The organism is Actinomadura sediminis, from assembly GCF_042675525.1.
Taxonomy (GTDB): Bacteria; Actinomycetota; Actinomycetes; order Streptosporangiales; family Streptosporangiaceae; genus Spirillospora; species Spirillospora sediminis.
The window spans coordinates 1-55,303 of the sequence record NZ_JBHTJA010000044.1; the positions used below are offsets into that span (position 1 = coordinate 1).

At 74.3% G+C, this 55,303-nt stretch carries 47 protein-coding genes, 1 tRNA gene and 5 pseudogenes; 28 read left to right on the forward strand and 25 right to left on the reverse strand.

Annotated elements, in window-relative coordinates:
- Positions 1 to 1,139, reverse strand: a 1,139-nt coding sequence (locus ACFQ11_RS21030) for a serine/threonine-protein kinase (RefSeq protein ID WP_378301141.1), incomplete at its 3' end; no start/stop codon positions are given.
- A 158-nt stretch (positions 1,140 to 1,297) separates the two neighbouring features.
- Positions 1,298 to 1,480 (reverse strand): hypothetical protein, encoded by a 183-nt coding sequence (locus ACFQ11_RS21035; RefSeq protein ID WP_378301143.1) that lies wholly within the window; start codon positions 1,478 to 1,480, stop codon positions 1,298 to 1,300.
- 210 nt (positions 1,481 to 1,690) lie between these two features.
- Between ACFQ11_RS21035 and ACFQ11_RS21040 the strand changes: the two genes are divergently transcribed.
- From ACFQ11_RS21040 to ACFQ11_RS21050, 3 genes are read left to right on the forward strand one after another with little or no spacing between them, the layout of a single operon-like run.
- Complete coding sequence (locus tag ACFQ11_RS21040; protein ID WP_378301145.1) at positions 1,691 to 2,413, forward strand: CPBP family intramembrane glutamic endopeptidase; 723 nt, start codon at positions 1,691 to 1,693, stop codon at positions 2,411 to 2,413.
- A gap of 38 nt (positions 2,414 to 2,451) precedes the next feature.
- A complete protein-coding gene (locus ACFQ11_RS21045) occupies positions 2,452 to 2,787 on the forward strand; it encodes a PadR family transcriptional regulator (protein WP_378301230.1) in 336 nt (111 codons plus the stop codon).
- Positions 2,784 to 3,503 (forward strand): hypothetical protein, encoded by a 720-nt coding sequence (locus ACFQ11_RS21050; protein ID WP_378301147.1) that lies wholly within the window; start codon positions 2,784 to 2,786, stop codon positions 3,501 to 3,503. Before ACFQ11_RS21045 ends, ACFQ11_RS21050 begins: the two co-directional genes overlap by 4 nt.
- A gap of 27 nt (positions 3,504 to 3,530) precedes the next feature.
- Here ACFQ11_RS21050 and ACFQ11_RS21055 read toward each other — a convergent pair whose 3' ends face one another.
- Positions 3,531 to 4,244, reverse strand: coding sequence for a hypothetical protein (locus tag ACFQ11_RS21055; protein WP_378301149.1), 714 nt, complete (start codon positions 4,242 to 4,244; stop codon positions 3,531 to 3,533).
- A 10-nt stretch (positions 4,245 to 4,254) separates the two neighbouring features.
- Positions 4,255 to 5,961: a serine/threonine-protein kinase gene (locus ACFQ11_RS21060; protein WP_378301232.1), complete on the reverse strand. Its 1,707-nt coding sequence runs from the start codon at positions 5,959 to 5,961 to the stop codon at positions 4,255 to 4,257.
- Positions 5,962 to 6,428: 467 nt separating this feature from the next.
- On the opposite strand from ACFQ11_RS21060, the gene ACFQ11_RS21065 reads away from it, so the two are divergent.
- The 4 genes and pseudogenes from ACFQ11_RS21065 (at position 6,429) to ACFQ11_RS21080 (ending at position 15,093) form a co-directional block, all read left to right on the forward strand.
- Positions 6,429 to 9,800: a pyruvate carboxylase gene (locus ACFQ11_RS21065; protein WP_378301152.1), complete on the forward strand. Its 3,372-nt coding sequence runs from the start codon at positions 6,429 to 6,431 to the stop codon at positions 9,798 to 9,800.
- Positions 9,801 to 9,949: 149 nt separating this feature from the next.
- Positions 9,950 to 10,981, forward strand: a pseudogene (locus ACFQ11_RS21070) (RNA polymerase sigma factor); the annotation flags it as partial.
- Positions 10,982 to 11,027: 46 nt separating this feature from the next.
- Complete coding sequence (locus tag ACFQ11_RS21075; RefSeq protein ID WP_378301154.1) at positions 11,028 to 13,721, forward strand: hypothetical protein; 2,694 nt, start codon at positions 11,028 to 11,030, stop codon at positions 13,719 to 13,721.
- A gap of 130 nt (positions 13,722 to 13,851) precedes the next feature.
- The gene (locus ACFQ11_RS21080) at positions 13,852 to 15,093 is read left to right on the forward strand and encodes a serine hydrolase domain-containing protein (RefSeq protein WP_378301156.1); all 1,242 of its coding nucleotides are present in this window, start codon (positions 13,852 to 13,854) and stop codon (positions 15,091 to 15,093) included.
- On the opposite strand, the gene ACFQ11_RS21085 is transcribed toward ACFQ11_RS21080, so the two are convergent.
- From ACFQ11_RS21085 to ACFQ11_RS21095, 3 genes are read right to left on the reverse strand one after another with little or no spacing between them, the layout of a single operon-like run.
- On the reverse strand, positions 15,090 to 16,016 hold the full coding sequence (locus tag ACFQ11_RS21085) for a threonine/serine dehydratase (protein ID WP_378301158.1): 927 nt from the start codon (positions 16,014 to 16,016) through the stop codon (positions 15,090 to 15,092). The genes ACFQ11_RS21080 and ACFQ11_RS21085 overlap by 4 nt on opposite strands.
- Complete coding sequence (locus ACFQ11_RS21090) at positions 16,013 to 17,335, reverse strand: RNA polymerase sigma factor (protein WP_378301160.1); 1,323 nt, start codon at positions 17,333 to 17,335, stop codon at positions 16,013 to 16,015. Before ACFQ11_RS21090 ends, ACFQ11_RS21085 begins: the two co-directional genes overlap by 4 nt.
- A gap of 37 nt (positions 17,336 to 17,372) precedes the next feature.
- Positions 17,373 to 17,720 carry a YciI family protein gene (locus ACFQ11_RS21095; protein WP_378301162.1) on the reverse strand — a complete coding sequence of 116 codons (348 nt, stop codon included), beginning with the start codon at positions 17,718 to 17,720 and terminating at the stop codon, positions 17,373 to 17,375.
- A 266-nt stretch (positions 17,721 to 17,986) separates the two neighbouring features.
- Here ACFQ11_RS21095 and ACFQ11_RS21100 point away from each other — a divergent pair, with 266 nt between their 5' ends.
- Entirely contained in the window at positions 17,987 to 18,913 is a 927-nt protein-coding gene (locus tag ACFQ11_RS21100; protein ID WP_378301164.1) for a helix-turn-helix domain-containing protein, read from the forward strand.
- A gap of 45 nt (positions 18,914 to 18,958) precedes the next feature.
- Here the strand turns inward: ACFQ11_RS21100 and ACFQ11_RS21105 are convergent, their stop codons facing one another.
- The 4 genes and pseudogenes from ACFQ11_RS21105 to ACFQ11_RS21120 form a co-directional block, all read right to left on the reverse strand.
- On the reverse strand, positions 18,959 to 19,159 hold the full coding sequence (locus ACFQ11_RS21105) for a hypothetical protein (protein ID WP_378301166.1): 201 nt from the start codon (positions 19,157 to 19,159) through the stop codon (positions 18,959 to 18,961).
- Positions 19,160 to 19,487: 328 nt separating this feature from the next.
- On the reverse strand, positions 19,488 to 20,048 hold the full coding sequence (locus ACFQ11_RS21110) for a dihydrofolate reductase family protein (RefSeq protein ID WP_378301168.1): 561 nt from the start codon (positions 20,046 to 20,048) through the stop codon (positions 19,488 to 19,490).
- A gap of 15 nt (positions 20,049 to 20,063) precedes the next feature.
- Positions 20,064 to 20,666: an NADPH-dependent FMN reductase gene (locus ACFQ11_RS21115; protein ID WP_378301170.1), complete on the reverse strand. Its 603-nt coding sequence runs from the start codon at positions 20,664 to 20,666 to the stop codon at positions 20,064 to 20,066.
- A 167-nt stretch (positions 20,667 to 20,833) separates the two neighbouring features.
- Positions 20,834 to 21,055: pseudogene (locus tag ACFQ11_RS21120) on the reverse strand (MmyB family transcriptional regulator); the annotation flags it as partial.
- A 62-nt stretch (positions 21,056 to 21,117) separates the two neighbouring features.
- On the opposite strand from ACFQ11_RS21120, the gene ACFQ11_RS21125 reads away from it, so the two are divergent.
- Positions 21,118 to 24,375 (forward strand): BTAD domain-containing putative transcriptional regulator, encoded by a 3,258-nt coding sequence (locus tag ACFQ11_RS21125; protein WP_378301172.1) that lies wholly within the window; start codon positions 21,118 to 21,120, stop codon positions 24,373 to 24,375.
- Between the two features lie 27 nt (positions 24,376 to 24,402).
- On the opposite strand, the gene ACFQ11_RS21130 is transcribed toward ACFQ11_RS21125, so the two are convergent.
- Positions 24,403 to 24,783: a YchJ family protein gene (locus ACFQ11_RS21130; RefSeq protein ID WP_378301174.1), complete on the reverse strand. Its 381-nt coding sequence runs from the start codon at positions 24,781 to 24,783 to the stop codon at positions 24,403 to 24,405.
- Positions 24,784 to 24,889: 106 nt separating this feature from the next.
- Between ACFQ11_RS21130 and ACFQ11_RS21135 the strand changes: the two are divergent.
- Positions 24,890 to 25,360 (forward strand): annotated as a pseudogene (locus ACFQ11_RS21135) (RNA polymerase sigma factor); the annotation flags it as partial.
- A gap of 82 nt (positions 25,361 to 25,442) precedes the next feature.
- Positions 25,443 to 26,210 (forward strand): annotated as a pseudogene (locus ACFQ11_RS21140) (CU044_5270 family protein); the annotation flags it as partial.
- Between the two features lie 79 nt (positions 26,211 to 26,289).
- Here the strand turns inward: ACFQ11_RS21140 and ACFQ11_RS21145 are convergent.
- Complete coding sequence (locus tag ACFQ11_RS21145; RefSeq protein WP_378301234.1) at positions 26,290 to 27,081, reverse strand: SAM-dependent methyltransferase; 792 nt, start codon at positions 27,079 to 27,081, stop codon at positions 26,290 to 26,292.
- 289 nt (positions 27,082 to 27,370) lie between these two features.
- Between ACFQ11_RS21145 and ACFQ11_RS21150 the strand changes: the two genes are divergently transcribed.
- Genes ACFQ11_RS21150 through mnhG form a run of 6 tightly spaced genes read left to right on the forward strand, consistent with a single transcriptional unit; the run spans position 27,371 to position 33,530 of the window.
- Positions 27,371 to 30,343 (forward strand): Na+/H+ antiporter subunit A, encoded by a 2,973-nt coding sequence (locus tag ACFQ11_RS21150; protein ID WP_378301176.1) that lies wholly within the window; start codon positions 27,371 to 27,373, stop codon positions 30,341 to 30,343.
- On the forward strand, positions 30,340 to 30,918 hold the full coding sequence (locus ACFQ11_RS21155; RefSeq protein WP_378301178.1) for a Na(+)/H(+) antiporter subunit C: 579 nt from the start codon (positions 30,340 to 30,342) through the stop codon (positions 30,916 to 30,918). The genes ACFQ11_RS21150 and ACFQ11_RS21155 overlap by 4 nt, the downstream gene beginning before the upstream one ends.
- Positions 30,915 to 32,423 carry a Na+/H+ antiporter subunit D gene (locus tag ACFQ11_RS21160; RefSeq protein WP_378301180.1) on the forward strand — a complete coding sequence of 503 codons (1,509 nt, stop codon included), beginning with the start codon at positions 30,915 to 30,917 and terminating at the stop codon, positions 32,421 to 32,423. Before ACFQ11_RS21155 ends, ACFQ11_RS21160 begins: the two co-directional genes overlap by 4 nt.
- On the forward strand, positions 32,420 to 32,944 hold the full coding sequence (locus ACFQ11_RS21165; protein WP_378301182.1) for a Na+/H+ antiporter subunit E: 525 nt from the start codon (positions 32,420 to 32,422) through the stop codon (positions 32,942 to 32,944). The genes ACFQ11_RS21160 and ACFQ11_RS21165 overlap by 4 nt, the downstream gene beginning before the upstream one ends.
- On the forward strand, positions 32,941 to 33,207 hold the full coding sequence (locus ACFQ11_RS21170) for a monovalent cation/H+ antiporter complex subunit F (RefSeq protein WP_378301184.1): 267 nt from the start codon (positions 32,941 to 32,943) through the stop codon (positions 33,205 to 33,207). The genes ACFQ11_RS21165 and ACFQ11_RS21170 overlap by 4 nt, the downstream gene beginning before the upstream one ends.
- Positions 33,204 to 33,530 (forward strand): monovalent cation/H(+) antiporter subunit G, encoded by a 327-nt coding sequence (gene mnhG / locus ACFQ11_RS21175; RefSeq protein ID WP_378301186.1) that lies wholly within the window; start codon positions 33,204 to 33,206, stop codon positions 33,528 to 33,530. The genes ACFQ11_RS21170 and mnhG overlap by 4 nt, the downstream gene beginning before the upstream one ends.
- Positions 33,531 to 33,576: 46 nt before the next feature.
- Here the strand turns inward: mnhG and ACFQ11_RS21180 are convergent, their stop codons facing one another.
- Positions 33,577 to 34,236, reverse strand: coding sequence for a cutinase family protein (locus ACFQ11_RS21180; protein WP_378301188.1), 660 nt, complete (start codon positions 34,234 to 34,236; stop codon positions 33,577 to 33,579).
- Between the two features lie 380 nt (positions 34,237 to 34,616).
- On the opposite strand from ACFQ11_RS21180, the gene ACFQ11_RS21185 reads away from it, so the two are divergent.
- Both ACFQ11_RS21185 and ACFQ11_RS21190 read left to right on the forward strand, forming a co-directional pair.
- A complete protein-coding gene (locus ACFQ11_RS21185; protein WP_378301190.1) occupies positions 34,617 to 35,726 on the forward strand; it encodes an esterase-like activity of phytase family protein in 1,110 nt (369 codons plus the stop codon).
- Between the two features lie 35 nt (positions 35,727 to 35,761).
- On the forward strand, positions 35,762 to 37,015 hold the full coding sequence (locus tag ACFQ11_RS21190; RefSeq protein WP_378301192.1) for an endonuclease/exonuclease/phosphatase family protein: 1,254 nt from the start codon (positions 35,762 to 35,764) through the stop codon (positions 37,013 to 37,015).
- Positions 37,016 to 37,052: 37 nt separating this feature from the next.
- Here the strand turns inward: ACFQ11_RS21190 and ACFQ11_RS21195 are convergent, their stop codons facing one another.
- Together ACFQ11_RS21195 and ACFQ11_RS21200 are read right to left on the reverse strand one after the other, a co-directional pair.
- The gene (locus tag ACFQ11_RS21195; protein WP_378301194.1) at positions 37,053 to 38,684 is read right to left on the reverse strand and encodes a substrate-binding domain-containing protein; all 1,632 of its coding nucleotides are present in this window, start codon (positions 38,682 to 38,684) and stop codon (positions 37,053 to 37,055) included.
- A gap of 125 nt (positions 38,685 to 38,809) precedes the next feature.
- Positions 38,810 to 39,679 (reverse strand): NAD(P)-dependent oxidoreductase, encoded by an 870-nt coding sequence (locus ACFQ11_RS21200; RefSeq protein WP_378301196.1) that lies wholly within the window; start codon positions 39,677 to 39,679, stop codon positions 38,810 to 38,812.
- Positions 39,680 to 39,792: 113 nt separating this feature from the next.
- Between ACFQ11_RS21200 and ACFQ11_RS21205 the strand changes: the two genes are divergently transcribed.
- Positions 39,793 to 40,173 (forward strand): winged helix-turn-helix transcriptional regulator, encoded by a 381-nt coding sequence (locus ACFQ11_RS21205; protein ID WP_378301198.1) that lies wholly within the window; start codon positions 39,793 to 39,795, stop codon positions 40,171 to 40,173.
- A 29-nt stretch (positions 40,174 to 40,202) separates the two neighbouring features.
- Here ACFQ11_RS21205 and ACFQ11_RS21210 read toward each other — a convergent pair.
- A tRNA-Arg gene (locus tag ACFQ11_RS21210) sits at positions 40,203 to 40,275 on the reverse strand.
- A gap of 204 nt (positions 40,276 to 40,479) precedes the next feature.
- Between ACFQ11_RS21210 and ACFQ11_RS21215 the strand changes: the two genes are divergently transcribed.
- The gene (locus tag ACFQ11_RS21215) at positions 40,480 to 40,902 is read left to right on the forward strand and encodes a hypothetical protein (RefSeq protein ID WP_378301200.1); all 423 of its coding nucleotides are present in this window, start codon (positions 40,480 to 40,482) and stop codon (positions 40,900 to 40,902) included.
- 102 nt (positions 40,903 to 41,004) lie between these two features.
- Positions 41,005 to 42,039: a D-alanyl-D-alanine carboxypeptidase family protein gene (locus tag ACFQ11_RS21220; protein WP_378301202.1), complete on the forward strand. Its 1,035-nt coding sequence runs from the start codon at positions 41,005 to 41,007 to the stop codon at positions 42,037 to 42,039.
- Between the two features lie 26 nt (positions 42,040 to 42,065).
- Here the strand turns inward: ACFQ11_RS21220 and mscL are convergent, their stop codons facing one another.
- From mscL to ACFQ11_RS21260, 8 genes are all read right to left on the reverse strand, one after another.
- The gene (mscL, locus tag ACFQ11_RS21225) at positions 42,066 to 42,479 is read right to left on the reverse strand and encodes a large conductance mechanosensitive channel protein MscL (protein WP_378301203.1); all 414 of its coding nucleotides are present in this window, start codon (positions 42,477 to 42,479) and stop codon (positions 42,066 to 42,068) included.
- A 160-nt stretch (positions 42,480 to 42,639) separates the two neighbouring features.
- Positions 42,640 to 43,359, reverse strand: a complete 720-nt coding sequence (locus ACFQ11_RS21230) for an SAF domain-containing protein (protein ID WP_378301205.1) — start codon at positions 43,357 to 43,359, stop codon at positions 42,640 to 42,642.
- 201 nt (positions 43,360 to 43,560) lie between these two features.
- On the reverse strand, positions 43,561 to 44,367 hold the full coding sequence (locus ACFQ11_RS21235) for an S-methyl-5'-thioadenosine phosphorylase (RefSeq protein ID WP_378301207.1): 807 nt from the start codon (positions 44,365 to 44,367) through the stop codon (positions 43,561 to 43,563).
- Positions 44,368 to 44,459: 92 nt separating this feature from the next.
- A complete protein-coding gene (locus ACFQ11_RS21240; RefSeq protein ID WP_378301209.1) occupies positions 44,460 to 46,580 on the reverse strand; it encodes an MMPL family transporter in 2,121 nt (706 codons plus the stop codon).
- Positions 46,581 to 47,250: 670 nt separating this feature from the next.
- Positions 47,251 to 47,607 carry an FmdB family zinc ribbon protein gene (locus ACFQ11_RS21245; protein WP_378301211.1) on the reverse strand — a complete coding sequence of 119 codons (357 nt, stop codon included), beginning with the start codon at positions 47,605 to 47,607 and terminating at the stop codon, positions 47,251 to 47,253.
- A gap of 117 nt (positions 47,608 to 47,724) precedes the next feature.
- The gene (locus ACFQ11_RS21250; RefSeq protein ID WP_378301213.1) at positions 47,725 to 49,209 is read right to left on the reverse strand and encodes a potassium/proton antiporter; all 1,485 of its coding nucleotides are present in this window, start codon (positions 49,207 to 49,209) and stop codon (positions 47,725 to 47,727) included.
- Positions 49,210 to 49,315: 106 nt separating this feature from the next.
- Positions 49,316 to 50,305, reverse strand: coding sequence for an NAD(P)-dependent oxidoreductase (locus ACFQ11_RS21255; protein ID WP_378301215.1), 990 nt, complete (start codon positions 50,303 to 50,305; stop codon positions 49,316 to 49,318).
- 125 nt (positions 50,306 to 50,430) lie between these two features.
- A complete protein-coding gene (locus ACFQ11_RS21260) occupies positions 50,431 to 51,012 on the reverse strand; it encodes a 5-formyltetrahydrofolate cyclo-ligase (RefSeq protein ID WP_378301217.1) in 582 nt (193 codons plus the stop codon).
- 33 nt (positions 51,013 to 51,045) lie between these two features.
- Here ACFQ11_RS21260 and galU point away from each other — a divergent pair, with 33 nt between their 5' ends.
- The 6 genes and pseudogenes from galU to ACFQ11_RS21290 form a co-directional block, all read left to right on the forward strand.
- A complete protein-coding gene (gene galU / locus ACFQ11_RS21265) occupies positions 51,046 to 51,972 on the forward strand; it encodes a UTP--glucose-1-phosphate uridylyltransferase GalU (RefSeq protein ID WP_378301219.1) in 927 nt (308 codons plus the stop codon).
- A 21-nt stretch (positions 51,973 to 51,993) separates the two neighbouring features.
- Complete coding sequence (gene glp / locus ACFQ11_RS21270; protein ID WP_378301222.1) at positions 51,994 to 53,193, forward strand: molybdotransferase-like divisome protein Glp; 1,200 nt, start codon at positions 51,994 to 51,996, stop codon at positions 53,191 to 53,193.
- Entirely contained in the window at positions 53,190 to 53,657 is a 468-nt protein-coding gene (moaC, locus tag ACFQ11_RS21275) for a cyclic pyranopterin monophosphate synthase MoaC (RefSeq protein ID WP_378301224.1), read from the forward strand. The genes glp and moaC overlap by 4 nt, the downstream gene beginning before the upstream one ends.
- Positions 53,654 to 54,127 carry a MogA/MoaB family molybdenum cofactor biosynthesis protein gene (locus ACFQ11_RS21280; RefSeq protein ID WP_378301226.1) on the forward strand — a complete coding sequence of 158 codons (474 nt, stop codon included), beginning with the start codon at positions 53,654 to 53,656 and terminating at the stop codon, positions 54,125 to 54,127. Before moaC ends, ACFQ11_RS21280 begins: the two co-directional genes overlap by 4 nt.
- A 42-nt stretch (positions 54,128 to 54,169) precedes the next feature.
- Positions 54,170 to 54,787, forward strand: coding sequence for a GNAT family N-acetyltransferase (locus ACFQ11_RS21285; protein ID WP_378301228.1), 618 nt, complete (start codon positions 54,170 to 54,172; stop codon positions 54,785 to 54,787).
- 201 nt (positions 54,788 to 54,988) lie between these two features.
- Positions 54,989 to 55,303, forward strand: a pseudogene (locus tag ACFQ11_RS21290) (hypothetical protein); the annotation flags it as partial.

The window sequence follows — 55,303 nt, forward strand, 5'->3', positions numbered from 1 at the left end:
ACTTGCCGCCCGTCCGCGCCGTGCGGGACGTGCGGGACGTGCGGGCCCGGGTACGCGGCGCCCGGCTGCGGCGTCATGCCGCCGAACGGGTCCGGCTGCGGCGCCGTCCCGGCGTGCCTCGGGTCGGTGGCCCGGTCGGCCGGACGGCCCTGCGGGCCGGCGGGGTACGGGCCGGACGGCTGCGCGCCCGCCGGAGCGGGGCCCGCGGGGAGCGGGTTCGTCGAGTACGGTCCCGCGGCCTGCGGCCCGGACGCCTGCGGGCCGGGGAAGGCCGGGAGCGGCGGGGGCGCCGCGTCCGGCGCCGCCCCGCTGGCCGCGCCGACGAGGCGCTCCTGCGCCGTCCGGGCGCTGGGCCGCCGCGCCGGGTCCTTGTCGAGGCACGCCACGACCAGCTCGCGGAGCGGGCTCGGCAGGTCGCCGAGATCCGGTTCGCCGGTCAGGATCCGGTGCATGACCGTGGCCAGCTCGTCGTTGCCGAACGCGGGACGTCCGGTCGCGGCGAACACCATCGTGGTGCCCCACGCGAACATGTCCACGGCCGGGCCGATCTGTGCGCCGGTGAAGTTCTCCGGCGCCATGTAGGCGGGCGTCCCGACGTTCTGTGTCTCACCGGCCGTGCTGAGCGCGCGCGCCACCCCGAAGTCGATGACGCGGGGACCGTCCGGTCCCATCATCACGTTGTGCGGCTTGAAGTCGCGGTGCACGATCCCGGCCTGGTGGATCGCGGTGAGCGCGGTCAGCGTGCTGATGGCGAGCCGCTCCAGGGCGCCGCCCCGGCGCGGCCCCTCCTCTTGCACCACCCGGTGCAGCGACAGACCCGGGACGTACTCGCTGATGATGTACGGCTGGTCGCCCAGGACGTCCGCGTCCAGAACCTGCGCTGTACAGAATCGGGCGACCCGTTTCGCGACCTCGAGTTCACGGATGAACCGCGCGCGCGCCGAGTCGTCCCCTGTGAGGCCACCGTGCAGGAGCTTGATGGCGACGTGGTCGGCGGCGGCGGTCGCGCCCTCCGGACGTCCCAGGAAGACGGCGCCCTGCCCGCCCTCGCCCAGCCGGCCGAGGACCTCGTACCCGCCCACCCGCCGCGGATCCCCCGATCGCAGCGGATGGGCGTCCGGCATCGTCCTGTCCGTCACGCCACTCGCTCCCCCGTCGTTCCGGTCATGTCGGAAAGACTACGAGCAGATGATGGTACGCCGCCCCGGAAGCGGACGATCGGGTCCCCGCGGTGCACGGCCCCGGGCGGACACGGCGAGGCCCCCGCGGATTCCCGCGGGGGCCGCCGGATGCCGGGTCAGGCCGGGTCGGGCGTCCGCCGCGCGGGGCGGGCCTCCGCCCGGCCGGGCTCGCCGCCCGGTGGGCCCTCCGGGGCGTGGTGTCGTTCGAGGCGGGCGGCGACCGCGAGGGCGCGCAGGGACGTGGACTTGACCGGCCGGCGTTCGGCGCTGGGCCGGTGCCTGGGGATGCTGCTGAGCACGGAAGACCTCCTGATGTCTGTTTTATGGGCTGATACCCGCTTTACGGGCGTTGCGACATTACTTCTAACTGCAAGAACTTCGGGGGTATTCCGGAGTCCCCCTCCAATCTGCCGCCCCGCCGCCACGGATCACGTGCGCCTACATAGATTGTATTCCTAACTAGGTTGCCGTACGGTTTAGATCGTTCAGTCGATCCGAACGGAGGCGTCATGCAGATCTCGCCGGACTTCTCGACCCTGGGCCTCGCCCTGTCCGTCCCGCTCCTCGGGTACGTGCTCGCCGAGGGCCTGGTCGGGAAACGCACCCACGAGCGCATGACGCGGCGGCGCGACACCGACCCGAAGGCCCTCACCCGCATGTTCCGCGTCTGGATCGCCTGCGCGTGGGCGTCCACCGCGGCGGCCCTGGCCGTCCTCGCCGTCTCGCCCGGCGTCGTCCCGTCCGACCTGGGCCTTCGCCTCCCCGCCGACCCCTCCACGACCCTCGGGATGATCGCCGGGGCGGCCCTCGCGGTGACGCTCATCGCCGCGGCGACCCGCTTCCGCGGCGGCGCCCCCGCGCAGCCGGCCCTGGCCGCCATGCACCCCCGCACCGCCGCCGAGCGCGGCTGGGCGCTCGCCATGGCGGTGACGGCCGGCGTCGGCGAGGAGATCGTCTACCGCGGCCTGCTCATCGCCCTCGGCGTCGGCGTCCTCGGCCTCGACCCCAAGGCGGCCGCCGCCCTGGCCCTCGCCCTGTTCGTCCTCGGCCACGCCTACCAGGGGCTGCGCGGCATGCTCCTGACCGCGGTCGCGGGCTACTCCCTCACGTACCTGTACCTGACGACCGGCAGCCTCGCCCTCCCGATCACCGTGCACGTCTTCATCGACGTCATGGCCCTGGTCGTCCTGCCCTCCATCGCCTCCCGCCGCACCGCCGCCGCCGCGAGCTAGGTTGCATGACTACCTGGATCGCGACGAAGATGAACCCCATGGCCGCAGACCGCCGCGCGAGCTGGCTCAAGGGCGTGCTCGACCTGCTCGTGCTCGCCAGCCTCACGCACGGCGAGAGCTACGGCTACGAGATCGCCAAGCGGCTCGCCGAGGCCGGGCTCGGGCAGATCAAGGGCGGCACCCTCTACCCGGTGCTGAACCGCCTGGAGGAGGCCGGGCTCGTCTCCGCCGAGTTCCGCGTCGCCGACCGCGGCCCCGGCCGCCGCTACTACCACCTGACCGACGAGGGACGCGCGACGCTCGCCGAGCAGTCGCGGCTGTGGCTCGCGTTCGACGAGTCGGTCCGCGACGTCCTCGCCAGGGGCACCCGATGACCGCCTACTTCGACGAGCTGGCCGCCCGCCTCCGCGCCGCCGGCGTCCCCGACGACGAGGCCGCCGCCACCGTCCACGACCTCGCCGCTCACGTCGCCGACTCCGGAACCGACCCCGAGGACGAGTTCGGCCCCGCCGCCGAGTTCGCCGCCGTCCTGCACCCGGCCGAGGCCGCCGCGGAGCCCGGGCCGTCCGACGAGACCTGGCGCTGGACGGCCGACGCCTTCCAGGACCGGCGCATGCTGAACCGCTTCGGCGACGAGGGCTGGGAGGTCGAGCGCGTCGACGGCGCCGGCCGGTTCGTCAGCCGCCGCGACCCCGACCGCCCGCAGCGCTGGGAGTACCGCCGCGAGACCGTCCTCCCCGGCCGCCGCGCCGCCCTCGCCGCCCGCCTCGCCCCGGACGGCTGGGAGCCGTGCGGGAGCTGGGTCCACTTCGAGTACTTCAAGCGCCCGAAGGCCGCCACCTTCGGCCCCGGCGCCGAACTCCCCGCCGCCCCCGACGCCCCGGCCCGGCACCTGTTCTGGAGCCGCCGCTTCTACGCCTTCGTCGCCGTCTACGTCCTGCTCGCCGCCGCCGCGGCGGCCGCCTGGTTCCTCCTCGGCGACCCGGGCGGCGGCTTCGCGGGCGGCTTCGTCGGCGGCGCACTCGCCGGCACCCTCCTCGCCACCGTCGCCGGCGTGGCCTCCGTCCTCCTCCGCAACCGCAACCGCTGACCCCGTCCGGGTGCGGACGGGGGCGTCTCACCCGGCGAGCGCGGCGACGGCCCGCCCGGCGACCGCCTCGGCCGCCGGCGTCGGGTCCGGGACGGCCGCCCCGTAGACGATCTTCAGAGTGACGTTCTCGTGTCTCGCCCATACCGTCGTGGACGACCAGCCCGGTTCGTCGGTGCGCTGCGCGAATGCCTCGCCGCCGATGCCCGCGATCTCCCGGTAGGGACCGGTTCTCGTTTCGGCGCCGTCGGCGGAGCCCTTCGTCGCGGTGTTCGCGAGGCTCCGGGTGACGCCGCGGTCGAACTCCATCGCGTCGCTCGCCTCCTCCCGGGTTCCGTGGAGGACGGCGGCCACCCGCAGGGATCGGCGATCGTCCTCCGCTCCCGCGCCGCCGCGCCCGCCCGTCCCCTCGCAGTAGGCGGTGTCGGCGCCGTCGGAGGCACGGCGGTCCCGGCCGGACTCGGCCGCCGCCGCCCGCAGGCCGAGTTGGGCGAACGTCGCGGCCGGGACGAGGGCGCAGGGGTCGGGCACCGCGGTGAGCAGGCCCGGCCCGGACACCGCGGTGGACTCGGCGGACGTCGGGGAGACGGTGGCGGTCGGGGACGCGGCGGGCCGCCGTCCCGAGTCCGGGTCCGGGTCGCGGAGACCCGCGAAACCGGCGAGCGCGGCCGCCACGAGGAGCGCCGCCCCCGCCCCCGTCGCCGCGTGCAGAAGCCATCGAGGACGCTCGGCGGTACCGGTCATCGGGTTCCCGTCACTCGTTGTAGCACTGCGGGCAGGCGTTCAGGCCGTTCACGACCGCGACGGCGACGCGCCCGGCCGCCTCGCGCATCCGTTCCGGCGGGACGCCCGAGTCGTCGAGGGGCGCCTTCCCGTCGGCCGTGTAGTCGGCGCCGCCGTACCGGATCTCGATGAGGACGTTCCGGTGCCGGATCCCCGCCGCGGCGCCGGTGAACACGGCACCGTCCTCCGCCCTGGTCCGGCTGGTCGCCGCGAACGCCTCGTCGCCGACGCCGCCGAGCGAAGTCAGCGGCCCGTACGAGCCGTCCCCGACCGTGGTGTTCGCCCGGCCTTGCACGGTGGACCGTCCGAGCGCGTAGTCCCGGGCGGTGCGCGCGGCGCCTCCGTTCGCCTCCGGGCTGATGACGAACTCGACGACGAGGTTGCGTGTTCTCTGCACGTCCGAGCCCGGTTGCCCACCGGACGTCCAGCCGCATCCCGTTCCGACGCCGCCCGCCCCGAAGACCCCTTCCGCGACGTTCTCGGTGGGCACCGGCCGCCCGTTCGGGACCAGTTCGGCGGCCAGGGCCGGGGGGATGGTGCCGCACGGGTCGGAGATACGGGTGAACACGGCGGCCCGGCGCTGAGTCGCCGCGGCGGACGGCGCGGCGGACGACTCCTCCGCCGGGTGCTCGCCGTCGCCCTGGGCGGCGAGTACCGCGATGCCCGCCCCGCCCGCCACGACGGCCGTCGCCGCGGCCGTGATCGCGGGGCCGAGCCAGCCCCGGCGCCGCCGCCGGGGCGCGGGCGCCCCCGGGAGGACGTCTTCGCGCGTCTCGGGGCTCGGCGCGGCGACCCGCGGCGCCGTCCATTCGCGGCCGATGATGTCGGTCGCCGCCCGTTCCGCGTCCTCGCCGCCGGCGAGGTGCCGCAGGATCGCGTCGGCGGTGGGCCGCCCGGCGGGCGTCGGTGCCAGCGCCGCCCGGACGAGCGGGAGCAGCTCCCCGGGTACGCCGGACAGATCGTGTCCTGCCTCCCGGGCGCGGGCGGCGAGCGTCGCGAGGTTCCCGGTGCCGTACGGGTGCCGTCCCGTCGCGGCGTAAGCGATCAGGGTGCCCCAGGTGAATATGTCGACCGCCGTGCCGACCTGGCCGTCGAACAGTTGCTCGGGCGCCACCCAGCCGGGGGTTCCGACGACGTTGCCCGTCCGCGTGTGGCGTTCGCCCGCGTCGATCGCGCGGGCGATCCCGAAGTCGATGACCCGGGGGCCGGTCGCCGACAGCAGGACGTTCGCGGGCTTCAGATCGCGGTGGACGAGCCGGACCGCGTGGATCGCGGTCAGCGCCGTGGCGACCCCGATGGCGATGCTGCGCAACTGCCCGGCCGGGACGGCGCCGTGGGCCTTGACGTAATCGGCCAGCGAAGGGCCCTCGATGTATTCGGTGACGAGATAGGGCATGCCGTGCGTCTCGCCGTGTTCGAGGACCCGCGCCGTACAGAACGATGCCACGCGCCGGGCGTTCGCCACCTCGCTCGCGAATCGCGCGCGGAAGGACTCTGTCCCCGCGAACTCCGGACGGACGACCTTGATGGCGACCTTCTGCCCGGAACCGGCGAGCCCCAGGTAGACGGCGCCCATGCCGCCTTCCCCGAGCTTTCCGAGGATCCGGTAACCGTCGATCGACTCCGGATCGCCGGGCGCGAGCGCTTTCGCGCCGGGCGCCCACGTCCCCTGATCCATCAGCACACGACCCCCTGTCGCCCTATCGGAAAGCGGCAGAGACTTTACCGACGGGTGATCTCCGAGTCATGACGGTGCGCGCGGGCGAACCCCTTTTCGGTCGTCCGGATAGAAGCGGATCAGCCGTGTCGGCCGCATGGAGGAAGCCGGAGAGGGATTCGCCGATGGGCGGGGAGCGGCCTTCGGTCCCAGGGGAACCAGGTGAGCGGGCCGAGGCGGCGAGCGAAGCCGGGCCGGTGACGGCGCACCGAGCGGCCGAGCCGCTCGGGACGACCGGGAGGGTCAGGACGAGTCAGGGGCGTTCGGTGATCGGGGGAAAGGTTCGTGGTTTTTCTACGATCGATCATCTATCGGCTTGTTCGCCAGGAACGATCGGCCGTCTGTTCCGTTCACGAGGGTAGATACCAGGAAATTCGGTTCGTCCGTCGGGTGCGGGCGGGCGGGTCGGCCGACCCCTGGGAGAACACGTGATATCGAAGTTGCTCGTCGCGAACCGGGGCGAGATCGCCGTGCGCGCGTTCCGCGCGGCCTATGAGCTCGGGATCGCCAGTGTCGCGGTGTACGCGCACGAGGACCGGTTGTCGCTGCACCGGCAGAAGGCGGACGAGGCGTACGAGATCGGGGAGCGCGGGCATCCGGTCCGGGCGTACCTGGACGTGGACGGGATCGTGGAGACCGCGCTGAGGGTCGGTGCGGACGCCGTGTACCCCGGGTACGGGTTCCTGTCGGAGAGCCCGGAGCTGGCGGAGGCGTGCGAGCGGAACGGGATCAAGTTCGTCGGGCCGCCGTCGGCGGTGCTGAACCTCGCGGGCAACAAGATCGAGGCGGTCGCGGCGGCGCGGCGGGCGGGGCTGCCGGTGCTGCGGTCGGCGACGCCCGAGGAGGGGCGGGAGCTGGAGGCCGCGGACGAGGTCGGGTTCCCGCTGTTCGTGAAGGCCGCGGCGGGCGGCGGCGGGCGCGGGCTGCGGCGGGTCGATCACCGGGAGGACCTGGAGGCGGCCGTCCAGACGGCGCGGCGGGAGGCGCAGAGCGCGTTCGGGGACCCGACGGTGTTCCTGGAGCAGGCCGTCGACCGGCCGCGGCACATCGAGGTGCAGATCCTCGCCGACGGTGCGGGACGGACGGTGCACCTGCGCGAGCGCGACTGCTCGGTGCAGCGGCGGCACCAGAAGGTCGTGGAGATCGCGCCCGCGCCGCGGCTGGACGCGGAGGTCGCGGAGCGGCTGTGCCGGGACGCCGTCGCGTTCGCCCGCGAGATCGGTTACGAGAACGCGGGCACGGTGGAGTTCCTCGTGGACGACCGGGGCCGGCACGTGTTCATCGAGATGAACCCGCGCATCCAGGTCGAGCACACGGTGACCGAGGAGGTCACGGGGATCGATCTGGTGCAGAGCCAGCTGCGGATCGCGGGCGGGGAGACGCTGCCGGATCTGGGCATCTCGCAGGAGAACGTGACCGTGTCGGGGTTCGCGGTGCAGTGCCGCATCACGACGGAGGACCCGGCGAACGGGTTCCGGCCCGACACCGGGAAGATCTCGGCGTACCGGTCGCCGGGCGGCGCGGGCGTCCGCCTCGACACGGGCACCGCGTACGGCGGCGCCATCGTGAGCCCCCACTTCGACTCCCTGCTGGTGAAGCTGACCTGTAGGGGACGGACGTTCGCCGACGCGGTCGGGCGCGCGCGCAGGGCGGTCGCGGAGTTCCGCATCCGGGGCGTGGCGAGCAACATCCCGTTCCTGCAGGCGCTGCTGGACGAAGCGGACTTCCGCGCGGGCGGCGTCACGACGTCCTACATCGCCGATCACCCCGAGCTGCTGACGGCCCGGTCGAGCGGCGACCGCGCGACGCGGCTCGTCCGGTACCTGGCGGACGTCACGGTGAACAAGCCGCACGGCGAGCAGCCCACCGACCTGGACCCGGCGGCGAAGCTGCCGCCGCTGGACATGGACGGCCCGTTCCCGCAGGGCTCCCGGGACCGGCTGCTGGCGCTCGGGCCGCGCGCGTTCGCCGAACGGCTCCGGGCGCAGGACGCGCTGGCCGTCACCGACACGACGTTCCGGGACGCGCACCAGTCGCTCCTCGCGACGCGGGTGCGCACGTACGACCTGGTGAAGGCCGCGCCTTACCTCGCGCGCATGACGCCGCAACTGCTGTCGGTGGAGGCGTGGGGCGGGGCCACCTACGACGTCGCGCTGCGGTTCCTGGGCGAGTCGCCGTGGGACCGTCTGGCGGCGATCCGGGAGGCGGCGCCGAACCTGTGCATCCAGATGCTCCTGCGCGGCCGCAACACCGTCGGCTACACGCCGTACCCCGATTCGGTGGCGCGCGCGTTCGTCAAGGAGGCGGCGAGCACGGGCGTGGACATCTTCCGGGTGTTCGACGCGCTCAACGACGTGGAGCGGATGCGTCCCGCGATCGACGCCGCGCTCCAGACGCACGCCCTCGTGGAGGGCACGCTCTGCTACACCGGGGACCTGTCGTCGCCGGACGAGCGCCTCTACACGCTCGACTACTACCTGCGGCTCGCGGAGCAGCTCGTGGACGCGGGCGTCCACATCCTGTGCGTCAAGGACATGGCGGGGCTGCTGCGGGCGCCCGCCGCGCGCACGCTCGTCGCGGCCCTGCGCGAGCGGTTCGACCTGCCCGTCCACCTGCACACGCACGACACGGCGGGCGGGCAGCTCGGGACGTACGTCGCCGCGATCGAGGCCGGGGTGGACGCCGTGGACGGCGCGGCGGCGCCGCTGTCGGGCACGACGAGCCAGCCGCCGCTGCAGGCGATCGTCGCCGCGACCGACTTCACCGGACGGGCGACCGGCATCGACCTCGACGCGCTCACGGTGATGGAGCCGTACTGGGAGGCCGTCCGGAAGCTGTACGCGCCGTTCGAGATGGGCCTGCCGGCGCCGACCGGGCGCGTGTACCGGCACGAGATCCCGGGCGGGCAGTTGTCGAACCTGCGGCAGCAGGCCGTCGCGCTCGGCCTCGGCGACCGGTTCGAGGAGATCGAGCGCTGCTACGAGGCCGCCGACCGCATCCTCGGGCGCCTGGTGAAGGTGACGCCGTCCAGCAAGGTCGTCGGGGACCTGGCCCTGCATCTGGTGGCGGCGGGCGCCGACCCGGACGACTTCTTCGAGAACCCCGACCGCTACGACGTCCCCGACAGCGTCATCGGGTTCCTCAACGGCGAACTGGGGGACCCGCCGGGCGGGTGGCCCGAGCCGTTCCGGACGAAGGCGCTGGCCGGACGCCAGTACACGCCCGTGCGCGCGGAACTCGGTCGGGACGAGGAGAAGGCGCTCACGGGGACGGAGGTGCGCGACACGCTCGACCGGCTCCTCTTCCCCGGCCCGGCCAAGGACTACCGGGAGTCGCGTGCCGCGTACGGCGACCTGTCCGTGCTGCCGACCGGGGCGTTCCTGTACGGCCTGCGCACCGGCCACGAGGTCGCGTTCGACCTCGAACCGGGTGTGCGCGTCCTCGCGGGCCTCGAAGCCGTGGGGGAGATCGACGAGGCGGGCGTCCGGCAGGTGATCTGCTCGGTGAACGGCCAGCTCCGCACCCTGTCGGTGCGCGACAAGTCCGTCGTGTCGGACGCGCCGCCGGTCGAGCGGGCGGACCCCGACGAGCCCGGGCATGTCGCCGCGCCGTTCGACGGCTCGGTGACGCTGCGGGCCGCGAAGGGCGACGTGGTCGCGGCGGGCGACGTCGTCGCGACGATCGAGGCCATGAAGATGGAGGCCGCGATCACCGCGCCCGTCGCCGGGACCGTCGCGCGCCTCGCCGTTCCCGCGGCGGCGCCCGTCCAGGCCGGAGACCTGCTGCTGGTCATCGGCTGACCGCGAAGGGCCCGCAGGACGCGGGTGCGGTGCGGCCGGAACCGGCCGGGCCGCACCCGCGCCCGCGGGTCCGCGATACCGAACGCGCGGGGTTGGGAGGAGGCGGAGGCGGGTACCCGAACGGCGTGACCCGTTCCCTCCCGGCCGGACCAGCAAAGGACACCGCCCTGAACGCCAGCCACGCCCCCAGTGCGGCGCCCCGCGCCACCATCGCGCACCGCTCCACCGCGCCCCGCACCGCCGCACCCCGCGGCGCGGCGGCGCACCGCGACCTCGTCGACCCGATGAAGGACTACCTGTCCCGCATCGGCCGCACTCCGCTGCTCACCGCCGAGCAGGAGGTCGACCTGGCCAAGCGCATCGAGGCGGGGCTGTTCGCCCGGCAGCGCCTCGAGGCCCTCGGCGACGCCCTCGACCCGCAGGACCGCGCGGACCTCGCCTGGATCGCCGAGGACGGCCGCCGCGCCAAGGAGCACATGGTGGAGGCGAACCTCCGCCTCGTCGTGTCGCTGGCCAAGCGGTACGTGGGCCACGGGCTGCCGCTGAACGACCTCGTCCAGGAGGGCAACCTGGGGCTGATCCGCGCCGTCGAGAAGTTCGAGTACCGGCGCGGGCTCAAGTTCTCCACCTACGCCGTCTGGTGGATCAAGCAGGCGATCAGCCGGGCGCTGGCCGACCAGAGCCGCACCATCCGCATCCCCGTGCACGTCGTCGAGGTGATGAACCGGATGACGCGCGTCCGGCGGCGCCTCTCGCAGGACCTCGGCCGCGAGCCGACGTCCGCGGAACTCGCCGTCGAGCTGGACGTCACCGTCGAGAAGGTCGAGTGGCTGCGCCGCCAGGCCCGCGAGCCGCTGTCGCTGCACACCCCGCTCGGTGAGGACGGCGACGGCGAACTCGGCGACGTCATCGAGGACCCCGAGGGCGGCGACCCCGCCGACGCCGTCGCGTCCTCGATGCTGCGCGGCAAGCTCGACGCCGTGCTGGAGACGCTCACCGAACGGGAGGCGGGCGTCATCTCGATGCGGTTCGGCCTCGCCGGCGGCGAACCCAAGACGCTGGAGGAGGTCGGCCGCGTCTACGGCGTCACCCGGGAGCGGATCCGGCAGATCGAGTCGAAGGGGATGCACAAGCTGCGGCACCCGTCCCGCCGGGAGACCCTCGCCGACCTGCTGAGCTGAGGAGGCTCCCTCCGTTTTGTCGGGGGGTGCGCCTAGCGTTCGCGGCATGACGAGCGCTGCGCACCCGTCCGATGCCGTGTGGCCGCGCGTCGCCGGCCTGATCGACGCGCGGGACGCCGACGGGGTCGCCGCCGCCGTCCTCGACCTCGACGAGGACGGCCGCCGCGCCGTCGCGGCCGCCCTCCCCGGGCACCTGCGGGCCGCGTGGGCGCGCCGGGACCCCTGGGCGGGCATCGGCGACGCGCACTGGGCGTACCGGGCGGCGGGCGCCGGGACGCTCGGCGGTCCCGCGGCCGTCGCGTCCTGGCTGAACCGCCGCGAGTTCCGCAACCGGTGGCCCGGCGAACCGGACGACGACGGCCGGCTGCTGGACATCTGGGCCGTGCGGGACGACGCGTGGCGCGCCGACCTCGCGCAACGCCTCGCCCTCCGACTCCGCGGTCCCCGGTACGTCGGCCTCGGCCTCGTCCTCACCCTCCTGCGGGAGACCGGCGCCGAACCGCCCGACCACGACCCGCTCGTCGTCGGCTGGGTCGGGTCCGGCCCGCCGCGCCCGAAGGACCCGCTGCTGCCCGTCCTGCTGCCGCGCGTCTTCGAGGCCGAAGGCGTCGGCCGCGCCCTGCGCGACGACCGTTCGTGGCCCCGCACACTCGCCACGATGGCCGCGCGCGGCGACCTCGACCGCGGCACGCTGCTGGACGGCTGCGTCCGCCGTTTCCTGCGCGGCGGCACCGAGCTCGAACTTCGCTTCTTCGTCCGCCTGCATCACCTGCTGACGCACGACGACCCGTCCGCCCGGCGAGGCGAGACCGCCGAACGCGCCCGCGACTACGCGCGGCTGCTCCCGTCCGCGCCCGGCCCGGTGGCGACCCTCGCCCTGGAACTGCTCCGCGAGGTCCCCGACCTGCCCGCGCCCCTGCAGGCGGAGGCGTTCGACGGGCTGCTGTTCCGCCCCGAGGCCGGGCTCGTCCGGACGGGACTCGCGTGGCTCCGCGAGACCGTCCGGCACCGTCCCGGCCTGGCGGACGCCTGCGCGGGGGCCGTCGCGCAGGCGTTCGGGCACGAGTCGTACGCGGTGCGGGAGAAGGCCGTGCGTCTCGCGCTCACCCTCCCGGACGGGACGGACGGCGCCCCGCTCGCCGACGCCGCACCCCTGCTCCCGCCCGACCTCGGCACCCGGGTCACGGCCCGCTTCGGCGGCGACCCGGCCGTGTCCGAGCCCGTCGGCGCCGATCCGGCCCCGGAGCCGCTCGGCCCGGCCGCCCCCCGCACCGGCGACACCGACCCGCTTCCCGAACCGATAACGACTCCGGCCGAGCTCGCCGCCCGCATCTCCGCGCACGACGGCGGCTGGCGCCGGGTGGAGCAGGTCATGGACGGGTTCGTCCGGCTCGCCCACGCGGACCCGGACGGCCTCCGCGCGGCCATGAAGCCCTCCCTCGAGAGGCTCGAACATTTCTACGGCGCTCGGCACTGGCCCTGGGAGCACGTGACCGACTGGCTGTTCGCCGCCGCCCGGCTGCTGACCGATCCCGCATCGGACCCCACCGGCTGGCGCGATCGGATGCCCGGGACGTTCGACGGTCCCTTGGACATGCTCAACCTCTACCGGGCGGCCGAGATCGTCGGCGCCGCCGAGGCCGGGACCATGCCGCCGCTCCTGCTGGCGACCCCCACGGCCTCCACCGGCCACCTCGATCCGGCCGTTCTCGTCCGGCGCCTGGAGATCTGCGCGGGCGCCGGAGCCGATCCGGGCCCGGCCGACCTCCAGCAGGCCCTCCTCCGGTTGCCGCCCGGCCCGCATCCCGACGCCGCCGGCCGCGCGGCGCGGATCGCGACCCCCGCCGCCCGGACCGCCGCCCGCTGGCTCGCGGCGCCGCCCGTGCCGCGTGTGCTGGTGCGGCCCGGCCCCCTGCCGCCGCACCGGGACGGCCGCACCGAGATCTCGATCGTTGTCGACGGACTCGAAGGGCCGCCGGCCGACGCCGACCTCGACACGGCGTTCCCTTTCACCGGGGCCGGACCGTCCGAAGCGGACGACCGCGTCCGGCCTCCTCGGTCGCGGCGTCCCGGCCCGGTCGAGGACGGGCCGACCGGGCTGCCGCTCGTCGACGCGGTCTTCGCCGCCTTGCCGCCCGATGCGAGCGATCGGGGCTGGTTCGTGCATTGGTGGCCGTCCCGGCTGCCGTCCCATCCCGAGGTCGTCGCCGCCCATCTGGCGCCGGGCCTGCACCGGCACGCCCTCATGGTGGGGGACGCCTCGCGGCCGGCGCTGCTGCTCGCACGGACGCCCGCGAACGGACCGTTCGCCGCGGACGTCGCCGAGTTCCTCGCCCACCGGCTCGCGGCCGAGCACGGTGCACGGTCGGACGACCTGATCCTCGACGTGTGCGCGCGCGGCGAGTTCCCCGCAGCCGCGGTGGGGCGCCACGTCGCCCGCCTCCTCCTCGAGGGGGAGGTCCGTCCATCGCTCATGACGGACGGCCTGGAGCGAGCGGCTGAGGCGGGGGCGTTCGCCGACGTGTGGGCGGTGCTCGCCGTCGCGTTGCCGATGCTGTGCCCGGGCCCCGGGGAGCGTCCCGTCCACGGCCTGGACCGGCTGTTCGCCCTCGGCGCCCGGACGGCGCGGTGGTGCGGCGCCCGGGGCGCGATCCCGGAGATCGAGGCGCTGGCGGCGCGGAAGGGGGCGGCCGCGTACGTCCGGGCGGCGCGCGGCCTCGCCGCCCGGCTCGCGTCGTGACCGCGCCGGGCGCGGCGGGCGCGCATGGGTCTCGAGCAGGACGCCGATCTCGTTCGTGCGTCGGATGACATCCGCAAGGCGCCTTCGGAAGGCTCGTCCCCGGATGGTGATCGCCGACGGAGGGAGCGAGATGACGGTGCGGCGCGCGACGGCCAGGTGGGCGGCCCTGGGGGCGGCGGCGGTGCTGGCGGCGGGAACGCTGCAGGCGCCCGCGGCGGCGGAGACCGGGATCGACCGGGACGGGCTGGACGCGGCGCTCGGCGGCGTCCACGAGGCGGGGATGTACGGGGTCTTCTCGCAGGTGCGGGACGGCCGCGAGGTGTGGCGCGGGGCGGCCGGGGACGCGGACGTGCGGACGGGGCGGCCGGTGCGGCCGCACATGCGGCACCGGGTGGGGAGCATCACGAAGACGTTCGTCGCCACCGCGGTCCTGCAGCAGGTCGAGGCGGGGCGGGTCGAGCTGGACGCGCCGGTCGGCCGGTACCTGCCGGAGCTCGTGCCGGGGGAGCGGGGCGAACGGGTGACGGTGCGGATGCTGCTGAACCACACGAGCGGCATCGGCGACTACCTCCCGGCGGCGTTCCCGTCGCTGCTGGAGCCGTCGGGGAAGAGCCTCGACGAGCACCGGTTCCGGGAGCTCCCGCCGGAGCGGCTCGTGGAGTGGGGGCTGGCGGCTCCCGCGACGAACGAGCCGGGGGAGCGGGTGTCGTACTCGAACACCAACTACATCCTCGCGGGCCTGCTTCTGGAGAGGGTGACGGGCGACGACGCGGCGCGGTACGTCGAGCGGCACGTCGTCCGGAAGGCGGGGCTGCGGCACACGTACTTCCCGGAGCGGCCCCGGATCCGGGGGCCGCACCCGAAGATGTACGCGTCGATGTTCGGCTACATCGATCCGCCGCGCGACTACAGCGTCTACGACCCGAGCTGGGTGTGGACGGCGGGCGCCCTCGTGTCCACGATGGACGACCTGAACTCCTTCTACCGGAAGCTGCTGGGCGGCGAGCTGATCGGGGAGAAGGCGCTCGCGGAGATGAAGCGGACGCGGCCGTGGACGGACGCGAACGGGAACCTGATCGCGAACTACGGGCTGGGCCTGTACTCGATGGACCTGCCGTGCGGGACGTTCTGGGGCCATGACGGGCTCGTGTGGGGTGCGGGCACGCAGTCGCTGTCGACGGCCGACGGGACCCGGCAGGTGTCGTACGCGATGAACCTCACGAAGTACCAGAGGATCGAGAACGGGGCGGTCGTGCCGCACCCGATCGACTACGCCCTGTCCCGGTTCCTGGTGGGGGCGGCGTGCGGGGACGCGCCGATGGCGAAGTCGTCGGGGGTGCGGCCGATGCCGCTGCAGTCGGTCGCCCCTTAGAGCGTCGACGGGTCGGTGTTCGCCCCGCACAGGACGATCGCGACGCGTTCGTCCCGTGCGGGGCGGTACGCGCCGGTGCGGAGCGCGGCGACGGCGGCGGCCGTGCCGTGCTCGACGGCGATGCGGTACTCGTCCCAGATCGCGCGGCGGGCGCCGATGATCGCGTCGTCGTCGACCAGGACGGGACGGACGCCGGTGCGGGACGCGACGGCGTGCGCGATGCCGCCGAGGCGGGTGGCGCCGAGGGAGTCGGCGGCGACGCCGGAGACGCCGACGTCGACGGGGCGTCCGGCGGCCATGGCGCGTTCCAGCGTGGGGATGGTCGCGGGTTCGGCGCCGACGACGCGGGCGCGTCCTTCGAGGGCGGCGGCGACGCCCGCCATGAGGCCGCCGCCGCCGACGGCCAGCAGGACGGTGTCGACGTCGGCCTCGGCGAGGAGTTCGAGGCCGAGGGTGCCCTGCCCGGCGCAGACCTCGGGCTGGTCGTAGGCGTGGCAGAACAGGGCGCCGGTGTCGGCGGCGCGCTTGTGCGCGGCCTCGGCGGCCTGCGCGTAGCGGGCGCCGACCTGGACGACGGCCGCGCCGAGCGCCCGCAGCCGCTCGACCTTCACCCGCGGGGCGGTTTCCGGGACGAACACCTCGGCGGGCACGCCGGACCGTGCCGCCGCGTACGCGAACGCGAGGCCGGCGTTGCCGCCGGACGCCGCGACGACGCCGGAGTCCGGGAGGCGTCCCTCGGCGCGGGCGGCGAGGATGTGGTTGAACGCGCCGCGCGCCTTGAACGAGCCGGTGTGCTGGGTGTGTTCGAGTTTCAGCCACATCCGCCCGGCGGGGACGAGCGGGTCGATCTCCAGCAGCGGCGTCCTGCGCACGTGCCCGGCGATGCGCGCGGCGGCGGCCTCGACGTCCGGACGGGCGATCATCGGGACTCCTCTCTCGCACGGCCGGTCGCCGTGCTGCCGTCCCCATGCATACCAGCGGCGCGGTCGAGGAGGGCGCGGCGCTCGGGCTCGTTGCGGGTGAGCGCGGCGGCGCGTTCGAACTCGGCGCGGGCGTCGGCGGTGCGGCCGAGCCGGGCGAGGAGGTCGCCGCGGACGCCGGGCAGCAGGTGGTAGCCGCGCAGGGCGGGGTCGTCGGCGATGGTGTCGAGGAGGGCGAGGCCCCGTCCGGGGCCGTGCGCCATCCCGACGGCGACGGCCCGGTTGAGCTCCACGATCGGGGACGGTGCCACGCCCGCGAGGACCTCGTACAGTGCGGCGATCTGCGGCCAGTCGGTTTCGGCGGCGGTGCGGGCGCGGGCGTGGCAGGCGGCGATGGCGGCCTGCAGGACGTACGGGCCGGGCGTCCCGCCGAGTTCCTTCGCGCGCAGCAGCGCGGCGAACCCGCGCCGGATGAGCAGCGGGTCCCATTTCCCGCGGTTCTGTTCGTGCAGCGGGACGGGTTCGCCGGCCGGCCCGGTCCGGGCGCGGGACCGGGACGCCTGGATCTCCATGAGCGCGACGAGCCCGTGGACCTCGGGTTCGCGGGGCGCCAGCCGGGCGAGGACCCGGCCGAGCCGGAGCGCCTCCTGGCAGAGGTCGGTGCGCACCCAGTCGTCCCCGGCGGTCGCCGCGTACCCCTCGTTGAAGATCAGGTACAGGACTTCCAGGACGGACGCCAGCCGCGCCGCGCGGTCGGATCCCTCGGGCACCTCGAACGGGACCCCGGCCTCCGACAGCGTCCGTTTCGCCCGGACGATCCGTTGCGCGACGGTCGGTTCGCCGACGAGGAACGCCCGCGCGATCTCGTCGGTCGAGAGCCCGCCGAGCATGCGCAGGGTGAGGGCGACGCGGGCCCGGGCGGGCAGGACGGGATGGCACGCGGTGAAGATCAGCCGCAGGACGTCGTCGTCGATGCGTTCGGGGTCCTCGGCGGCCTCGAACTCCGGCGGCGGGCCCTGCGCCTCGGCCTCCCGCCGGTGCCCGATCTCCTCGATCTTGGCGTCGAGGCGCCGGTCGCGGCGGATGCGGTCGATCGCTCGGCGCTTGCCGACGGCCATGAGCCAGGCGCCCGGGTTGTCCGGGACGCCCGACTCCGGCCACTGTTCGAGCGCGGCGACGAGCGCGTCCTGCGCGAGTTCCTCGGCGAGACCGACGTCGCCGACCAGGCGGGCGAGCCCGCCGGTGATCCGCGCGGACTCCAGCCGCCAGACCGCGTCGATGCGGGCGTGGACGCCGGGGCGTCCGGTCTCGGGGGTCGTCACGCCGCCGATGAGAGCACCGGCGGCGCGCCCGCGCAAGTCAGCCCGGGATGTCCTCGGGCCCGAACACCTGCTGGATGACGCCCTGACCGTCCCCGACGATCTTCCAGAACCGCTTGGACAGCTCGATCGCCTCCTCGCGGCTGCGGACGTCGATCAGCGCGAACCCGACCACGGCCTCCTTGGCCTCGGTGAACGGGCCGTCGGTGACGGTGACCTTGCCACCGGTCGCCGAGATCCGGGTGCCGCCCGGCTCCAGGCCCCCGGTGGCGAGCAGGACGCCGGACTTCGTCATCTCCTCGATGAACGCGCCCATCTCGGCCATCATCGTCTCGTCCGGCGCCTGCTGGGCCGAGCCGTCGTCCGTGGTCATCATCAGGAAGCGCATGTCGTCTCCTCCGTGCGGCCCGGGTCCCTCCCGGGCCTTCACCGACGCGTCGAAGAGGGGGCGGCCGGATCGACATCCCGGCCGGATTTTCTTCGAGAAATTCTCAGGTTCACATCCTGGCAGGTCACGGGCGTGCGGGGGGCTCGTCGTGCGGGTATCGGACGGGGGTGAGCGTCCGCTCGGGCCTGTCCGGACATTGGGCAAAGCCACCGGCGGCGGGTAACTTTTCTCCGTCGGCACGATCCGCGCGTCCGAGGAGGCGCCCCGTGGGAGAACCACCGCGAGCATCCGGCGCGCCGTCCGCGCCCGGCGGCGCCCCCGGCGGGCCGCCCGCCCGCGGCCGCGAGCTCGCCGGCCCGACCGTCCTGCGGATGCTGGTCGGCGCGCAGTTGCGCCGCCACCGCGAGGCCGCCGGCATCTCCACCGAGGCGGCCGGCTACGAGATCCGCGGCTCCCACTCCAAGATCAGCCGGATGGAGCTGGGACGCGTCGGCTTCAAGGAACGCGACGTCGCCGACCTGCTGACCCTCTACGGCGTGACCGACCCGGACGTCCGGGAGCCGCTGCTGGCCCTCGCCGAGCACGCCAACCAGCCCGGCTGGTGGCAGCGCTACGGGGACGTCGTGCCCGGCTGGTTCGAGCCGTACCTGGGGCTGGAGCAGGGCGCGGTGCTGATCCGCCAGTACGAGGTGCAGGCGATCCCGGAACTGCTGCAGACCGAGAAGTACGCGCGCGCCCTGCTTCAGGCCCGGCACCCCGAGTCCCCGCAGGAGGAGATCGACAAGCTGGTCGAGCTGCGGATGGAGCGCCGCCGCGTCTTCGCCCGGCCCGACCCGCTCAAGCTGTGGGCGGTGATCGACGAGGCGGCGCTGCGGCGCGCGGTCGGCGGGGCCGGCACGATGCGCGGCCAGCTCCGGCACCTCATCGAGATGGCGAAGCGGCCGAACATCACCGTGCAGATCCTGCCGTTCTCCGCGGGCGGCCACGCGGCCGAGGGCGGCCCGGTGACGCTGCTGCGGTTCGCCGAGCCCGAACTGCCCGACGTCGTCTACCTGGAGCAGCTCGCGGGCGCCCTCTACCCGGACCGTCCGTCCGAGATCGCCCGCTACCAGGACGCCCTGAACCGCCTCGGCGTCCAGGCCGAACCCCCGACCCGGACCCCGGACGTCCTGCGCGCCGTCCTCGACGAGTGACCGCCGCCCCGGCCGCGGCCGCCGCGGCGGGCCCGTCCGGCCGGGTCACGCCGGGAAGGTCCCGGGGGAGAGCAGGGGTTCGAGGAGGTCGTCGAGCCGCTCGGCCGCCGCGACCGTGTCGCCGCACGGCGCCGGCCGACGCGCCCGCGCCCGCCCGTCCGGCGACCGGTAGAAGCACCAGCCGCCGCGTTCGGCCCGCACCGTGACCAGCGTCCCCACCTCGCGGGCACCGGCCCTGGCGTACACCCGCCCCGGCGTACACCCGCCCCGGCGTACACCCACATCAGCGGACCCGCCGCCGGGGCGTACAGCCGCAGGCAGTTCGACCTCCCCGCGAACCCACCCGCGCAGATCCGCGACAGCAAGGCCCCGGCCGCCGGGCACCTCGCGCTGGCCCCGGACACGTAGGCCGCGTTCGTGGCCGAGGTGCGGAAGGGCCGGTTCGACCTGGTGTGAGTCGGCACGCCGACGTGCCGAGCGCCCCGGCCGACGATGTCGTCGACCGGGGCGCTTCGCTGTTCAGGGGGTTCCTCCTACATCAAGGCGCGGGCCTCGGTGCGGTGCGGCCGGTGCGTCACTTGGCGGCCGGGGTGTAGGTCGCGACGATGACGCCGTTCGAGAACGTCCGGGTGCCGGCCAGCTCGAACGAGGCACCGAACCCGGTGCCGCTCAGCAGCTTGGACGTGTCGGACGGTCCCACGATCACCGGGTGGATCCACAGCCGCAGCTCGTCCAGGAGCCCGTGCTCGACCATCGTCTCCGACACCTTGCCGAAGCCGTACTGCAGGATGTCCTGCCCGTCCTGCTCCTTCAGCTCGGCGAGCTTCGCGGGGGCGTCGGCCCGCCGGATGATCGTGCTGTCGCCCCACTCGGCCTTCTCCAGCGAGTCGGACACGACGTAGTGGTGGAGCGAGTTCATCCGGACGCCGAAGTCGCCGGTGGCCTCCTCCATCGCCGGCCACGTCTCGGCGAACGCGACGTAGGTCTCGCGGCCCGCCAGCAGGGCGTCGCAGGAGAACAGGAGTTCGCGGCCGTACTCGGCGGCCTCCTCCCCGAAGTACGGGGCGGTCCAGACCTGCGGGTCCGCGATGACGCCGTCGAGCGTGACGTAGGTGGAGCTGATGATCTTGCGCATGGTCGTCCTCCGAGTTCAGCCGTACGGGTGTGCGGTGCGTGCGTCGCGGAGGGCGCGGGCCCACCACGAGAGCCGGTCCAGGGTCGTGGTCACGGTGGTGTTGCATTCGGCTCCGGTCTTGGGCCAGGAGCCGTCGGCGGCGAAGTCGCGCCAGTAGCAGGGCAGCGCCACGCCGTCCCGGATCGGGACGGCCTCCAGCTCGGTGAACACCTCGCGGAGCTGCGCGGCCGCCTGGAGACCGCCCGACTCGCGGCCGTAGGACACGACGGCGACGGGCTTGGCGCGCCACTCGTCGTAGAACCAGTCGATCGCGACCTTCAGCGCGCCCGGGTAGCCCCGGTTGTACTCGGGCGTCACGACGGCGAACGCGTCGGCCGCCGCGAGCCGCCGGCCGAGCGCCGCGACCGCGGGCGGCGCGGGCTCGTCCTCGTCCGGCAGCGCCTGCGGGAGCGCGCACGCCGCGAGGTCGACGAGGTCGACGTCCAGGTCCGGGCGCCTGCGGGCCCGCGCGGCGAACCACTCCGCCACGGTCGGGCCGAACCGCCCGCGCCGCGTGCTGCCGATGATCACCGCCAGCCGCAGCCGCGCACCGTCCGCGTCCATGTCCACCTCCCTCACCGTGTCCCTCCCTGTTCCTTCGAACAGGACCCACTGTGGCGGAGGAGCTTTACGGGATCCTTACGGCCGCCTTCCGGTCGGGGTAGCCACCGGAAAGTCCCAGGTCGGAACGGGTGCGGGCGCGGAGAAGTCCGCCTCGTTCGGGAGATGCCCGGGTACGGCGGTGCTCAGTCGTTACCGGGGTGCTCCCGGTAGATCAGGGGCTGGTGTCCGGGCACGCCGGCGACGTTGAAGGCGTGGAAGCCGATGTTCAGCAGGTCGTGGGTCTTGGGCCGCACGTCGTGGCGCGCCCACAGGCCGGGGAACTCCGGGCTCCCGGCCTCCAGCCGGTCGAGCAGTTCGCGGAGCCGGGCGGGAGTCGCGGCGAAGTCGGAGCTCGCGCGCAGGTCGGCCCTTCCCGCGCGTCCGAGGGCGCTTCAGCGGAACCCCCTCGACGCTCTAAGGTTCCGGCATGCGATTCGGGGTGCTCGGCGCGCTCGCCGTGTGGACGGACGACGGCGGGCTCGTCCCCGTGCCCGGCATCAAGGTGCGGGCCCTCCTCGCCGACCTGCTCGTGCACGAGGGCCGGCCCGTCCCCGCCGACCGGCTGATCGACGACCTGTGGGGCGAGGCGCTCCCGGGGAACCCGGCGGGCGCGCTGTCGGCGAAGGTGTCGCAGCTCCGGCGGGTGCTGGAGGACGCCGAACCGGGCGCGCGGGCCCTCGTGGAGTCGCGTCCCGCCGGGTACCTGCTGGCCGCCGACGCCGGGCGGGTGGACGCGCGGCGCTTCGAGTCCCTCGTGGACGAGGCGCGCGCGGCGGCGGACCCGAAGGAGCGGGCCGCGCTGCTCGGTGAGGCCCTCGGGGCGTGGCGCGGCGCGCCGTTCGCGGATTTCGCGGACGAGCCGTTCGTCCGTCCGGTGGCGGCGCGGCTCGAGGAGCTGCGGCTGACCGCGCTGGAGGAGCACGCGGAGGTGCGGCTGGAGCTGGGCGAGCACGGGGCGCTGGCGGGGGAGCTGGCCGCCGCCGTCGCCGCGCACCCGCTGCGGGAGCGGCTGCGCGCCGCGCACATGCGGGCCCTGTACCGGGCGGGGCGGCAGCACGAGGCGCTGGAGAGCTTCGACCGGTTCCGGGGGCTGCTGGCCGACGAGCTGGGCCTGGACCCGGGCGTCGAGCTGGCGGAGCTGCACGGCGCGATCCTGCGGCAGGACCCGGGCCTGGACGCGCCGCCCGTGCGGGCGGCGGCCCGCACGGCGCCGCGCTCGAACCTGCCGGTCCCGCCGACCGAGCTGATCGGGCGGGACGGCGCCGTGGCGGACGTCCGGGCCCGGCTCGGCACCGACCGGCTGGTCACGCTGACGGGGCCGGGCGGCGTCGGGAAGACGCGCCTGGCCGTGGAGGTCGCCGCCGGGCTGTCCGGCTCGTTCGCCGACGGGGTGTGGCTGGTGGAGCTGGCGGCGGTCGACCGGGCCACGGTCCCCGACCTCGCCGCGGTCGTGACGGCGGTCCTGGACGTGCACGACGTGCCCGGCGGCCCGGACGCGCCCCTCGACCGGCTCGCGGCGGCGCTCGGCGGGCGCCGCCTGCTGCTCGTCCTCGACAACTGCGAGCACGTCGTCGAGGAGGCCGCCGGGCTGGCCGGCGGGCTGCTGCGCCGGGTGCCGGGGCTGCGGGTGCTGGCGACGAGCCGGGAGCCGCTCGGCCTGCCCGGCGAGGCGGTGTGGGCGGTCCCGCCGCTGGACGTGCCCGCCCGGGACGGGACGGACGACGCCGCGGCGCTCGCGCGGTCGAGCGCGGTGCGGCTGTTCGCGGCGCGGGCGGAGGCGGCGGCGCGCGGGTTCCGGCTGGACGGCGAGACGGCCGCGGCGGTCGCGGTGCTGTGCCGGCGGCTCGACGGGCTCCCGCTCGCGCTCGAACTCGCGGCGACGCGCGTCCGGACGCTCGGCGTCGCGGGGCTCGTCGCGCGGCTGGACGACCGGTTCCGGCTGCTCGCGACGGGACACCGGGGCGCGCCGCCCCGGCAGCGCACCCTCACCGCGATGATCGACTGGAGCTGGGACCTGCTGGACGAGCCGGAGCGGGCGGTGCTGCGGCGGCTGTCGGCGCACGCCGACGGCTGCACGGTGGCCGCCGCCGAGGCGGTGTGCGCGGGCGGGGACGTTCCCGCCGAGGAGGTCTGGGACCTGCTGGTCCGGCTGGTCGACCGGTCGCTGGTCGTGCTGGTCGAGCGGCCGGGGGAGGAGGCCCGGTACCGGCTGCTGGAGTCGGTGGCGGCCTACGGCGCCGACCGGCTGCGCGACGCCGGGGAGCACGCACGCGTCCGGACCCGGCACAGCGAGTACTACACGGACCTCGCCGAGCGCGCCGACCTGCGCGGCGCCGGGCAGGCGTCCTGGCTGCGGACGCTCGACGCCGAGACCGCGAACCTGCGCGCGGCGCTCGACACGGCCGTCGCGGACGGCGCCGCCGACCGCGCGCTGCGGCTCGTCTGCGCGCTGGCCTGGTACTGGTTCCTGCGCGGCCGGCTGGGCGAGGCGCTGCGCTCCTTCGACGCGGCGCTCGCGCCCGGCGGCGGGTCGCCCGCCCTGCGCGCCCGCGCGCTGACGTGGCGTACCGGGCTCACGATGCTCAAGGGCGACGCCCGCGACTGGCCCGCGCGCAGCGCCGCGGCGCTGCGCGCGGCGGACGCGACCGGGGACCCGCACCTGGCCGCGTGGGCGCGGTGGTTCCTCGCGTTCGCGGGTTCGGACGTGGACGACGTCACGGCGGTCGGGCCCGTCCTGGCGGAGGCGCTCGCCGCGTTCCGGGCGGCGGGCGACGCGTGGGGCGAGGCGGCGGCGCTGCTGCTGCGCGCCAAGCACGCCCACGTGCGCAGCGACCTCGCCGCGCTGGAGCGCGACGCCGGCCGCGCGGCCGCGCTGTTCGGCGACCTCGGCGACCGGTGGGGGCGGCTGCAGGCCACCGAGTGGCTCGGCGGGCTGGCGGAGCTGACCGGCGACTTCGACGGGGCGGAGCGGCTGCACCGCGACGGGCAGCGGATGGCGGAGGAACTGCGGCTGTGGCCCGACGTCGCGGCACGGCTGGCCTGGCGCGGCTGGATCGCCGTGATGCGCGGCGACCCGCAGGCGGCGCTGCGGCTGTGCGACCGGGCGATGCGGCTCGGGACGGAGCGGGGCCACCTGCAGGCGGTCCGGTTCGCGGAGGCCGGGATGGCGCTCGCGGCGCGGCACGCCGGGCTGCTGGACGAGGCGTCGGAGCGGCTCGCGCGCATGATGGAGGGCGCGTCGCCCGACGAGTTCCCGCCGCTGTCGCTGACGCTGAACCAGCTCGGCCTCGGGTACGTGGCCGAGCTGCGCGGGGACGCGGACACGGCCGTCCGCTACCACCGGGACGCGCTGGCCGTCGCGATCCGCCAGGAGTCGCCGCGCGACGTCGCCGGCGCCCTGGAGGGGCTGGCGGGCGCGTACGGGCTGACGGGCGGCCACGCGGAGGCCGCCGCGCTGCTGGGGAAGGCCGCCGCCGTGCGCGCCGCGGCGCGGATCCCGGCGAGCCCGGCGGAGCGCTCCGACATCGACCGCGCGGCGGAACGGTCCCGGTCGGCGCTCGGCGCGGACGCGTTCGCGGCGGCGTTCGCGGACGGCTCCGCCCTGGATCCGGCGGACGTCCTGGACCGGGCGGAGGCGGTGGCGGGACCCTCGCCGTGGCGGGGCCCGCCCGCCGCCGGCGGGTGAGCCGCGCGCCGGGCGGGCGGGCGGCGCTCAGCCGATCTTGCCGCGGACGTAGACCCAGGCGTCGCCGTCGCGGGCGAACCGGCTGACCTCGTGCAGCTCCCCGGCCTCCCCGCCGGACGAGTACCGGGCGCGGAACTCCACGACGCCGCGCGCGTCGCCCGGCCCGCCCGCCTCGGTCCGGACGATCTCCAGGCCGGTCCAGCGCGTCCCCGGGTCGAAGTCGATCCGGGCGGGGCGGGTCGCCGGGTGCCACGTCCGCAGCAGGTAGTCCTCGTCGTGCTCCGCGAACGCGCTGTACCGCGACCGCATCAGCTCCTCGGCCGTCGCCGCGGCCGCCTCCCCCCGGTGGAACCGCCCGCAGCACCGCCGGTACCCGATCCCGCTCCCGCACGCGCACGCCTTCGCCACGCGTCCATTCAACCGCGCCGGTGTAACGCCGGCGCCCCCGGCCGGACGTATGGGGCGAACCGACTCAAGGAGAGCCGCATGCGTCACGAGCGACACCGGGCCGCCCATGGCTGACCCGAAGGACGACCGGAAGGCCCGGTTCGAGGCCGTCTACACCGCGTCGTACGAGCCGATCCTCGGCTACGTGCTGCGCCGCTGCTCCTCCCCGGACGACGCCGCCGACGTCGTCGCCGAGACCTTCACCGTCGCGTGGCGGCGGCTGGACGACGTCCCCGAGGGCCACGCCGCGCGGCTCTGGCTCTACGGCGTCGCGCGCCGGGTGCCGGCCAGGCACTGGGAGAAGGAGACGCGGCGGCGGAGGCGGACGACGACCCTGCACCCGGAACTCCGCGACGAACTCGCCGGCGCCGCGGACGAGTTCGTCGACACGTCCGCCATCGCCCAGGCGTTCGCGGGCCTGGCCGAGCGCGACCGCGAACTGCTCCGCCTGGTCGCCTGGGAGGGGCTCGCCCACCCGGAGATCGCCGTCGTGCTCGGCTGCTCCACCGGGACCGTCCGCGTCCGGCTGCACCGCGCCCGCAGGCGCCTGTCCCGACGCCGAGACCGCCGCGTCCGCCCAGACCGCCGCGTCCGCCGGGGCCGCGCGGACCCGCCGCCGGCTTTCCCGGATCGCCGTCCGGCTCGCGGCGGTCGGCGCCCTGGCCGCCGCGGTCACCGCGGGCGTGTCGGTCGTGGCCGTCGACGACGAGGGACGGCCCCGCGCGCCGATCCAGGCCGTGGGCTCGGTCGCGCACGCGGCCGAGGTCCTCGACAACGCCGCCGCGGCGGCCGCCTCCCGCCCGTTCACCGCGCCCGGACCCGAGCAGTGGCTCTACACCAAGATCCGGATGAAGGGCGCGGCGGAACCCTCCGGCGTCGTCACCGGCGGACCGTACGCGACGCGTTCCTGGGAACTGTGGCGGCGGATCGACGGGAGGCACCAGTACGCCGCGTACCAGAACGGGAGGCTCGTCGAGTCCCCCGTCTCGGAGAAGGGGCCGCGCGCGTCCCGGTTCGATCCGCTGCCGACCGACCCGGACGCGCTCCTCCAGAAGATCGGGGCGATCCCCGGGCAACCGGACGAACTCGCGTTCGGCACCCTCATCACCATCCTCGCCGAGAACCTGCACCCCCCGGCGGTCGAGGCGACGATCTTCCGGGCGATGAAGCGGATCCCGGGCGTCACCGCGACCGAGGGCACCGTGGACGCCGCCGGACGCCCGGCGATCACCCTCGGGCTGACCGCGAAGGAGGGCTGGGTGCGGCAGGAGGTCCTGCTGGATCCGGAGACCTACCGGTACCGGGGCGAGCGCTCCATCGCGGTCGGCGACCAGACCATCGAGGGCGATGGCGGCGACATCGTCGTCAAGAGCGGCACCCTGCAGTAAGAGCAGGTCCGGGTGGCCGCCGCGGTCGTCGACGAACCCGGCGAACGCCCCTGAACGGCGCTGCCGGGAGGCGCGGCGCCTAGGGTTTGCGGGCCACCCCGCCCCAGGCGTCGTGCCTCTCCGCGTCGCCGAACGGGTTCGGGTCCGGCCGCCACCGCCCGATCTCCACCAGGCCCGGGTCGACGGGCTCGAAGCCGTCCAGGAAACGCCCGAGCTGCTCGGGGCTCCGCAGGACGTACGGCTCGGACCCGCCCGCGTTGTAGTCGCCGACCGCCTCGACGAACGACGGGTCGGTGTTCGTCCCGTCGTAGAGCGCGAGGAAGCCACCGGACGGCAGCGCGTCCTTGAGCGTCTCGACGATCTCGCGGGCGCGGGCGTCGTCGTCCCCGGAGACCGGGACGTGCCCGAGGACGCCCATGAGCATCAGCGCGACGGGCCGCCCGAAGTCGAGCTTCGTGCGGGCGACGTCCAGGATCGACGCGGGGTCGGTCAGGTCGGCGTCGATGTAGTCGGTGCCGCCCGTCCCCTTGCCGGTGAGCAGCGCGTGCGCGTGCGCGAGGACGAGCGGGTCGTTGTCGACGTACACGATGCGGGAGTCGGGCGCGACGCGCTGCGCGACCTCGTGGGTGTTGTCGTGGCTGGGCAGCCCCGTGCCGATGTCCAGGAACTGCCGGACGCCCGCCTCGCCCGCCAGGAACCGCACCACCCGCATGATGAAGTACCGGGACGAGCGCGCCATGTCGGCGATGCTCGGATAGATGCTGGCGAAATGGGCACCGGCCTCCCGGTCGACCGCGTAGTTGTCCTTGCCGCCCATCCAGAAGTTCCAGATTCTCGCCGAATGCGGGATCGACGTATCGATTCCGGCCATCAAGTCCTTCTCGGCCTCGTGCCAGGAGAATTTCTCGTCGCCGCTCACGGTCGCCTCCAGACGGGGCAGGGGGATCCTCGGGCGTTGCACCAGCAGAAAACCAAACCCCCGCCCACCCGACAACCGGTTCGGGAGCGGCCCCCGCCCGGCCCCGCCCAGTGCCCGCGCCCCGCCCGTGCGGCGTCCGCCTCGCCCCGCCCGTCCCGGCGCGTCCGTTTCGGTGCCGCACATCGGGTAGATCGACGACAGCACCGATGATCAGCAGGGGAGGGGGTGCCGAGGCGTCCTCATGTTCGCGCTGATCATGTTGTACGCCGCCGCGGCCGTCCTCGTCCCCTGGGCGGCCGGACGCAACGGCCGCGCGATGGGGTACGCGGCCGCGCTCGTCCCCGCCGCCACCGCCGCGTGGGCGATCGCCCGCGCCGGGGACGTCGCCGGCGGGCACGACGACACCGCGCGGCTGTCCTGGGCGCCCGACCTCGGCCTCGCGGTCGATTTCCGGCTGGACGCCCTCGCCGTCGTGATGCTGCTGCTCGTCGGGGGCGTCGGCGCGGTCGTCCTGTGCTACTCCGCCTGGTACTTCCCGTCCGGCCCGCGCACCGACCGGCTCACCGTCGGGACGCTCGTCGCGTTCGCGGGCGCGATGACCGGCCTCGTCCTCGCCGACAACCTGCTCGTCCTCTACGTGTTCTGGGAGCTGACCACCGTCAGCTCGTTCATCCTCATCGGCGCCGGGCACCCCGAGCGGACCGCGGACCGGCGCGCCGCCCTGCAGGCGCTGCTGACGACGACCGCGTTCGGCCTGGTGATGCTCGTCGGGTTCGTCGTCCTCGGGGAGGCCGCCGGGACGTACCGGATCTCCGAGATCGTCGCGGACCCACCCGGCGGCGCCGCCGCCCGCACCGCGATGGTGCTGATCCTGCTCGGCGCGTTCGCCAAGTCCGCGCAGATGCCGCTGCACGCGTGGCTGCCCGCCGCGATGGTCGCGCCGACGCCCGTCAGCGGCTACCTGCACGCCGCCGCGATGGTGAAGGCCGGCGTCTACCTGGTGGCGCGGCTGTCGCCCGCGTTCGCCGAGACCGGCCTGTGGAGCCCGCTCATCGTGTCCGTGGGCCTCGTCAGCCTCCTGGTCGGCGGCGCCGTCGCGCTCCGCCAGGACGACCTGAAACGCCTGCTCGCCTACGGCACCGTCAGCCAGCTCGGCTTCCTCATGGTGCTGCTCGGCGCCGGGACCCGGACGGCCGCGCTCGCCGGTATCGCGCTGCTGCTGGCGCACGGCCTGTTCAAGGCGCCGCTGTTCCTCACGGTCGGCGTCCTCGAACACGAGGAGGGGACGCGGCGCGCCCACGAGCTGTCCGGGCGGCGGAGGCCCGTCCTCACGGTCGCGGCGGCCCTCGCGACCGCGTCCATGATCGGGCTGCCGCCGTTCCTCGGGTACGTCGCGAAGGAGGCCGCGCTCAAGGCGTTCGCGCACGGCGGCACCGACGCGATCGTCCTCGCCGGGATCGTGGCGGGCTCCGCGCTGACCGTCGCCTACGGGGCGCGGTTCCTGCACGGCGCGTTCGGCGGCGCGTTCGGCGGCGGGGACGGCGACGAGACCGGCGACGGGGCCGGACGGCCGCGCCCGGGCGGGCGGCGCCCGTGGGGGCTCGTCGGACCGGTCGTCGTCCTCGCCGTCGCCGGATTCGCCGGCGGCCTGCTCACCGGCCCCCTCGACCCCCTCCTCGCCGCGTACGCCGACACGCTCCCGGCGCCGTCGCCCGGCTACGAGCTCGCGCTCTGGCACGGGCTCGGGCCGCCGGTCGTCCTCACCCTCGTCGCGTTCGCCCTCGGGTTCGCCCTGTACTGGGCGTTCGGGCGGACGTTCCCGGCCCGGTCCGTCCGGTGGCGCGCCCCCGACGCGCAGGACGCCTACGACGGCACCGTCGCCGCGACGCTCGCCGCCGCGCGGGGCGTCACCCGCCGGATCCAGACCGGTTCCCTGCCGGTGTACCTGTTCGTGATCGGCGTGATGGTGCTGCTCCTGCCGGGCGCCGGGCTCGTCGCCGGGCTCATCGGCGGCACCGCGCCCCGGCCGTCCGCCGACCGGCTGCGCGCCTGGGACGAGCCCGCGCAGCCGCTCCTCGTCGGCGTCGTCGTCGTGTGCTCGCTCGCGGCGGTCCGCGTCCGCCGCCGGCTGTCGGCGGCGCTGCTGCTCGCCGGCGTCGGCTACTCCGTCGGCGGCCTGTTCGTCGTGCACGGCGGCCCCGACGTGGCGCTCACCCTGCTCGTCGTCGAGACGCTGTCGCTGATCATGCTCGTGTTCGCGCTGCGGCGGCTGTCCGACCGGTTCCCGCCGCGCCGCCGGACGACGTCCGCCCGCGTCGGCACCGCCCTCGTCAGCGCCTGCCTCGGCGTGTTCGTCGCGCTGTTCATGGCCGTCGCCGGGCTCAGCCGCGGCGCCGACCCCGTCGGCCCCGCCTACGCCGGTCCGGCCGAGAAGGAGAAGGCGAAGAACATCGTCAACGCGATCCTCGTCGACTTCCGTGCGCTCGACACGCTCGGCGAGATCGTCGTGCTCGCCATCGCCGCGATGGGCGTCGCCGGGCTCATCCTCACCGGGCCCGGCGCCCCGCCGCTGCGCGAGCGCCGCACCGTCCGCCCCGGTCCCACCCACGGGCTCACCGGGGAGCCGTCCCCGCGGAACCCGCCCGAGCAGCCGGAGGGACGGACGCGCTGGCTCGCCGCCCCCGGACGGCCGCCGCTCGGCGGCTCGTCCGTCATCCTGGAGGCCACCGCCCGCCTCCTCGGCCCCACCCTGCTGGTGGTGTCGGTGTACCTCCTCGTCGCCGGGCACGGCCGCCCCGGCGGCGGCTTCGTCGGCGGGCTCGTCGCCGGCATGGCGTTCGTCCTGCGCTACCTGCCCGGCGGGAAGCGCGAGCTGGCCTACGCGATCCCGGTCCGTCCCGCCGTGCTGCTCGGTGGTGGCCTGCTCGTCGCGGTCGCGGCGGGCGCGGCCGGCTGGCTCACCGGCGACGCGTTCCTGTACCAGACGACGTACCACGCGCACGCCCCCCTCATCGGCGAGATCCACCTTCCGACCAGCCTGTTCTTCGACATCGGGGTGTACCTGCTGGTGCTCGGGCTCGTCCTGACGGTCCTCACCACGCTCGGCGCGAGCCTGGAGCGGCAGCCCGGGAAGGACGGCGCGGGGGAGGACGGCGCGGAGGAGGACCGTGCGGAGAAGGCGGCCCGCGACGTCGCCGGAGAGGAGCCCCGATGACCGGCCCCACCGTTGCGCTGACGGCCGCCGTCGCCGTCCTGTTCGGGACCGGTTTCCACCTCATGCTGCAGCGCTCGCTCGTCCGCATCGTCGTCGGCTTCATGCTGCTCGGCCACGGCGCCAACCTGGCGCTGCTGCTCGCGGGCGGCCCGTCCGGGTCGCCGCCGCTGCTCGGCGGGAAGGACGACGGCGGAATGGCCGACCCGCTCCCGCAGGCCATGGCCCTCACCGCGATCGTCATCACCTTCGGCGTCACCGCGTTCCTGCTGGCCCTCGCCTACCGCAGCCGCCTCCTCACCGGCGAGGACGAGGTCCAGGACGACGTCGAGGACCGCCGCGTCTGCGCGGAGGAGCACGCCGATCCCGACACCTGGTCGGGCGACCCCGTCGAGGGCAACGTCGAGCGCCCCGGCGATGGCCGCCCCGAGGGCACCGGCGAGGGTGACGGCGAGGGTGACGGCGAGGGTGACGGGAAGGGGGACGAGGAACCGTCGCGGGAGGACGGTCCCGGCCCCGGTGCGGGCCCGCCCGGAGAAGGGCGGTCCGGCGAGGGTCCGCGCGGGGGCGGCGCATGAACGTCCTCGTCCCGCTGCCGTTCGCCCTGCCGCTGCTCGGCGCGGCGTTCGCGCTGGTCGTCCGGCGCTGGGAGAACTGGCTGCGGATCGTCGCGCCGCTCGTCGTCGCCGGGGTCGTCGCGACGGGCGCGGCGCTCGTCGCCGCCGTCGCCCGGGACGGCGTCATCGCCGTCCAGCTCGGCGGCTGGGCCGCGCCGCTCGGCATCACGCTCGTCGCCGACCGGCTCTCCACGCTGCTCGTGACGGTGTCGGCCGTCGTCCTGCTCGCCATCATGATCCACGGCGTGGGGGAGGGCGTCGGCGGCCTCGGCGAGCACGAGCCCGGCGTGTTCTACCCGGCCTACCTCACCCTCACCGCCGGGGTCTGCCTGGTGTTCCTGTCCGGCGACCTGTTCAACCTGTTCGTCGCCTTCGAGGTGATGCTCGCGTCGAGCTACGTCCTGATGACGCTGTCGCCCACCCGCGAGCGCGTGCAGGCCGGCATGACGTACACGGCCGTCAGCCTGACGTCGTCCATCCTGTTCCTCACCGCGATCGGCCTCACCTACGCCGCGGCCGGCACCGTCAACCTCGCCGACCTGTCCGTCCGCACCGCCGGCCTGCCGCCCGGGACGCGCACCGCGCTCGCCATGCTGTTCCTCGTCGTGTTCGGCATCAAGAGCGCGATCGTCCCGATGCACCTGTGGCTGCCCGACAGCTACCCGGCCGCCCTCACCAAGATCACCGCCGTGTTCGCGGCGCTGCTCACCAAGGCCGCCGTCTACTCGCTGATCCGCGTCGAGACCCTGCTGTTCCCCCGCGACGGCCTGTCCTGGCCGATGCTCGGCCTCGCCGCGCTCACCATGCTCGTCGGGACGCTCGGCGCCCTCACCCACGACGACGTGCACCGCATCCTGTCGTTCACGCTCGTCGGGCACATCGGCTACATGCTGTTCGGGCTCAGCCTGTTCAGCGTCGCGGGACTCACCGGCGCGATCCTCTACCTCGTCCACCACATCATCGTGCAGGCGACGCTGTTCCTGGTCAGCGACCTCATGCAGGGCCTCACCGGGGAGATCACCCTCACCCGCCTGCGCGGCCTCGCGGCCGTCTCCCCGTTCCTGTCCGTGGTGTTCTTCATCCCCGCCCTGAGCGTCAGCGGCGTCCCCCCGACCTCCGGGTTCATCGCCAAGCTCGGGCTCTTCCAGGCCGGCGTCGGATCCGGGAGCGTCGCCGCGTACGCCGTCACGGGCGTCGCCGTCCTCACCAGCCTCCTCACCCTGATGGCGATGAGCCGCGTGTGGGCCCTGGCGTTCTGGCGCACCCCGGCCGAGCTGCCCGAACGCCGCCACGACGCGGCCGCGCGCGGCGGCGTCCTCATCATGCGGACCGTCACCGCCGCGATGATCTGCGTCGGCCTCCTCGTCCCCGCGTTCGCCGGGCCCCTCACCGACTGGAGCCACCGCGCCGCCACCGAGCTGCTGAACCCCGCCCCTTACGTCCAGGCCGTCCTGGAGGAACGGTGAACGTCCTGCGCCGCATCGGCTCCCGCACCGGCATGGCCCTGTGGCTGCTCGGCGTGTGGCTGCTGCTGTGGGGACGCGCCGACGCCGCGACCGTCCTGTCCGGCATCGCCGTCGCGCTCGGGGCCTACGCGGTCACGCGGCTGCCGACCGTCCCGTTCCTCACCCGGCCGCGCCCGATCCGGCTCGCCCAGGCCCTCGCCGTGTTCGGCTGGGACCTCCTCGTGTCGAGCGTCGTCATCGGCAGGCACGCGCTGTGGCGGCCGGGCCGCGTCCGGGGCGCCCTCGTCCACGTGCGGGCGCGCTCACGGTCCGACGTCGTCCTCCTGGCGGTGACCACGAGCATGTCGCTGCGGCCGGGCACGCTCGTCCTCGACGTCGACTGGGAACGCTCGCTGTTCCTCATCCACGGCATGCCCGTCGCCGACCCCGCCGACGCGGAGTCCGTCAAGCACGATCTGCTCGCCACCGAACGCCGCCTGCTGCGCGCCGTCGGCGAGCCCGAACCGGAGGAGCCCGCATGATCGCCGTCTACGTCCTGGCCCTGAGCCTCCTCGGCGCCGCCCTCGTCCTGACGACCCTCCGGCTGCTGCGCGGCCCCACCTCGTTCGACCGCATCATGGCCCTGGACGTGCTGGCGGTCCTGCTCGTCAGCGGCATCGCCGTGCACGGCGCCGCCCAGGACGAGCCCGCGAACGGCACCCTGCTCGTCGTGATCTCCCTCCTCGGGTTCGTCGGCTCGATCACCGCGGCCCGGCTGGCGGGCGAACGGGGCGAGCACGGATGAGCTTCGCCGACATCGTCACCGCGATCCTGCTGCCCGCCGGGGCCGCCTTCTCGTTCGTCGGCGCCCTCGGCGCGCTGCGCTTCCCCGACCTGCTCAGCCGGCTGCACGCCGCGACGAAACCGCAGACCATCGGCCTGCTGCTGGTCCTCGCGGGCGTCGCGCCCCAGACCGACACGCTCACCGCCGCCGCTCCGCTGCTGCTCGTCGCCGTCTTCCAGCTCATCACCGCCCCGGTCGCCGCGCAGACGATCGGCGCCGCCGCCTACCGCACCGGCGGCATCGACGGCGACCGCCTCGTCGTCGACGAGTCCGACGGGACGTGACCGGAAGGTCCGGGCGGCCGCCGGACCCCGCGGCCGCCCGGACGGCTCAGCCGGCCCGCACCTTGCCGGCGGCGAACCGCGCGCCCTGGTCGACGGTGCCGTTCAGCGGATACGTCAGGTGCGCGAAGAAGTTCGCGCCCGCCCCGCACACGGGGTCGCCGGCGTTGCAGATGTCGAGCGCCCTCCCCCCGTACGTCCGGCTCGCGCTGTTGACCGTCTGGCCGTAGAGCCGCAGCGGGTTGCCGTAGACGACCACCGCCTTGACGCGCGGCGCCAGGTTCTCCGGGATCGTGCCGCCGCGCCCCAGCACCGTCGGGATGCCGATCGCGATGTCGGTGACGCTCGCGCCCTGCGAGTACCCGCCGATCACGAACGAGGTGCCCGGGCACGACGCGGCCACCGACTTGATGCGGTTGCTCATGTCGGTGGCGCCCGCCCCCGCGCTGAGCTGCGCGTAGTCGGCGGCGTAGTTCACCCCGTACGAGGTGACCGACTTCCCGGGCAGGTTCGCCTTGAGGGCGCTGACCAGCGGCGTGCCGACGATGCCGAGACCGGGCAGTTCGCCCGTCCCGCGGGCGAACACCACCTCGACGTCGGAGCACGCGGCCGCCGCCGTGGAGCCGGTGCCCACGGTCAGGCAGGCGGCACCGGCCGCGGCCGCGAGGGCCGTGGCCGCGATCCGCCGGACGGACTTCGGATGGGACATGACAGAGCCTCTTTTCACGCCCGAAGGCGCAGGGGGAACGAGTCTCGCGCCGGCCCCGCACGTCCGGGGCCGGTCAGTCGGAGACCGTAGGGCCCGCCCGCCTCCCGAACATCGGCGAAATCGCCCGTCTCCGAAAGCCGCCCGTGCACCCTCGCGCCCTGCGGCCGACGCCTCGCGAGCGGCCGCACCGGCGGGCGCGCGCCGGCGTGCCGCACCTCGGGACGCCGGTCCGGCACGGGCCCGATCCCCGCTTCGAGCGGCTCCGGCGATCCCGGGCCGAATGTCGGAAGCGACCGGAAACGTGCGTTCATCTGATGTTCGGCGGGAGCTTCGATCACGCTCGGGGTACGGCGGGCCCGCCCGCCGTACGCTCACGGGTCATGCGTTCCCCGGAGGCCGACATGTGGTCACGTAGGTTGCTCGTCCCCGCGGCCGGGCTGATGCTCGGCGGCGCCCTCGCCGTCCCCGCCGCCCCGGCCGCGGCCTCGCCCCCGCCGCGGGCCGCGGCGTGCTCGCCGTCCGCCGCGCTGCTCGGCTTCTCCGACGCGCTGGACAAGACGACCCTGGACGGCACGGCCGTGTCCGGGCTCTCGGCCCTCGCCGTCACCCGCCCCGGCCGCGCCCTCGCGCTGGTCGACAACATCGGCACCACGCCCGCCCGCGTGTACGGGCTCTCGCTGCGGGCCGGCCGCGGCGGACCGCACGCGGCGGCGCGCGACGTCACCACCCTGAAACGCCCCGACGGCACCCCCTACACCGGCGCCGACCTCGACGGCGAGGGCCTCGTCGCCGAGCCGGGCGGACGCACGGTGCTCGTCAGCTCGGAGACCGAGCCGTCCATCCGCCGCTTCGACGCGCGGACCGGCCGGCAGCGGGCCGAACTGCCCGTGCCCGGGCGGTTCCGGGTCGCCCCCGCGGGCGACGCCGCGCGGAACCGCACGTTCGAGGCGCTCGCCGCCACCCGCGACGGCCGCACCCTGTACGCCGGGATGGAGGGCCCGCTGTCGACCGACGCGTCCGGCGTCAACCGCATCCTGCGCTACGACCGGAGCCGGGGCCGCGACTACCGCCCGGCCGCCCAGTACGCGTACGAGACCGACCCCGGCCTCGGCCTGGTCGAGCTCGTCGCGCTCCGCGGCGGCGGCCTCCTCGCCCTCGAACGCGGCTGGACGTCCGGCGTCGGCAACACCGTGCGGATCTACCGCACCTCGACGCACCGCGCGCAGGACGTCTCCGGCGTCGCGTCCGTCCCCGCCGGAGCCCCGGCCGCGCTCGCCAAGGAACTCCTCGTCGACCTGGCCGACTGCCCGCCGTCCGGCGCCACCGCCGAGCAGCCGCAGCCGAACCCGCTCCTCGACAACGTCGAGGGCATGGCGCTCGGCGGCCGCACGCCGCACGGACGTCACGTCCTGTACCTCGTTTCGGACGACAATGGCAGCGCCTCGCAGATCACCCGCGTGTACGCGCTCGCCGTGCGCGTCCGCGCCTGACCGGTCCCACCCGGGAACCCCCCGAAGGAGTGCTCATGATCCGTGCCGGTGCCCGCGCGGCGCTCGCCGCCGCGGCGGCCGTCTCGGCGGCCGCGGCCATGCCCGCGCCCGCCGCCTCCGCACACGGCGGACGCCCCGGACCTCCCGCCGACGTCCGGTTCGCCACGTTCAACGCGTCGCTGAACCGCGCGGCGGAAGGCGAACTCGTCGCGGACCTGTCCACCCGCACCGACGCGCAGGCCCGGACGGTCGCCGAGATCGTCCAGCGCGCCCGCCCGGACGTCCTGCTCGTCAACGAGTTCGACTACGACCGGCGCGGCGAGGCCGCCCGGCTCTTCCAGGACAACTACCTGTCGGTCGGGCAGGGCGGCGCGGACCCGATCCGGTACCGGTACCGCTACACGGCGCCGAGCAACACCGGCATCGCCTCCGGCCTCGACCTGAACAACGACGGCAAGGCCGTCACCGAGCCCGGCTCCGACCCCTACGGGCAGGACGCGTACGGCTACGGCATGTTCCCCGGCCAGTACGGCATGGTCGTCTACTCCCGCTACCCGATCGACCACCGGCGGGTCCGCACCTTCCAGAAGTTCCTGTGGAAGGACATGCCGGGCGCCGCGCTCCCGGACGACGCGACGACGCACACGCCGTCCGACTGGTACGGCGACGAGGAGCTGAAGTCGGTCCGGCTGTCGTCCAAGAGCCACTGGGACGTGCCGATCCGCGTGGGCCGCCGCACCGTGCACTTCCTCGTCAGCCACCCGACGCCGCCGTCCTTCGACGGCGCCGAGGACCGCAACGGGCGCCGCAACCACGACGAGATCCGCTTCTGGGCGGACTACGTCCGCCCGTGGCACGGCCGCTACATCTACGACGACCGCGGCCGGCGCGGCGGCCTGCGGCCGGGCGCGGCGTTCGTCATCGCCGGCGACCAGAACGCCGACCCCAAGGACGGCGACAGCCACGCCGGCGCGATCCACCAGCTCCTCCGCAACCCGCGCGTCGACGCGTCGCCCGTCCCGTCCAGCGGCGGCGCCGCCGAGGCCGCCGCCGTCCAGGGCGGCGCGAACCTCGACCACGAGGGCGACCCGCGGCACGACACCGCCGACTTCGCCGACACCGCCCCGGGCAACCTGCGGGTCGACTACGTCCTGCCGTCCCGGGGGACGCGCGTCACCGGCGGCGGCGTGTTCTGGCCCGTGTCGTCCGACCCGCTGTCCCGGCTGACCGGCGCCTACCCGTTCCCGTCCTCCGACCACCGCCTGGTCTGGCTGGACGTCCGCCGGTAGGCGCCGCGCGACCGTCCCGGCGTGGCCGCCTCCGCGGTCACGCCGGTTCGCACAGCAGCGGGAACCGCGTCTCCGAGCAGGGCCGGTCGCCGAACTGGCGCAGGACGTCCTTGCCGCCCTGGTCCGTCAGGTAGCGCAGGAAGGCCGCGGCGATCGAGCCGGCGGGCGGCTCCCCGTAGGTGTAGGCGAACTCGATCTGCCAGTACGGGTACCGGCCGTCCTCGACGCCGTCCAGCGTCGCCGGGACGCCGTCGATGCGCACCCGCACGACGTCCCCGGCCGCCGCCGCGCTCGCCGCCTCGCTGTACCCGAGGGCCCCCGGAACGTCCGCGACCTCCCGCAGCAGCGCCGGCGTCCGGCCGACCTCGCACCCGCCAGGCTCGTCCCGCGCCAGCGCCGCGCAGTCGGCCACGGTCGCCTCCCGCACCGCCGCCCGCGGACGGCCCCCGCCGTTCAGCACCCGCTCCTCCAGCGCCGTCCGGGTCCCCGAGCCGCGGTGGCGGTTGACGAGCTGGATCGGGACGGACGCGCCGCCCACCTCCGACCAGTTCGTTATCTCCCCGGCGTAGATGTCGCGGATCTGCTGCGACGACAGGTTCTGCACCTCGGCGTCCTTGTTGACCACGAGGGTGAACAGCGAGTACGCGATCGGCCGCGCCAGCAGCCGGGGATGATTCCCCACGGCCCGGCCGTCGGTGAACGCGAGATGGCCGCCGAGGCCCGCGTCGACGGGGACCCTCGCCTCCTCACCGGCCCGCTCCAGCGCGTTGACGCCCTCCGTGCTGCCCTGGAACGTCGCCGGCCCGACCGGGATCGCCGCGCCCTTTCCGCCGCACAGCTCCACGTACCGCTCCGCCGCCTCCGTCACCGCCGGCGCGAACGCGGTCGAGCCGTGCAGCCGCAGCGTCCCGCCGACGCAGTCCAGCGGCGGCGGCTCCGCCCGCCAGAACAGCGCGAGGCTCGACTGCAGCAGCACCGCCGTCGTCAGCAGCGCGATGCCCACCAGCGCCGGCCGCGACGCGAACGTGTGGCTCTCGGTCCGCGCCAGCTTCAGCCGGGACGCCCAGCGCACCCAGCGGTTGTTCCGGCCGGACACGTCCGCCCGGAACACCGGCGTGGAGAACCGCTCCCCGGGCTCGCCGGCACTGCGCTCCAGCACCGCCAGCACCTTGTAGTGGGCGCCCGTGTTGAGCTTCACCTTCGGCAGGTTGATGACACCCGCGTCCCCATCGCCGGTGATGCCGAACCCCTCGGCCTCCCGCGTTCCGTTCTCGTCCTGCGTGATGAAGAAATCGCGCAGTTCCGGCTGGCTGAGTTCGGTCACCGCCAGGCCGACCACCCGGCGGTCCCGGAACGTCACCCGGATCCCCGTCCAGTCGTTCTGCGGCGTCAGGTAATCGCCCTCGACGATCTCCGTCAGCCCCGCGTTCTCCACCCGCAGCAGGACGAACGACGGCTCGTCGAGCTCCCTGCCGTCGTCGTGCATCCGCGCGAGCACGTCCGCGCTCGGCGCGTGCGCCGTGTCCGTCGCCAGCGTGTCCATCTGCACCCGGTAGCCGAGCCGCTTGCGCCGGACGACGACGAACTCCCACACGAACGCCATGAAGGGGATCACGACACTGAGGGCGGCGACGATCGCGCCGAAGTCCCATTCGAAGCCGAGACTCACCGTTGTCTTTTCCTGTGGGCACCAAGATCGTTGCGGGGCCCTCCAGGCTGGCAGGACGGCGCGCCGGATCGCCAGATCCGGCGCGAACGTCCGGCCAGAATTCACCTACGGGACATGTGGGCCGTTCACGTCGCGGCGCGCATGCCCTCGATGATCCGGTCGAAGTCCTCGGCGCCGTGCCCGTCCTCGATCTGCCGCCGGACGAGCCCCCGGACCATGTCGATCGGCACCGGCTCGACGCCCTGCTCGCGGCTCGCCCGCGCGATCGCGTCCAGCGCCGCGACCGTCCAGTCGAGGCTCTGCCCGGGGCCGCGGTAGTCCCCGCCGTCCACGATCTGCGCGATCTGCGGGAACACCCCGGTCATCGCGGCGAGGAACGGCGCGGCCCGCGTGGCGAACTCGGCCGCCGTGACGCCCGCCGACTGCAGCATCGCCGCCCCGTGCATGAACCCGGCGAACAGCGGATACATCCCCGCCAGCATCGCGAGGTCGAACAGCGACGCCATCCCGGCGTCCGCACCGTCGTACGTCGCGTCCGCCCACAGCCCGAACAGCTCCCGGTGCTCCTCGAACACCTCGCGGGACCCGCTGTAGAGGATCCGCGCCCCCGGCGCGCCGATCATCGGCGGCGTCGCCATGATCGCCCCGTCCAGGTACGCGATCCCGTGCGCGTCAGCCCACTTCGCCAGTTCCCGCGCCTCGTCCGGCGTCGTGGTCGTCAGGTTCACGACCGTGCGCCCCCGCAGCCCATCGGCCACCGGGTCGAGCGTCTCGTGCACCGACGCGTGGTCGTACAGGCACACCACGACCAGCCCCGCGGTCACCGCGTCCCGGACCCCGACCTCGACGGCGCCCCGCCCGACCAGCGCGTCCGCCTTCCCGGGCGTCCGGTTCCACACCGCCACGGGCCGTCCCGCGCCGACCAGCGCACCGGCCAGCGCACGTCCCATCTCGCCCATCCCCAGCACCGCGACGCGGGCCCGCATATCCGTCATGGAAGCTCCTTGATCCGTCGAACACGTCGCCTCCATGCTGGGCCCGTCGCGACGAAACGAGAAGTACCGACTATTTTCTGGGGTACTTACCTTCTAGTTAGTGAGGTTGGGGCATGCCGAAGCAGACCAGGCGCGGTCCGTACTTCTGCGGGATCGACGCCGCCCTCGACGTGGTCAGCGGCAAGTGGAAGGGCCTGATCCTCTGGGAGCTCAACGAACTCGGCACCCGGCGCTTCGCCGAACTGCGCCGCGGACTCCCCGGCGTGAGCGAGAAGATGCTGACCCAGCACCTGCGCGAGATGGAACAGGACGGCCTGGTGCTCCGCAAGGTCTACGCGGAGGTCCCGCCCCGCGTGGAGTACTCCCTGACCGAGCACGGCCGCGCCCTCAACAGGGCACTGGAGCCGCTGGGCGAATGGGGCCGCGAACGCATCCGCCGCGAGGAGCACGAACTGGTGGAGCACCCCGACGCGTCCCTGATGCCCCGCCCGTGACCACGGCCGGAACCCCTGCTCGATGATTGCGCCCCCGGCAGGATTCGAACCTGCGACACCCGCTTTAGGAGAGCGGTGCTCTATCCCCTGAGCTACGGAGGCCGGTCGTCGCTCGCCGCACGAGCGTAGCGGACGGCACCTACAGGGTAGAGGACGGGCGCCGATGACGCGCGCCCTTATCCCGTTCGCCCGTCACGTCCCGCACTCCGCCACGGGGGTGGTTGTGAGCCCGGTTGATAGTCGGTGCGCGGAATCTGTAGGGATGCGGCTAGGCCGGGCGAGGTGACGTCGGTACGCTTCGGTGCCGTGACGGGTCGGCATCGTGGGCAGTCCGAGGCGGGTAAGGCCGAAGAGCGCGGGCCCCGGAGGAAACGGGCGGCGATCGTCGGCGTTCTGGTCGGCGTGCCGCTCCTGGCGACCCTGGGCGTGTTCACGTTCGGGGGCGAACGGGACGGTTCGTCCCGAGCCGTGACGCCCGTCCAGCAGGTGACGCCGGCGGCGGAGCCGACGTACGGGAAGTACGTCGCGCCGGAGGCCGGGCCGCAGGCCGACACGCTCACCCCGCCGCCGCCTCCGGCGCCCGCGCCCGCGCCCACCCCCGCCGCGACGCCGCGGCGGCCGTCGGCGCCGCGGGAGACCGAGCGGTCCCGGGAGCAGCGCGACTGCAGGTGGGAGGACGTGCCGTTCCTCGAACGGTGGTGCCGCTGGGGCGAGCGCGGCGACCGCTGAAGCCGTCCGGCCCGAAGCCCCGCGATGACGCAGGGTGCTCGTTCGGGTTCTGGTAGCGTTCTGGCCGCTGATCCGCATTCGGGCATCAGGAGGAAAACCACCGTGCCGAACCCCCGGTCGGCTGCGCTGACCGCGGTCTTCCTGGTGATGGCGATGTTCTCCGCGCACGGCGAGGCCAGAGCGGCCGACGGCCCGGCCGATGCCTACGAGAAGCTCCGCAGTGAGGCTTCGAAGGCTCGTGAGGAGCTGGAGAAGGCCACGAAAGAGATGAAGGACCGCCGGAAGGCCCTCGAGGAGTCGCAGGAGAAACTGCGCACCACGCTGAAGGATCTGGCCGCGGCCGAGGCCGAGCTCAACCGGATCCGTGAGCCGGTGGCCCGGCTGGCGAACACGTCCTACCAGCATCCGGACGCCACCGGCTCCATGGCGATCTTCGGTGGCGGGGACCCGGTGCAGGTGCTGCGCTCGACCGCGGACGTGACGATGCTCGCGCAGACGCAGCAGGCGCTCGTGGACCGTGCCGACGACCTCCAGAGCCGCCAGCGGGAACTCGCGTCGACCGCGCAGGAACTGCAGTCGAGCAACGCGGTCGAGCAGGCCCGCGTCGAGCAGGACATCGCGTCGCTGAAGAAGCGTTCGGCCGAACTCACCGAGCAGCTCAACGGGCTGCTCGGCGACCTTCCGCGGTCCAAGCGCGTGCAGCTCGCGTGCGACGAGAGCCTGGTGGCCGAGGCGAAGGGGTTCCCGAACGGGCTGATCCCGTCCAAGTACCTCTGTGACCTGCCGCAGGAGGGCCACCAGTTGCGCGCGGACGCGGCCCTGGGGTTCTACAAGCTGAACACCGCCTACAAGGAGCGGTTCGGCCGCGAGATGTGCGTGACGGACGCGTACCGCAGCCTGTCCGAGCAGCACAGCGTCTACGCGCGCCGCCCCGGCTTCGCGGCCGTCCCGGGAACCAGCAACCACGGCAAGGGGCAGGCGCTCGACCTGTGCGGCGGCGTCCAGAACTCCGGGTCCGTGCAGTTCAACTGGATGGAGGCCAACGCCGAGAAGTACGGCTGGTTCCACCCGGCGTGGGCCTACAGCAATCCGTTCGAACCGTGGCACTGGGAGTACGGAACCGACAGCGCCCACTGACGCGTGGGCCTCAGCGCCCGGCGGTCTCAGGCGGGAGTCTGGACGACCGGGGTGACCTCGGCGGTGCAGAACTGGCAGCGGCGCGCCTTGACCGGGATCGTGCCCAGGCACTCGGGGCATTCCCGCTCGGTGACCTCCTGGTTGCGGTCCATGCGCTCGATGAGCTTCGTCATCGGCAGCACGACGAAGAAGTAGACGATCACCGCGGTGATCAGGAACGCGATCGCGGAGGTGAGGAAGACTCCGTAGGGGAACTCGGTGTCGTTGATCGTGACCGCGAGGTGCGTGTAGTCGGGCTTGCCCCCGACCAGCGCGATCAGCGGGGTGATGAACGAGTTGGCGAAGTCCTTCACGAGACCCGCGAACGCGGCGCCGACCACAAACGCGACCGCGAGTTCCACCAGGTTGCCGCGCAGCAGGAACTTCTTGAATCCACTCATTGCGAACGCTCCACTCTTCGGGGGTACGTGCCCTCCGGGCACGCCGGTCGAGCGGCCCGGAGGCCGCGCGTTCCGGGCCGCTCGCACCGGAACGGTCACGGATCGTATTCTTTCGACCACCGTTCCGCCAAGTCAGAGTCCGCGACCGTGCGGCGGCGGGTCAGGGCGAGGTGATCGTCACCGACAGGTCCGTCCGCGTTCCGGCGAGCGCGAGGGCCTGCGCCCGGTCGGTCGCGAGGACGATCAGCGCACCGTCCCGCGCGCGTTCCTCGTCCGCGGCCGGGACGGCGATGACGGGTACCGCCGACACCACCGCACGCGCCCCTTCCCATGGAGCCACGCCCGCGACCGCCGCCGAGCGTTCGCCGTGGGGTGCCTCGCCGAGTGGGGCCGCCGCCGAAGACCCGCCGTGGGGTGGCCGGCCGGTGAGCGGGGTGGGCATGGCGTCGCCCGGTGGTGCGGCGGGCGGGGCCGCCAGGACGTCGACGCGGTCGCCGGGGCGGACCAGCCGGACGGTGTCGGCGTCGGCGATGCGGACCGGGGTGGCGACCTTGCCGGGGCCGTGGCCGCGCAGCAGGCGGTCGCCGACGACCCGGACGTCGGTGAGCGGTTCGCCGCGCCGCATGGGGCCCGCGAGGATCCGGCCCGCCGCGTCCGCGCGGACGGCGCCGGACGGTACGGCGTCGGCGGGGAACGGGACGGGACGGACGTCGGACGGTGTCAGGGTCGCTCCGGCGGGAAGGTCGCGGGCGGCGGTGAGGACGCGGACGGTCGGCGGCGGATCGGGGCGCAGGGTGAGCAGGGCGAGCCACGCGGCGGCCGCGGCGAGCAGCGCCGCCACCGGCCGGCGCAGGCGGGACGGAAGCGTTGAGCGGGTCACTCGTTTCTCCGAAGGGGTGCCCCGGCGCGTTCGGCCGGAGGCGACACGGGCTCCGTCAGGGTGGGGCGGGCCCCGCGAACCGTCCCACCTGGCCGACGCGCCTCCGCGTGGGGCGGCCACGATCGTCGGGTCGTTCGCGGGGCGTCGCGGGTCAAGGGGGCGGGACCGGCCCGGGCGGCGGTGGCCGCCGAGGGGAGGCGGTCAGGGGAGTTCCAGGGGGAGTTCGAGGCCGTCCAGGACGTTCGGGCAGGGGCAGTCGCGTTCGGCGGGGAGGGCGGTGACGATGTCGGCGACGAGGGATCTCAGCCGGCCGACGTTCTCGCCGAACACCCGCAGGACCTCCTCCATCGTGACGCCCTCGCCCTCCTCGATGCCGGCGTCGAGGTCGGTGACGAGGCACAGGGGCGTGTAGCACAGCGCGAGTTCGCGGGCGAGGACGGCTTCGGGATGGCCGGTCATCCCGATGAGCGTCCAGCCCTGCGCGGCGAACCAGCGGGATTCGGCCCGGGTGGAGAAGCGGGGGCCCTCGATGACGACCAGGGTGCCGTCGTCGGCGAGGTCCCAGCCGGTGGAGCGGGCGGCCTCGAGGGCGGTTCGGCGTCCGTGCGGGCAGTACGGGTCGGAGAAGGAGACGTGGACGGCGGCGCCTTCGTCGTAGTAGGTCTGCGGACGTCCGGACGTGCGGTCGACGAGCTGGTCGGGGATCGCGAGGGTGCCGGGGCCGAGGTCGGGCGTGAGGGAGCCGACGGCGCTCGGGGCGAGGACCCGCCCGACTCCGAGGGAGCGCAGGGCCCACAGGTTGGCGCGGTACGGGATCTTGTGCGGCGGGTACCGGTGGTCGCGGCCGTGGCGGGGGACGAACGCGACGCGGCGCCCGGCGAGGTCGCCGACGGCGATGGGGTCGCTGGGCGGGCCGTACGGGGTGTCGACGTGCACTTCTTCGACGTCGTCGAGGAAGGAGTAGAAGCCGGAGCCGCCGATGACGCCGATGGAGGGTGTGGTTGGCATGGGGCCGACATTAGCCAGCGGGCCAGGAGGGGCGCCCGGCCGGTCGAGGTTGTGGACAACTCCGGGCGGGGCGGGTGCCCCGCCCGGAGCCGTCAGCGGACGAGATGGTGCACTCTGGGCTTTTCGCCGGCCTGTTCCTCGCGGGCGAGCCGGCTCGGCGACCAGATGCGCGGGCCGATGTCGTGCGCGAGGGCGGGCAGGAGGAGCGAGCGGACGATCAGGGTGTCCAGGAGGACGCCGAGGGCGACCGTGAAGCCCAGCTCGACCATGAACACCAGCGGGAGCGTCACCAGGGCCGCGAACGTGGCGGCCAGGACGAGGCCCGCCGAGGTGATGACGCCGCCGGTGACGGTCAGGCCGCGCAGGATGCCCCGCCGGGTCCCGAGGGACCGCGACTCCTCCCTGACCCGGTGCATCAGGAAGATGTTGTAGTCCACGCCCAGGGCCACCAGGAAGATGAACGCCAGCAGGGGGAACGACGCGTCGGACCCCTCGAAGCCGAAGACGTGCTCGAAGAAGAGCGCGGAGGCGCCCAGGGTCGCCATGAAGGAGAGGACCACGGTCGCCATCATGAGCAGCGGCGCGACGAGGGCGCGCAGCAGCAGCACGAGGATGGCGAACACGACGACCAGGACGATCGGGATGATGACGAGGTTGTCGCGGGACGACGCCTCGTTCGTGTCCACGGTGATGGCCGTGGTCCCGCCGACCTGGGCGTCCTCGGGGAGCGAGGCGCGCAGGCGTTCGACGGTCTCCTGCGCGGCCTCGCTGTCGGCGGGCGCCCGCAGCGTCGCCTCGTACTGGACGAGCCCGTCCGCGGTCTGCGGCGCGCCGACGCCCGCGACGCCCTCGGTGCCGCGGATCGCCGTCGCGAGGCCGTCCGACGCGCCCGCCGGGGCGATGACGACCGCCGGGGAGCCGGATCCGCCGGGGTAGTGCTCGGACAGGACGTCCTGGCCGGCGATCGAGTCGGGACGTCCGGTGAACATGCCCTCGTTCGACAGCCCGGTGGCGTTGAGGGAGAACAAACCGAACGTGAGGCCGGCGAGGGCGACCGTGGTGACGGTCCAGAGCACGCGCGGGCGCCTGCCGACGAGCGCGGCGACCCGGCTCCAGACGCCGTGTTCGGCCTCGTACGCCTCCGGCTTCAGGTATTTCGCGTCGTACCGGGGGATCAACGGCCAGAACAGCCAGCGCCCGCAGACCACGAGGAGCGCGGGGAGCAGCGTGAGCATCGCGGCGAGCGCGGTCAGCACCCCGGCGGCGGCGACCGGGCCCATGCCCGCGGTCGAGTTCATCGCGGCCAGCAGCAGGCAGACCAGCCCGGCCGCGACGGTCGCGCCGGATGCGATGACGGCGGGGGCGGCGCGGCGCAGCGCGAACGCCATGGCCTCGTGCCGGTCCTCGTGCCGGTGCAGTTCCTCTCTGTACCGGGCCACGAGGAGGAGCGCGTAGTCGGTGGCGATCCCGAAGACCAGGACCGTCAGGATGCCCGCGCTCTGCCCGTTTACCGTCAGGTCCGCGTACTTGGCCAGAAGGTAAACGAATGACTGGGCGAGTGCGAGTGCGGCCAGCGCGCACAGGACGGGGACGATCCACAGGATCGGGCTTCGGTAGATGAGCAGCAGCAGCACGATGACGACGCCGCCCGCGGCCATCAGCAGGAACCCGTCGAGGCTTTCGAAGACCTTGATCTGGTCGGCGCCCGCGCCGGCGGGCCCGGTGACGTGGGCTTCGAGGCCGGGCGGTCCGCGCTGGGCGAGTTCGCGGGCCTCGTCCACCGCGTCGACGACGGTGTCCTCGCCGGTGAGGGGGACGAGGACCTGGAGCGCCCGCCCGTCCTCGGACGGGATCGGGCCCTGCACGGTCTCCGCGCCGGGCAGCGACGCGAACGCCGTCGCGTCCTCGGCGACCGCCGCGCGGTCCGCCCCGGTGATGCCGGACGGCCGCTCGTAGACGACCACCGCGAGCATCGACTCCTCGGACCGGAAGCGCTCCTGGAGTTCGACGACCCGCGTCGATTCGGCTCCGCCGGGCAGCCAGGACGACGCCTCGTTCTCCTCCACCTCGCCGAGCCTCCCGGCGAGCGGGCCGAGTGCGGCCAGGAGGATCACCCACAGGGCCAGTACGGCCCATTTGGTCCGGCGGCCGGCGATCCACCCGGCCGTCCGTTTCGGTCGGGCGCCGGGGGGCGCCGGGCTGCGTTCGCTCATGGTTCCTCTCCGCTGCTGCCCGAGCGGGGTGAAGTCGAGATATGGCGGTTATGCGCCGCCGGAGCCTCTCGGTCGGCGAGAGGCGTCGGTGCTATCTCGATGTCCGGGCCGCGGGGCCGCTCGGTCCGTGTGACCTGCGGTCCCGCCCGTCCGCACGGGTTCCGTTCAGACCAATGCTCACCGGAGAGCGGCCGCTTACGCGTCGTGTGAGGGAAGCGAATCGCACTACGCCCCGGGGCGCACGGCCGATGACCGCGTTCACCCTGGAGGTGTAGTGACGGGGGTGCGCGGGCGGGCCCGGGAGGCGGCGCGGGACGCCCCCGGGTCGGCCGGGAGCAGGAGAGGAGCGGCGTCGGCGCAGCTCAGAGGGGGCGTCGCGTGTCCGCGGGCGTGCGGCCCGGCACCATCCGCCCGGACGGACGGGCGAGAGCGGGCACCTCGACCAGAGGGAGTGCCGGCGCGGCGGGAGCGGCGCTCGACCGCCGGGCGGGACATCCGGGACGGGCTGAGCCGACGGCGGCGCGCCCAGCGGCGCATCCCGGGACCGGCTGAGCCGACGGCGGCGAACCCGGCGGCGCGCCCGGTGCGGGCGGCGTCCGTCCGGGCTCGGAAGACGCGGTACGGGCGGGGACGGCGGCCGCGCGGCCGTCGCCCCCGCGCGTTCACGAAGTCAGGCGACCTTTTCCTTCGACGACGAGGACGAACCGGAGTCGCCGCTCGACGAGGAGGACGACGAAGCCGACGAGTCGGACTTCGCGGAGTCGCCCGAAGAGGACGACGAGTCGGACGAACCGTTCGACGAGCCGTTCGACGAACCGCCGGACGAGGAGCCCACGGTCGACTTGCCGGACCCGCGGCTGTCGGTCCGGTAGAAGCCCGACCCCTTGAAGATGATCCCCGCCGCGGAGAAGACCTTGCGCAGCCTGCCCTCGCACGCCGGGCAGTCGGTCAGCGCGTCATCGCTGAACTTCTGCACGACCTCCAGAGGCTCGCCGCACTCGGTGCAAACGTACTGATACGTCGGCACGGTTCCTCCTAGCTGACTCAGCCCGGCGGGTGGCCCCGGACTGGCACTCACTGTGAACGACTGCTAATGGTACCCGTGAGTGGAACACGATTCGCCCCCGGCCTGTTCCCGCGCCGGTCAAGTGCCGGTCTCGCCGAACCAGCCGGCCAGCTTGCCGCGGCGGCTGACGGCGCGCAGGCGCCGCTCCGCGGTGTCCCGCACCTCCTCGGTCGTCACGACCAGGAGGGTGTCGCCGGATTGCAGCGGGGTGGTGGGCTCCGGGACGAAACTGGACCCGTTCCGCACGATGAGCGTGACGGACGCGCCCGCGGGCAGCCGGAGCTCGAAGATCTCCACGCCGTTCATCTGGGAGTCGTCCGGGATCCGGACCTCCAGCAGGTCGGCGTGCAGTTCCTCGAGGGGCGCGGCCTCCACGTCGAGTTCGCGCGTCTCGTCGTCCCGTTCGAGCCCGCACAGCCGCGCCGCCAGCGGCAGCGTGGGCGCCTGGAGGAGCGTGAACACGACGACGATGTTGAAGATGATCGCGAAGCTGCGGTCGGAGCCGGGGAGCTGCTCCACCATCGGGATGGTGGCGAGGACGATCGGGACGGCGCCGCGCAGACCGGCCCACGACATGAACATCCGCTCGCCCCACGGGATCCGGAAGCCGAGCGTGGAGACCAGCACCGACAGCGGGCGGGCGACGAACAGCAGGATCGACCCGATGATCAGGGCGGGGACGATCTGCGCGGGCAGGTCGGCGGGCGACGCGAGCAGGCCGAGCATGACGAACAGCCCGATCTGCGCGAGCCAGCCGACGCCCTCGGCGAAGCCGCGGGTGGCGGGCCGGTGCGGGAGGCGGGCGTTGCCGAGGACGAGCGCGCTGACGTAGACGGCCGCGAACCCGCTGGCGTGCATGAGCGACGTCGCGCCGTACGCGCCGATCGACATCGACAGCACGGCGATCGGGTAGAGGCCGGAGGCGGGGAGGGCCACCCGGCGCAGCGCCTGGGCGCCGAGCCACCCGATCGCGAGGCCCATCAGCGCGCCGACGGCGAGCTCGTAGACGAGCATCGCGGACAGTTCGAGCGGGTTCGGGACGGTCCCGGTGGTCGCGAGCGCGATCACGATGATGACGACGGGCGCGTCGTTGAAGCCGGACTCGGCCTCCAGCAGGCCCGCGACGCGGGACGGCAGCGGCAGCCGGCGCAGGACGGAGAAGACGGCGGCGGCGTCGGTCGGCGCGAGGGCGGCCGACAGCAGGAACGCGGCGCGCCAGTCGAGGCCGATCAGCCAGATCGCGGGGAGCGCGACGATGACGATGCTGAGCAGCGTCCCGATCGTCGCGACGCTGAGCGCGGCGGGGACGGCCGGGCGGACCTGCCGCCAGTTGGTGGTGAGACCGCCCTCGGCGAGGATGAGGACGAGCGCCGCGAGCCCGAGCGTCTCGGCGAGGGCCACGTCGTCGAAGACGATGTGGAGCGGTCCCGACTCGCCGATGAAGAGGCCGAGACCCATGTACGCCAGCAGGGTCGGCAGCCCGGCGCGGTGCGACAGCCGGACGGCGACGATGGCGCTGAGTACGAGTGTGGCCCCGAGGAGTAGCCAGATGTCGAGCTGCACATCCCACCCTTCGCGGGGTCGTCAAAGTTGATCGTTTAGGGATCCTACAGATTGAACGCCCATTTGCGCATTTCGGGTTGAGTGTCGGAATCCCCGTGACCCGGCCTTAACGCCGCCTGACCTGCGGATCTACCCCGTTGACGACGTTCTGCACGTCCTCGCCGCGGACGGCGGCGACGACGTTGTCGCGCACCATCGCGACCAGGTTCAGCTGCGACCGGTCCGAGGCGCCCGCCGCGTGCGGCGACAGCAGCACCCGGTCGTGCGAGCGCAGCGGATGATCGTCCGGGAGCGGCTCGGAGTCGAACACGTCGAGGGCCGCACCGGCCAGCCGTCCCGACTCGAGGGCGGCCAGGACGGCGTCGTCGGGGGCGATGCCCCCGCGCGCGACGTTCACCAGCAGGGCGTCGTCCGGCAGCAGGGCGAGGCGGTCCGGGCCGAGGAGCCCGCGGGTCTCGCCCGTCAGCGGGACGGCGAGCACGAGGACGTCGGACGAACCCACGAGGTCGTCCAGGTCGCGGTAGGTCGCGGACGCCTCGGGGCGCGGGCGCCGCGTCCAGTACGACACCTCGCAGCCCAGCGCCTGGAACAGGCGGGCGATCTCGGAACCGATCGCCCCGAACCCGACGACCCCGACGCGCTGCGCGTGCAGCTCGCGGGGGCGCCGCGCCGCGAGCTCGAGCTGCGGCCAGCCGCCCGCGCGCACCGCCCGGTCGCCCCACGCGAGATGCCTGCAGAGCGCGAACGCGGCGCCCACCGCCCACTCCGCCACGCCGCGCCGGTTGAACCCCGCCGCGTTCGCCACCGGCACGTCCCGTGCGGTCAGCGCGGGGACGTCCAGGCTGTCGGTGCCGACCGCCGGCATCTGCACGAACGCGAGGCGCGGCGCCGCCGCGACGGCCTCGGCGTCGAGCGCGAGCCGGCCGGTGAAGTCGCCGATGACGATCTCGGCGTCGGCGAGGCCCGCGAGGAGGCCGGAGCGGTCGGCCGGCTCCGGGAAGCGCACCTCGGCCGCGTCCCCGAGCGGGGCGAGCAGGCCCCGCACGACGGCCTCGTCGATCGGGGGCAGGGACAGGATCCGCCACGGCGCCGTCATCTCGAACCTCCAGGTGAAGCCGACCATCGATCGCGTGCCGGATGTCGCGATCTTCCCGTCCGGTCACCTTATGCGGGCGTCCGCTTCCGGCCATTCCGGCCGCGCCCGGAGGGGCGTGCGCCCGGTCACCCGAACCGCACGAGCCCCCGGGACGGCGTGGCGGCGGCCCGGACGCGCCGGTCGTGCGGCTCCGCGGGCAGCACCGGGACCAGCTCGTCGTCGTACACGAGCCCGACCGTCAGGATCGCGGGACCGACCCGGGCCAGCGCGCGGTCGTAGGACCCGCCGCCGCGGCCCAGCCGCATGCCCGACCCGTCCACCGCGACCGCCGGGGCCAGGACGACGTCCGCGCTGGAGACGGCCCCGGGGCCGCGCGGCGGCTCGGTCGGCTCCAGGCAGCCGCGGGGACCGGGTTCGAGCGAGTCCGGGCCCTCGTAGGACGCCCAGTCGAGGTCGCCGTCCGGCAGCAGGCGGGGGAGGAGCACGTACGTCCCGCGCTTCCACAGCGCGAAGAGGAGCCCGCGGGTGTCGGGTTCGGGGTCGATCGAGACGTACGCCGCGATCGTCCCGGCCATCTCCACCTCGGGCACCGACAGCAGCGCGTCACGCAGCGCCCGGCCCGCCTCCGCGCGCGCCCGCGGCGCCATTCTGGCACGGTTGCCCAGCAGTTCCGTGCGGAGTCCGGTCTTCGTTCCGATGTCGTGCACGCTGTCGTCCTTGCGGCTTACTAAGGTCTCTACATGACTGATATCGCACCCGTGACCAAGGCGGTCGTCCCGGCGGCCGGGCTCGGTACCCGATTCTTGCCCGCCACGAAGGCGACGCCCAAGGAAATGCTTCCCGTCGTCGACAAACCGGCGATCCAGTACGTCGTCGAAGAGGCCGTGGACGCCGGACTCGGCGACGTCCTCATGGTCACCGGCCGCAGCAAGCGGTCCATCGAGGACCACTTCGACCGAGCCTACGAGCTCGAGGAGGCCCTGCGCGCCAAGGGCGACGACGGCCGGCTGTCCGCCGTCCGCGAGTCCAGCGAGCTCGCGATCATGCACTACGTCCGGCAGGGCGAGCCGCGCGGGCTCGGGCACGCGGTGCACTGCGCCCGCCAGCACGTCGGGCGCGAGCCGTTCGCCGTCCTGCTCGGCGACGACATGATCGACGCCCGCGACAAGCTGCTGCAGCGCATGATCGAGGTCCGCGGCCGGTACGGCGGCAGCGTCGTCGCCCTCATGGAGGTGCCCGCCGACCAGGTCTCCGCCTACGGCTGCGCCGCCATCGAGGCCACCGACGAGGACGACGTCGTCCGGATCAGCGACCTGGTCGAGAAGCCGTCCGCCGAGGAGGCGCCGAGCAACTGGATCATCATCGGCCGCTACGTCTGCGACCCGGCCGTGTTCGACGTCCTCGAGAAGACCCCGCCCGGCCGCGGCGGCGAGATCCAGCTCACCGACGCGCTGCGGACGCTCGCCGACATGCCCGCCGAGGAGGGCGGCGGCGTGTTCGGGGTGAAGTTCCGCGGGCGCCGCTACGACACCGGCAACAAGCTCGAATACCTGCGGACGGTCGTCCAGTTCGCGGCGGAACGCCCCGACCTGTCGCCGGAGTTCCTGCCGTGGCTCCGTGAGTTCGTCCGGACGCACGACGGCGTGGGCGGTGACGGGAACGCGTGACGTCCCGTCACACTTGAGGCCATGAGAACGGTCGACGAGCATCTGAACGACATCCTCGGCGGCGTCACGGCGCTGCCGCCGCTCGACCTGGCGCTGCTGGAGGCGCGGGGGACGGTCCTCGCCGAGCCCGTCTCCGCGCCCGTCCCGCTGCCCCCGTTCGACAACTCCGCGATGGACGGCTACGCCGTCGTCGCGTCCGACGTCGCGGGGGCCACCGAGGCCGACCCGGTGAGGCTGCCGGTCGTCGGCGACGTCGTCGCGGGCGACCCGGCGGTGTCGGCGCTGCGCCCCGGGCTGACCGCCCGGATCATGACGGGCGCGCCGATGCCCGCCGGGGCCGACGCGGTGATCCCGGTCGAGTGGACGGACGGCGGGACGGCGCACGTCCGGATCGTCCGGTCCGCGCCGCCCGGGCACTACATCCGCCGCGCCGGCGAGGACGTCCGCGAGGGCCAGGTCGTCGTGCCCGCGGGCACCCGCCTCCGCGCGCCGCAGCTCGGCATGATCGCCGCGGTCGGCAGGGCGCGCGTGACCGTACGGCCGAAGCCGCGCGTCGTCGTCGTCTCCACCGGGGACGAACTGCGCGAACCGGGCTCGCCGCTGGGGCACGGGCACATCTGGGAGTCGAACTCCTTCATGCTGACCGCCGCCGTCGCCGAAGCGGGCGGTGTCGGCTACCGGCACTCCACCGTGGACGACGAGCCCGGCTCGGTCAAGGACATGCTGGAGGACCAGCTCGTCCGCGCCGACGCCGTCATCACGTCCGGCGGCGTCTCCATGGGGTCCCGGGACGTCGTCAAGGAGGCGCTCACCGGAACCGTGAAGTTCCACAAGGTGGGCATGCGCCCGGGTAAACCGCAGGGGTTCGGCCTCATGGACGGCACGCCCATCTTCACTTTGCCCGGGAACCCGGTGAGCGCCTACGTGTCGTTCCAAGTGTTCGTCCGTCCCGCCCTGCGCGCCATGCAGGGGCTCCCGCCGGAGCCGCTGCCCACGGTGAAAGCCGTCCTGTCCGGGGACGTCAAGTCCCCGGCGGGGCTGCGTCACTTCCTGCGCGGGCGCCTCACCTACGAGGACGGCTACACGGTCGACCCCGCCGACGTGCAGGGCTCGCACCAGCTCGCGTCCCTCGCCTCCGCCGACGCGCTGATCATCGTCCCCGAGGACGTCGAATCCCTCCCCGCGGGCGCCGCGGTCGACGTGATGAGATTGCCCGCATGACCGGCTTCTCCCACCTCGACGACGGCGGCGCCGCCCGCATGGTCGACGTCTCCGCCAAGGACGTCTCGGCCCGCACCGCGACCGCCACCGGGTTCGTCCGCCTCTCGCCCGAGTGCGTCTCAGCCCTGCGCGCCGGGAACGTCCCCAAGGGCGACGCGCTGTCCGTCGCCCGCATCGCCGGGATCATGGGCGCCAAGCGCGTCCCCGACCTCGTCCCCCTCTGCCACCCGATCGCCCTGCACGGCGTCACCGTCGACCTGGCGATCGAGGACGCGGGCGTCGCGATCACCGCCGTCACCCGCACCGCCGACCGCACCGGCGTCGAGATGGAGGCCCTCACCGCGGTGAGCACCGCCGCCCTCGGCCTCGTCGACATGGTCAAGGCCGTCGACCCGGCCGCCGTGATCACCGACGTCCGCGTCGAGGAGAAGACCGGCGGCAAGCACGGGACGTGGCGCCGATGAGAGCGATGGCCGTCACCGTCTCCAACCGGGCGTCCGCCGGGGTGTACCCCGACCGCTCCGGCCCCGTCCTCGTCGAGATGCTCTCCGACCTCGGCTGCCTGGTCGACGGGCCCGTCGTCGTCCCCGACGGCGAGCCGGTCGAGCAGGTCCTCCGCGACGCCGTCGGCCAGGGCTACGACGTCGTCGTCACCACCGGCGGCACGGGCCTCACGCCCACCGACCGGACGCCCGAGATGACCCGCCGCGTCCTCGACCGCGAGATCCCCGGGATCGCCGAGGCGATCCGCATGGACAACCGCGACGCCGTCCCCGCCGCGATCCTCTCCCGCGGCCTGGCCGGCGTCTCGGGCCGGACCCTCATCGTCAACCTGCCGGGCTCGACCGGCGGCGTCCGCGACGGCATGACCGTCCTCGGCCGCGTCCTCGCCCACGCCGTCGACCAGATCCACGGCGGCGACCACAAAAAATAGCGTTCAGGCGCCGCACCAGGGAATCATGGAACCGTGGAACGAATGCGGGGATGGCCGGTCACCCTGACCGAAGGTCCCGTAGGACTGCGCCCGCTGCGGCACCGCGACGCGTCCGTCTGGCGCGAGCTGCGGGTCCGCAACGCCGACTGGCTGCGCCCCTGGGAGCCCACCAACCCCGAGACGCCGCTGTTCCGCAGCGGGCTCGGCCCGTACGTCGGCATGGTCCACACGATGCGCCGCGAGGCCCGCCAGGGCCTCGCGCTGCCCTGGGTCGTCACCCACGAGGACGACTTCGTCGGCCAGCTCACGATCGGCGCGATCGTCTGGGGCTCGGCCCGCTCCGCCCAGATCGGCTACTGGATCGACCGCCAGGTCGCCGGCCGCGGCGTGATCCCCACCGCCGTCGCCCTCGCGGTGGACCACTGTTTCTTCACCGTCGGGTTGCATCGACTCGAGGCCAATATCCGTCCCGAGAACGCCGCGAGCCGCCGCGTCGTCGAAAAACTCGGATTCCGGGAAGAGGGAATTCGCCGCCGGCACCTGCACATCGACGGCGCCTGGCGCGACCACATCTGCTATGCCCTCACCGTCGAGGACGTCCCCGGTGGCCTGCGCTCCCGCTGGCTCGCCGACCGCCGCCGAGCATTTCCCCGGCAGTGACTTTCGACTCGTAAATATCCTGCGCCGCCGATGAGTCGGCAAACGGAGAGTAACGGCGCGATCGATCTCGCGACACACCGCCCCTTATGCTCGTCAACCTCTGACACCGGCTCGTACCGTGCGGGGCGTGACCCTGCTCCCATTGCACGTGCGCGCGCCGATGGCCGGCGCGCGCCGCAGGCGTGCCCTGGGGGTGGTCCGATGAGCAGTGCCGTCCTCTACCTCGCCATCGTCGCCGTCTGGGCGATCGTCCTGGTCCCGATGTGGCTCCGCCGCGACACCGAGAAGCAGGCCGAGTTCGACGAGGAGCACACCGAGCCGGAGCCGCGCCGCACCCGCGCCCCGTCCCGCGCCCGCGTGATCGCCCGGCGCCGCCGCCGCACCGCGGGCCTCACCGCCCTGCTCGCCACCGCCGTCACCGTCGCCGCCTTCGGCGTCGCGCCTTGGTGGGCCGCCGCGCCCCCGGCCGTCCTCCTGGCCGGCCACCTCGCGCTGCTGCGCGTCGCCGTCGGCATG

Excerpts from the sequence above, each read along its gene's own strand:
- ACFQ11_RS21200 (WP_378301196.1), bottom strand. The coding sequence starts at position 39,679 with ATGACGGATATGCGGGCCCGCGTCGCGGTGCTGGGGATGGGCGAGATG.
- ACFQ11_RS21280 (WP_378301226.1), top strand. The coding sequence starts at position 53,654 with ATGAGAGCGATGGCCGTCACCGTCTCCAACCGGGCGTCCGCCGGGGTG.
- ACFQ11_RS21240 (WP_378301209.1), bottom strand. The coding sequence starts at position 46,580 with ATGAGCGAACGCAGCCCGGCGCCCCCCGGCGCCCGACCGAAACGGACG.
- ACFQ11_RS21170 (WP_378301184.1), top strand. The coding sequence starts at position 32,941 with ATGATCGCCGTCTACGTCCTGGCCCTGAGCCTCCTCGGCGCCGCCCTC.
- ACFQ11_RS21050 (WP_378301147.1), top strand. The coding sequence starts at position 2,784 with ATGACCGCCTACTTCGACGAGCTGGCCGCCCGCCTCCGCGCCGCCGGC.
- ACFQ11_RS21060 (WP_378301232.1), bottom strand. The coding sequence starts at position 5,961 with ATGGATCAGGGGACGTGGGCGCCCGGCGCGAAAGCGCTCGCGCCCGGC.
- ACFQ11_RS21205 (WP_378301198.1), top strand. The coding sequence starts at position 39,793 with ATGCCGAAGCAGACCAGGCGCGGTCCGTACTTCTGCGGGATCGACGCC.
- ACFQ11_RS21125 (WP_378301172.1), top strand. The coding sequence starts at position 21,118 with ATGCGATTCGGGGTGCTCGGCGCGCTCGCCGTGTGGACGGACGACGGC.
- ACFQ11_RS21255 (WP_378301215.1), bottom strand. The coding sequence starts at position 50,305 with ATGACGGCGCCGTGGCGGATCCTGTCCCTGCCCCCGATCGACGAGGCC.
- ACFQ11_RS21285 (WP_378301228.1), top strand. The coding sequence starts at position 54,170 with ATGCGGGGATGGCCGGTCACCCTGACCGAAGGTCCCGTAGGACTGCGC.
- glp (WP_378301222.1), top strand. The coding sequence starts at position 51,994 with ATGAGAACGGTCGACGAGCATCTGAACGACATCCTCGGCGGCGTCACG.
- ACFQ11_RS21085 (WP_378301158.1), bottom strand. The coding sequence starts at position 16,016 with ATGATCGCCCGTCCGGACGTCGAGGCCGCCGCCGCGCGCATCGCCGGG.
- ACFQ11_RS21110 (WP_378301168.1), bottom strand. The coding sequence starts at position 20,048 with ATGCGCAAGATCATCAGCTCCACCTACGTCACGCTCGACGGCGTCATC.
- ACFQ11_RS21160 (WP_378301180.1), top strand. The coding sequence starts at position 30,915 with ATGAACGTCCTCGTCCCGCTGCCGTTCGCCCTGCCGCTGCTCGGCGCG.
- ACFQ11_RS21075 (WP_378301154.1), top strand. The coding sequence starts at position 11,028 with ATGACGAGCGCTGCGCACCCGTCCGATGCCGTGTGGCCGCGCGTCGCC.
- ACFQ11_RS21155 (WP_378301178.1), top strand. The coding sequence starts at position 30,340 with ATGACCGGCCCCACCGTTGCGCTGACGGCCGCCGTCGCCGTCCTGTTC.
- ACFQ11_RS21040 (WP_378301145.1), top strand. The coding sequence starts at position 1,691 with ATGCAGATCTCGCCGGACTTCTCGACCCTGGGCCTCGCCCTGTCCGTC.
- ACFQ11_RS21190 (WP_378301192.1), top strand. The coding sequence starts at position 35,762 with ATGATCCGTGCCGGTGCCCGCGCGGCGCTCGCCGCCGCGGCGGCCGTC.
- ACFQ11_RS21095 (WP_378301162.1), bottom strand. The coding sequence starts at position 17,720 with ATGCGCTTCCTGATGATGACCACGGACGACGGCTCGGCCCAGCAGGCG.
- ACFQ11_RS21045 (WP_378301230.1), top strand. The coding sequence starts at position 2,452 with ATGGCCGCAGACCGCCGCGCGAGCTGGCTCAAGGGCGTGCTCGACCTG.
- ACFQ11_RS21150 (WP_378301176.1), top strand. The coding sequence starts at position 27,371 with ATGTTCGCGCTGATCATGTTGTACGCCGCCGCGGCCGTCCTCGTCCCC.
- galU (WP_378301219.1), top strand. The coding sequence starts at position 51,046 with ATGACTGATATCGCACCCGTGACCAAGGCGGTCGTCCCGGCGGCCGGG.
- mnhG (WP_378301186.1), top strand. The coding sequence starts at position 33,204 with ATGAGCTTCGCCGACATCGTCACCGCGATCCTGCTGCCCGCCGGGGCC.
- ACFQ11_RS21080 (WP_378301156.1), top strand. The coding sequence starts at position 13,852 with ATGACGGTGCGGCGCGCGACGGCCAGGTGGGCGGCCCTGGGGGCGGCG.
- ACFQ11_RS21185 (WP_378301190.1), top strand. The coding sequence starts at position 34,617 with ATGCGTTCCCCGGAGGCCGACATGTGGTCACGTAGGTTGCTCGTCCCC.
- mscL (WP_378301203.1), bottom strand. The coding sequence starts at position 42,479 with ATGAGTGGATTCAAGAAGTTCCTGCTGCGCGGCAACCTGGTGGAACTC.
- ACFQ11_RS21180 (WP_378301188.1), bottom strand. The coding sequence starts at position 34,236 with ATGTCCCATCCGAAGTCCGTCCGGCGGATCGCGGCCACGGCCCTCGCG.
- ACFQ11_RS21145 (WP_378301234.1), bottom strand. The coding sequence starts at position 27,081 with ATGGCCGGAATCGATACGTCGATCCCGCATTCGGCGAGAATCTGGAAC.
- ACFQ11_RS21235 (WP_378301207.1), bottom strand. The coding sequence starts at position 44,367 with ATGCCAACCACACCCTCCATCGGCGTCATCGGCGGCTCCGGCTTCTAC.
- ACFQ11_RS21055 (WP_378301149.1), bottom strand. The coding sequence starts at position 4,244 with ATGACCGGTACCGCCGAGCGTCCTCGATGGCTTCTGCACGCGGCGACG.
- moaC (WP_378301224.1), top strand. The coding sequence starts at position 53,190 with ATGACCGGCTTCTCCCACCTCGACGACGGCGGCGCCGCCCGCATGGTC.